The 55,565-nt window shown below is 41.8% G+C and carries 64 protein-coding genes, 4 tRNA genes and 4 pseudogenes (2 of these 72 cut by a window edge); 29 read left to right on the forward strand and 43 right to left on the reverse strand.

What is annotated here, in order from left to right:
* The 9 genes from walK to dnaB form a co-directional block, all read right to left on the reverse strand.
* On the reverse strand, positions 1-444 hold the beginning of the coding sequence (gene walK / locus MHH79_RS20830) for a cell wall metabolism sensor histidine kinase WalK (protein ID WP_340034886.1). The gene continues 1,392 nt to the left of window position 1, outside the view; only the first 444 of its 1,836 coding nucleotides appear in the window; the start codon lies at positions 442-444; the stop codon falls past the left edge of the window.
* A 7-nt stretch (positions 445-451) separates the two neighbouring features.
* On the reverse strand, positions 452-1,159 hold the full coding sequence (walR, locus tag MHH79_RS20835; protein WP_003244363.1) for a cell wall metabolism DNA-binding response regulator WalR: 708 nt from the start codon (positions 1,157-1,159) through the stop codon (positions 452-454).
* Between the two features lie 383 nt (positions 1,160-1,542).
* Positions 1,543-1,615, reverse strand: a tRNA-Phe gene (locus MHH79_RS20840).
* Positions 1,616-1,650: 35 nt separating this feature from the next.
* Positions 1,651-1,727, reverse strand: a tRNA-Asp gene (locus MHH79_RS20845).
* A gap of 81 nt (positions 1,728-1,808) precedes the next feature.
* A tRNA-Glu gene (locus MHH79_RS20850) sits at positions 1,809-1,880 on the reverse strand.
* A 9-nt stretch (positions 1,881-1,889) separates the two neighbouring features.
* Positions 1,890-1,965: transfer RNA gene (locus MHH79_RS20855), tRNA-Lys, on the reverse strand.
* Positions 1,966-2,189: 224 nt separating this feature from the next.
* Positions 2,190-3,482 carry an adenylosuccinate synthase gene (purA, locus tag MHH79_RS20860; protein ID WP_003226929.1) on the reverse strand — a complete coding sequence of 431 codons (1,293 nt, stop codon included), beginning with the start codon at positions 3,480-3,482 and terminating at the stop codon, positions 2,190-2,192.
* A gap of 205 nt (positions 3,483-3,687) precedes the next feature.
* Positions 3,688-4,107: a VOC family protein gene (locus MHH79_RS20865; protein WP_015483960.1), complete on the reverse strand. Its 420-nt coding sequence runs from the start codon at positions 4,105-4,107 to the stop codon at positions 3,688-3,690.
* A 119-nt stretch (positions 4,108-4,226) separates the two neighbouring features.
* Entirely contained in the window at positions 4,227-5,591 is a 1,365-nt protein-coding gene (gene dnaB / locus MHH79_RS20870; RefSeq protein WP_003226923.1) for a replicative DNA helicase, read from the reverse strand.
* 169 nt (positions 5,592-5,760) lie between these two features.
* Between dnaB and MHH79_RS20875 the strand changes: the two genes are divergently transcribed.
* Positions 5,761-5,961 carry a DUF2188 domain-containing protein gene (locus tag MHH79_RS20875; RefSeq protein WP_003226922.1) on the forward strand — a complete coding sequence of 67 codons (201 nt, stop codon included), beginning with the start codon at positions 5,761-5,763 and terminating at the stop codon, positions 5,959-5,961.
* Between the two features lie 47 nt (positions 5,962-6,008).
* Here MHH79_RS20875 and MHH79_RS20880 read toward each other — a convergent pair whose 3' ends face one another.
* Entirely contained in the window at positions 6,009-6,212 is a 204-nt protein-coding gene (locus MHH79_RS20880) for a hypothetical protein (protein ID WP_047183492.1), read from the reverse strand.
* A gap of 120 nt (positions 6,213-6,332) precedes the next feature.
* Here MHH79_RS20880 and MHH79_RS20885 point away from each other — a divergent pair, with 120 nt between their 5' ends.
* The 3 genes from MHH79_RS20885 (at position 6,333) to MHH79_RS20895 (ending at position 9,917) form a co-directional block, all read left to right on the forward strand.
* Positions 6,333-6,473: a YycC family protein gene (locus MHH79_RS20885; RefSeq protein ID WP_003242786.1), complete on the forward strand. Its 141-nt coding sequence runs from the start codon at positions 6,333-6,335 to the stop codon at positions 6,471-6,473.
* Positions 6,474-6,545: 72 nt separating this feature from the next.
* A complete protein-coding gene (locus MHH79_RS20890) occupies positions 6,546-7,754 on the forward strand; it encodes a CynX/NimT family MFS transporter (RefSeq protein WP_340034887.1) in 1,209 nt (402 codons plus the stop codon).
* 105 nt (positions 7,755-7,859) lie between these two features.
* A complete protein-coding gene (locus tag MHH79_RS20895) occupies positions 7,860-9,917 on the forward strand; it encodes a glycosyltransferase family 39 protein (RefSeq protein ID WP_340034888.1) in 2,058 nt (685 codons plus the stop codon).
* Positions 9,918-9,954: 37 nt separating this feature from the next.
* On the opposite strand, the gene rplI is transcribed toward MHH79_RS20895, so the two are convergent.
* From rplI to MHH79_RS20915, 4 genes are all read right to left on the reverse strand, one after another.
* Complete coding sequence (rplI, locus tag MHH79_RS20900) at positions 9,955-10,404, reverse strand: 50S ribosomal protein L9 (protein ID WP_003226915.1); 450 nt, start codon at positions 10,402-10,404, stop codon at positions 9,955-9,957.
* A complete protein-coding gene (gene gdpP, locus MHH79_RS20905) occupies positions 10,401-12,380 on the reverse strand; it encodes a cyclic-di-AMP phosphodiesterase GdpP (protein WP_309529947.1) in 1,980 nt (659 codons plus the stop codon). Before gdpP ends, rplI begins: the two co-directional genes overlap by 4 nt.
* Before the next feature lie 36 nt (positions 12,381-12,416).
* A complete protein-coding gene (locus MHH79_RS20910) occupies positions 12,417-13,346 on the reverse strand; it encodes a YybS family protein (protein ID WP_309529946.1) in 930 nt (309 codons plus the stop codon).
* Positions 13,347-13,570: 224 nt separating this feature from the next.
* Positions 13,571-13,720, reverse strand: a complete 150-nt coding sequence (locus MHH79_RS20915) for a hypothetical protein (protein ID WP_003226909.1) — start codon at positions 13,718-13,720, stop codon at positions 13,571-13,573.
* Between the two features lie 145 nt (positions 13,721-13,865).
* Between MHH79_RS20915 and cotF the strand changes: the two genes are divergently transcribed.
* Complete coding sequence (gene cotF, locus MHH79_RS20920; protein WP_003243364.1) at positions 13,866-14,348, forward strand: spore coat protein CotF; 483 nt, start codon at positions 13,866-13,868, stop codon at positions 14,346-14,348.
* A 29-nt stretch (positions 14,349-14,377) separates the two neighbouring features.
* Here cotF and hypR read toward each other — a convergent pair whose 3' ends face one another.
* Positions 14,378-14,755, reverse strand: coding sequence for a transcriptional regulator HypR (hypR, locus tag MHH79_RS20925; protein WP_014478546.1), 378 nt, complete (start codon positions 14,753-14,755; stop codon positions 14,378-14,380).
* Positions 14,756-14,960: 205 nt separating this feature from the next.
* Between hypR and MHH79_RS20930 the strand changes: the two genes are divergently transcribed.
* Positions 14,961-15,890 (forward strand): manganese-dependent inorganic pyrophosphatase, encoded by a 930-nt coding sequence (locus MHH79_RS20930; RefSeq protein ID WP_015385181.1) that lies wholly within the window; start codon positions 14,961-14,963, stop codon positions 15,888-15,890.
* 234 nt (positions 15,891-16,124) lie between these two features.
* Here MHH79_RS20930 and MHH79_RS20935 read toward each other — a convergent pair whose 3' ends face one another.
* Positions 16,125-16,571, reverse strand: a complete 447-nt coding sequence (locus MHH79_RS20935; RefSeq protein WP_340034889.1) for a DUF6376 family protein — start codon at positions 16,569-16,571, stop codon at positions 16,125-16,127.
* An 11-nt stretch (positions 16,572-16,582) separates the two neighbouring features.
* Positions 16,583-16,903, reverse strand: a complete 321-nt coding sequence (locus MHH79_RS20940; RefSeq protein ID WP_003226899.1) for a hypothetical protein — start codon at positions 16,901-16,903, stop codon at positions 16,583-16,585.
* Between the two features lie 100 nt (positions 16,904-17,003).
* Here MHH79_RS20940 and MHH79_RS20945 point away from each other — a divergent pair, with 100 nt between their 5' ends.
* Positions 17,004-18,314: an MFS transporter gene (locus MHH79_RS20945; RefSeq protein ID WP_014478548.1), complete on the forward strand. Its 1,311-nt coding sequence runs from the start codon at positions 17,004-17,006 to the stop codon at positions 18,312-18,314.
* Between the two features lie 159 nt (positions 18,315-18,473).
* The gene (locus MHH79_RS20950; protein WP_340034890.1) at positions 18,474-19,211 is read left to right on the forward strand and encodes a MerR family transcriptional regulator; all 738 of its coding nucleotides are present in this window, start codon (positions 18,474-18,476) and stop codon (positions 19,209-19,211) included.
* Between the two features lie 37 nt (positions 19,212-19,248).
* Here MHH79_RS20950 and MHH79_RS20955 read toward each other — a convergent pair whose 3' ends face one another.
* On the reverse strand, positions 19,249-20,037 hold the full coding sequence (locus tag MHH79_RS20955; protein WP_327830175.1) for a hypothetical protein: 789 nt from the start codon (positions 20,035-20,037) through the stop codon (positions 19,249-19,251).
* A gap of 67 nt (positions 20,038-20,104) precedes the next feature.
* Positions 20,105-20,494, reverse strand: coding sequence for a nuclear transport factor 2 family protein (locus MHH79_RS20960; RefSeq protein ID WP_063335909.1), 390 nt, complete (start codon positions 20,492-20,494; stop codon positions 20,105-20,107).
* 145 nt (positions 20,495-20,639) lie between these two features.
* On the opposite strand from MHH79_RS20960, the gene MHH79_RS20965 reads away from it, so the two are divergent.
* Complete coding sequence (locus MHH79_RS20965; protein WP_047183499.1) at positions 20,640-21,479, forward strand: pentapeptide repeat-containing protein; 840 nt, start codon at positions 20,640-20,642, stop codon at positions 21,477-21,479.
* A 33-nt stretch (positions 21,480-21,512) separates the two neighbouring features.
* Here the strand turns inward: MHH79_RS20965 and MHH79_RS20970 are convergent, their stop codons facing one another.
* Entirely contained in the window at positions 21,513-22,727 is a 1,215-nt protein-coding gene (locus tag MHH79_RS20970; protein ID WP_181220366.1) for an MFS transporter, read from the reverse strand.
* Positions 22,728-22,913: 186 nt separating this feature from the next.
* On the opposite strand from MHH79_RS20970, the gene MHH79_RS20975 reads away from it, so the two are divergent.
* From MHH79_RS20975 to MHH79_RS20985, 3 genes are all read left to right on the forward strand, one after another.
* On the forward strand, positions 22,914-23,792 hold the full coding sequence (locus tag MHH79_RS20975; RefSeq protein WP_340034891.1) for a LysR family transcriptional regulator: 879 nt from the start codon (positions 22,914-22,916) through the stop codon (positions 23,790-23,792).
* A gap of 13 nt (positions 23,793-23,805) precedes the next feature.
* Complete coding sequence (locus MHH79_RS20980; protein WP_251217852.1) at positions 23,806-24,249, forward strand: GNAT family N-acetyltransferase; 444 nt, start codon at positions 23,806-23,808, stop codon at positions 24,247-24,249.
* An 82-nt stretch (positions 24,250-24,331) separates the two neighbouring features.
* Positions 24,332-24,811 carry a DUF2798 domain-containing protein gene (locus tag MHH79_RS20985; RefSeq protein WP_340034892.1) on the forward strand — a complete coding sequence of 160 codons (480 nt, stop codon included), beginning with the start codon at positions 24,332-24,334 and terminating at the stop codon, positions 24,809-24,811.
* Positions 24,812-24,835: 24 nt separating this feature from the next.
* On the opposite strand, the gene MHH79_RS20990 is transcribed toward MHH79_RS20985, so the two are convergent.
* The gene (locus MHH79_RS20990) at positions 24,836-25,723 is read right to left on the reverse strand and encodes a LysR family transcriptional regulator (RefSeq protein ID WP_047183504.1); all 888 of its coding nucleotides are present in this window, start codon (positions 25,721-25,723) and stop codon (positions 24,836-24,838) included.
* Between the two features lie 128 nt (positions 25,724-25,851).
* On the opposite strand from MHH79_RS20990, the gene MHH79_RS20995 reads away from it, so the two are divergent.
* The 6 genes from MHH79_RS20995 (at position 25,852) to MHH79_RS21020 (ending at position 30,551) form a co-directional block, all read left to right on the forward strand.
* A complete protein-coding gene (locus MHH79_RS20995) occupies positions 25,852-26,430 on the forward strand; it encodes a LysE family transporter (protein ID WP_015483972.1) in 579 nt (192 codons plus the stop codon).
* Positions 26,431-26,782: 352 nt separating this feature from the next.
* Complete coding sequence (locus tag MHH79_RS21000) at positions 26,783-27,439, forward strand: RraA family protein (RefSeq protein WP_100506045.1); 657 nt, start codon at positions 26,783-26,785, stop codon at positions 27,437-27,439.
* Positions 27,440-27,505: 66 nt separating this feature from the next.
* The gene (locus MHH79_RS21005; RefSeq protein ID WP_100506078.1) at positions 27,506-28,147 is read left to right on the forward strand and encodes an RraA family protein; all 642 of its coding nucleotides are present in this window, start codon (positions 27,506-27,508) and stop codon (positions 28,145-28,147) included.
* Positions 28,148-28,155: 8 nt separating this feature from the next.
* Positions 28,156-28,836: an RraA family protein gene (locus MHH79_RS21010; RefSeq protein ID WP_100506079.1), complete on the forward strand. Its 681-nt coding sequence runs from the start codon at positions 28,156-28,158 to the stop codon at positions 28,834-28,836.
* A gap of 60 nt (positions 28,837-28,896) precedes the next feature.
* A complete protein-coding gene (locus MHH79_RS21015) occupies positions 28,897-30,150 on the forward strand; it encodes an aminotransferase class I/II-fold pyridoxal phosphate-dependent enzyme (RefSeq protein ID WP_100506046.1) in 1,254 nt (417 codons plus the stop codon).
* Positions 30,151-30,173: 23 nt separating this feature from the next.
* Complete coding sequence (locus MHH79_RS21020) at positions 30,174-30,551, forward strand: VOC family protein (RefSeq protein WP_340034893.1); 378 nt, start codon at positions 30,174-30,176, stop codon at positions 30,549-30,551.
* A 49-nt stretch (positions 30,552-30,600) separates the two neighbouring features.
* Here MHH79_RS21020 and MHH79_RS21025 read toward each other — a convergent pair whose 3' ends face one another.
* Positions 30,601-31,263 carry an MBL fold metallo-hydrolase gene (locus tag MHH79_RS21025; RefSeq protein ID WP_340034894.1) on the reverse strand — a complete coding sequence of 221 codons (663 nt, stop codon included), beginning with the start codon at positions 31,261-31,263 and terminating at the stop codon, positions 30,601-30,603.
* A 165-nt stretch (positions 31,264-31,428) separates the two neighbouring features.
* Entirely contained in the window at positions 31,429-31,881 is a 453-nt protein-coding gene (locus tag MHH79_RS21030; RefSeq protein ID WP_003226875.1) for a MarR family transcriptional regulator, read from the reverse strand.
* A gap of 119 nt (positions 31,882-32,000) precedes the next feature.
* Here MHH79_RS21030 and MHH79_RS21035 point away from each other — a divergent pair, with 119 nt between their 5' ends.
* The gene (locus MHH79_RS21035; RefSeq protein WP_047183507.1) at positions 32,001-32,441 is read left to right on the forward strand and encodes a GNAT family N-acetyltransferase; all 441 of its coding nucleotides are present in this window, start codon (positions 32,001-32,003) and stop codon (positions 32,439-32,441) included.
* Between the two features lies 1 nt (position 32,442).
* Positions 32,443-33,045 (forward strand): YitT family protein, encoded by a 603-nt coding sequence (locus MHH79_RS21040; RefSeq protein ID WP_309529939.1) that lies wholly within the window; start codon positions 32,443-32,445, stop codon positions 33,043-33,045.
* Between the two features lie 66 nt (positions 33,046-33,111).
* Here the strand turns inward: MHH79_RS21040 and satA are convergent, their stop codons facing one another.
* The gene (gene satA / locus MHH79_RS21045; RefSeq protein WP_251217857.1) at positions 33,112-33,633 is read right to left on the reverse strand and encodes a streptothricin N-acetyltransferase SatA; all 522 of its coding nucleotides are present in this window, start codon (positions 33,631-33,633) and stop codon (positions 33,112-33,114) included.
* A gap of 414 nt (positions 33,634-34,047) precedes the next feature.
* Between satA and MHH79_RS21050 the strand changes: the two are divergent.
* The 3 genes and pseudogenes from MHH79_RS21050 to MHH79_RS21060 form a co-directional block, all read left to right on the forward strand.
* Positions 34,048-34,403, forward strand: a pseudogene (locus MHH79_RS21050) (MmcQ/YjbR family DNA-binding protein).
* Positions 34,404-34,562: 159 nt separating this feature from the next.
* Complete coding sequence (locus MHH79_RS21055; protein WP_015385202.1) at positions 34,563-35,129, forward strand: dihydrofolate reductase family protein; 567 nt, start codon at positions 34,563-34,565, stop codon at positions 35,127-35,129.
* 313 nt (positions 35,130-35,442) lie between these two features.
* Positions 35,443-35,613 (forward strand): annotated as a pseudogene (locus MHH79_RS21060) (DUF255 domain-containing protein); the annotation flags it as partial.
* Positions 35,614-35,684: 71 nt separating this feature from the next.
* Here MHH79_RS21060 and arsC read toward each other — a convergent pair.
* The 5 genes from arsC to MHH79_RS21085 form a co-directional block, all read right to left on the reverse strand.
* On the reverse strand, positions 35,685-36,104 hold the full coding sequence (gene arsC, locus MHH79_RS21065; protein ID WP_340034895.1) for an arsenate reductase (thioredoxin): 420 nt from the start codon (positions 36,102-36,104) through the stop codon (positions 35,685-35,687).
* 11 nt (positions 36,105-36,115) lie between these two features.
* On the reverse strand, positions 36,116-37,156 hold the full coding sequence (gene acr3, locus MHH79_RS21070) for an arsenite efflux transporter Acr3 (protein ID WP_327845141.1): 1,041 nt from the start codon (positions 37,154-37,156) through the stop codon (positions 36,116-36,118).
* A 20-nt stretch (positions 37,157-37,176) separates the two neighbouring features.
* Positions 37,177-37,617, reverse strand: coding sequence for an ArsI/CadI family heavy metal resistance metalloenzyme (locus MHH79_RS21075; protein WP_015385206.1), 441 nt, complete (start codon positions 37,615-37,617; stop codon positions 37,177-37,179).
* 58 nt (positions 37,618-37,675) lie between these two features.
* Entirely contained in the window at positions 37,676-37,993 is a 318-nt protein-coding gene (gene arsR, locus MHH79_RS21080; RefSeq protein WP_015385207.1) for an arsenical resistance operon transcriptional regulator ArsR, read from the reverse strand.
* A 346-nt stretch (positions 37,994-38,339) separates the two neighbouring features.
* Positions 38,340-39,176, reverse strand: coding sequence for a helix-turn-helix transcriptional regulator (locus MHH79_RS21085; RefSeq protein ID WP_003236605.1), 837 nt, complete (start codon positions 39,174-39,176; stop codon positions 38,340-38,342).
* A gap of 103 nt (positions 39,177-39,279) precedes the next feature.
* Here MHH79_RS21085 and fabF point away from each other — a divergent pair, with 103 nt between their 5' ends.
* From fabF to MHH79_RS21105, 4 genes are all read left to right on the forward strand, one after another.
* Positions 39,280-40,512, forward strand: coding sequence for a beta-ketoacyl-ACP synthase II (fabF, locus tag MHH79_RS21090; RefSeq protein WP_063335918.1), 1,233 nt, complete (start codon positions 39,280-39,282; stop codon positions 40,510-40,512).
* A 168-nt stretch (positions 40,513-40,680) separates the two neighbouring features.
* Positions 40,681-40,854 (forward strand): DUF255 domain-containing protein, encoded by a 174-nt coding sequence (locus MHH79_RS21095; RefSeq protein ID WP_340034896.1) that lies wholly within the window; start codon positions 40,681-40,683, stop codon positions 40,852-40,854.
* A 275-nt stretch (positions 40,855-41,129) separates the two neighbouring features.
* Positions 41,130-41,927: a hypothetical protein gene (locus tag MHH79_RS21100; protein ID WP_100506054.1), complete on the forward strand. Its 798-nt coding sequence runs from the start codon at positions 41,130-41,132 to the stop codon at positions 41,925-41,927.
* Between the two features lie 323 nt (positions 41,928-42,250).
* On the forward strand, positions 42,251-43,180 hold the full coding sequence (locus MHH79_RS21105; protein WP_340034897.1) for a restriction endonuclease: 930 nt from the start codon (positions 42,251-42,253) through the stop codon (positions 43,178-43,180).
* Positions 43,181-43,267: 87 nt separating this feature from the next.
* Here the strand turns inward: MHH79_RS21105 and MHH79_RS21110 are convergent.
* From MHH79_RS21110 to MHH79_RS21130, 5 genes and pseudogenes are all read right to left on the reverse strand, one after another.
* A pseudogene (locus MHH79_RS21110) lies at positions 43,268-43,384 on the reverse strand (hypothetical protein); the annotation flags it as partial.
* A 239-nt stretch (positions 43,385-43,623) separates the two neighbouring features.
* Positions 43,624-44,088 (reverse strand): GNAT family N-acetyltransferase, encoded by a 465-nt coding sequence (locus MHH79_RS21115; RefSeq protein ID WP_100506057.1) that lies wholly within the window; start codon positions 44,086-44,088, stop codon positions 43,624-43,626.
* A gap of 353 nt (positions 44,089-44,441) precedes the next feature.
* Positions 44,442-45,500: a DNA relaxase NicK gene (gene nicK, locus MHH79_RS21120; protein ID WP_340034898.1), complete on the reverse strand. Its 1,059-nt coding sequence runs from the start codon at positions 45,498-45,500 to the stop codon at positions 44,442-44,444.
* Positions 45,493-45,697 (reverse strand): annotated as a pseudogene (locus MHH79_RS21125) (ATP-binding protein); the annotation flags it as partial. The gene nicK and the pseudogene MHH79_RS21125, both read right to left, overlap by 8 nt.
* A complete protein-coding gene (locus tag MHH79_RS21130; RefSeq protein WP_157799624.1) occupies positions 45,621-45,869 on the reverse strand; it encodes a hypothetical protein in 249 nt (82 codons plus the stop codon). The gene MHH79_RS21130 and the pseudogene MHH79_RS21125, both read right to left, overlap by 77 nt.
* A gap of 518 nt (positions 45,870-46,387) precedes the next feature.
* On the opposite strand from MHH79_RS21130, the gene MHH79_RS21135 reads away from it, so the two are divergent.
* A complete protein-coding gene (locus MHH79_RS21135; protein WP_340034899.1) occupies positions 46,388-48,457 on the forward strand; it encodes a thioredoxin domain-containing protein in 2,070 nt (689 codons plus the stop codon).
* On the opposite strand, the gene MHH79_RS21140 is transcribed toward MHH79_RS21135, so the two are convergent.
* A complete protein-coding gene (locus MHH79_RS21140) occupies positions 48,454-49,353 on the reverse strand; it encodes a type II CAAX endopeptidase family protein (protein ID WP_340034900.1) in 900 nt (299 codons plus the stop codon). The two genes, MHH79_RS21135 and MHH79_RS21140, sit on opposite strands and share 4 nt — an antisense overlap.
* A 226-nt stretch (positions 49,354-49,579) precedes the next feature.
* On the opposite strand from MHH79_RS21140, the gene MHH79_RS21145 reads away from it, so the two are divergent.
* On the forward strand, positions 49,580-50,935 hold the full coding sequence (locus tag MHH79_RS21145) for an MFS transporter (RefSeq protein ID WP_340034901.1): 1,356 nt from the start codon (positions 49,580-49,582) through the stop codon (positions 50,933-50,935).
* Positions 50,936-50,968: 33 nt separating this feature from the next.
* On the opposite strand, the gene MHH79_RS21150 is transcribed toward MHH79_RS21145, so the two are convergent.
* From MHH79_RS21150 to ychF, 8 genes are all read right to left on the reverse strand, one after another.
* Entirely contained in the window at positions 50,969-51,523 is a 555-nt protein-coding gene (locus MHH79_RS21150) for a sugar O-acetyltransferase (RefSeq protein WP_340034902.1), read from the reverse strand.
* Positions 51,524-51,538: 15 nt separating this feature from the next.
* Positions 51,539-51,919, reverse strand: coding sequence for a VOC family protein (locus MHH79_RS21155; protein WP_029726089.1), 381 nt, complete (start codon positions 51,917-51,919; stop codon positions 51,539-51,541).
* Between the two features lie 55 nt (positions 51,920-51,974).
* Positions 51,975-52,910 (reverse strand): transcriptional regulator CcpB, encoded by a 936-nt coding sequence (gene ccpB / locus MHH79_RS21160; RefSeq protein ID WP_340034903.1) that lies wholly within the window; start codon positions 52,908-52,910, stop codon positions 51,975-51,977.
* A 58-nt stretch (positions 52,911-52,968) separates the two neighbouring features.
* Positions 52,969-53,727, reverse strand: a complete 759-nt coding sequence (xth, locus tag MHH79_RS21165; protein WP_064671669.1) for an exodeoxyribonuclease III — start codon at positions 53,725-53,727, stop codon at positions 52,969-52,971.
* Positions 53,728-53,791: 64 nt separating this feature from the next.
* On the reverse strand, positions 53,792-54,031 hold the full coding sequence (rpsR, locus tag MHH79_RS21170) for a 30S ribosomal protein S18 (protein WP_003219224.1): 240 nt from the start codon (positions 54,029-54,031) through the stop codon (positions 53,792-53,794).
* Between the two features lie 43 nt (positions 54,032-54,074).
* Positions 54,075-54,593, reverse strand: a complete 519-nt coding sequence (gene ssbA / locus MHH79_RS21175; RefSeq protein ID WP_003219228.1) for a single-stranded DNA-binding protein SsbA — start codon at positions 54,591-54,593, stop codon at positions 54,075-54,077.
* A 40-nt stretch (positions 54,594-54,633) separates the two neighbouring features.
* Positions 54,634-54,921 carry a 30S ribosomal protein S6 gene (rpsF, locus tag MHH79_RS21180; RefSeq protein ID WP_003236622.1) on the reverse strand — a complete coding sequence of 96 codons (288 nt, stop codon included), beginning with the start codon at positions 54,919-54,921 and terminating at the stop codon, positions 54,634-54,636.
* A 110-nt stretch (positions 54,922-55,031) separates the two neighbouring features.
* On the reverse strand, positions 55,032-55,565 hold the final stretch of the coding sequence (ychF, locus tag MHH79_RS21185) for a redox-regulated ATPase YchF (RefSeq protein WP_015483981.1). Its footprint extends 567 nt past the window's final position; the window shows 534 of its 1,101 coding nt (coding positions 568-1,101); the start codon falls outside the window, past its right edge — the gene reads right to left on this strand; its stop codon occupies positions 55,032-55,034.

The raw sequence follows: 55,565 nt of genomic DNA on the forward strand, positions 1-55,565 counted from the left end.
AATAAGAACTCTGATTTTGCTTTTCGGGTCATAATATTTTCTTAAATACGACTGTTTGGTAGAAAAAATTCTTTTGAAAATCAGATCGGTCGTTTGTTTCCCAGCCACTTCCTCACCATACGGCTTTGAAGAACCGACCACTTCATAGCTTTTATCTACAAAGCTAATTTCCCGAACCTCATCACTTTTCGTGAAGTCATTCAAAATACGGCTGACGTCATCCTTTATAACTGTGCTGTCGTTATCGCTCTTATATTCTTGTTCGATATAATAAGAAAGGTTGTCGATTCGCTGATTCAGCGATTGTTCATAAGAGCTGATCAGCGACTTCTCTACCTGATTGACAAAATACACACCAATGATTTGCATGGCAATGATAATCAAAAGCACATAAATCAAGGTAATCTTAAATTGGATCGACCGAAAAAAACCAACCTTATTCATATGGGCATTAGTCCTGTTCTGGGTTTCTCAAGTAATAACCTACACCGCGGCGTGTGACGATCCAATTTGGATGGCTCGGGTTGTCCTCGATTTTTTCGCGAAGCCGGCGGACTGTTACGTCAACCGTTCTGACATCGCCGAAGTAATCATAGCCCCAAACGGTTTGAAGCAAATGTTCACGGGTCATCACTTGTCCGATATGTTTTGCTAAATAATGAAGCAATTCGAACTCACGATGAGTCAATTCGATTGTTTCGTCTCGTTTTGATACAACGTACGCGTCAGGGAAGATGACGAGAGAGCCGATATGAATCTCGTTAGAGGAAGGCTCTTCCTCCGCAGGCGCTGTTGTCAGCTGGCGGCGCAGGTTCGCTTTTACACGCGCCAAGAGCTCGCGTGTGCTGAATGGTTTTGTGACATAGTCATCAGCACCGATTTCAAGCCCGATAACCTTGTCAATTTCTGAATCCTTAGCCGTCAGCATAATGATTGGCATATCGTATTTCTTTCTGACTTCGCGGCATACTTCAACGCCGTCTTTATTCGGGAGCATAATATCTAAAAGAATTAAATCAGGCTGAAGCTCTTCTACCATTTCAACGGCTTCGTTTCCGTCGTGGGCACAGTGCACTTCATAGCCTTCTTTTCTTAAGTTAAATTCCAATATATCTGCAATCGGTTTTTCATCATCTACTACAAGGATCTTTTTATCCATCATTTTGATTTTCCTCCTGCCGAATGACTTCATTTCATCTATATAACATTCGTTTCATCACTTATGGCCCATGTAAAGAATGGGTCCTTGTCTATTATAACGGTTTAAGGTCAAAAGATAAAAAAAATAAAGGTTTAGAAAAAAAACACAAGTTTCACCTTTATCGCCAGTTGTTTATCTATTGTCATGCTGGTCAACTTTTTTTAAAAAAGATAACTTTATTGAAACCTCCCCTCACCGGAGTGCGTCTTTATCAATGACGTCTTCTTCTTTGAACCGGCCGCAGGGCCGGTTCTCCCTTTTTCTTCTATTATAACACTCCTCATGTTTGCCTTTTTCCTAAAAGAAAAAACGCACCTACGATTGCAGATGCGTTTGGTAAGTGGCTCGGGACGGAATCGAACCGCCGACACACGGATTTTCAGTCCGTTGCTCTACCAACTGAGCTACCGAGCCAAATGTTTTATTTTTCTCTACTAAGTAAAGTAAAATGGCGGTCCGGACGGGACTCGAACCCGCGACCTCCTGCGTGACAGGCAGGCATTCTAACCAACTGAACTACCGGACCTTACAGTAATTGCCCGGAGAGCTGTCGTGTCAGCCCTCACAGACAAATAAGGAATTTAGCAATAACGCTAAAGTAAATCAATGACCCGTACGGGATTCGAACCCGTGTTACCGCCGTGAAAGGGCGGTGTCTTAACCGCTTGACCAACGGGCCTTCACGAAATGGTGAGCCATGAAGGACTCGAACCTTCGACCCTCTGATTAAAAGTCAGATGCTCTACCAACTGAGCTAATGGCTCTTAAAGATGTCGGAATTTCTATAGAGCAAACGACTTAGATCTAGTTCTCATCTTGTACTCTATTGAAGCAGTTTCCGTAACAACGAGATTTATAATATCACGAACAAATAGAAGTGGCAATAACTTTTTTGGTTTTTTTTCATATTTTTTTCTCAGACCAACTTATATGCGGCTTTCAAACAAAAAACAAGCCCCTGATATAGGGGCTTGCAGACATATTCTATTTAGTTCGCGCGGTACACACTGCGAAGGACATTTGTTTGTGAGCGGTCTGGACCGACAGAGAAAATAGAAAGCGGAATGCCTGTCAGCTGAGACACACGCTCAAGATAATGGCGCGCATTTTCCGGAAGCTCGCTCAAGCTCTTCGCACCTGTAATATCCTCAGTCCAGCCTGGCATTTCTTCATAAACCGGCTCACATTCAGCAAGTGCTTTAAGACTTGCTGGGAATTCTTCAATAATTTCGCCTTTGTAGCGGTACGCCACACAGATTTTCAACGTTTCAATTCCTGTTAGGACGTCAATAGAGTTCAGAGAAAGATCTGTAATTCCGCTCACACGGCGGGCGTGGCGGACAACAACGCTGTCAAACCAGCCGACACGGCGCGGGCGGCCTGTTGTTGTTCCATATTCGCGTCCGACTTCACGGATTTGATCGCCGATTTCATCCTTCAGCTCAGTCGGGAAAGGACCGTCGCCGACACGAGTCGTATATGCTTTTGATACACCGACAACGTGCTTGATTTTGGTCGGGCCGACACCAGAACCGATCGTGACACCGCCGGCAACCGGGTTAGATGACGTAACAAACGGGTATGTTCCTTGGTCGATATCGAGCATAACCCCTTGTGCGCCTTCAAATAATACACGGCGCCCTTCATCAAGAGCATCGTTTAAGACAACAGATGTATCGCAAACATATTTTTTAATCTGCTGGCCGTACTCATAATATTCGTCTAAGATATCCTCAAGTTTAAACCCTTCTGTCTCGTACATTTTCTCAAGAAGACGGTTTTTTTCTTCAAGATTGCGCTCAAGCTTTTCCGCAAACGCGTCACGGTCTAACAGATCCGCGATGCGAATTCCGATGCGGGCTGCTTTATCCATGTAAGCAGGGCCGATTCCTTTTTTCGTTGTGCCGATCTTATTAGCCCCTTTACGCTCTTCTTCCACTTCATCCAATTTCAAATGATACGGCAGAATGACGTGAGCTCTGTTGCTGATTCTCAGGTTATCTGTACTCACGTTGCGCTCATGAAGATACGCAAGCTCTGTGACTAATGCTTTCGGATCTACAACCATTCCGTTTCCGATTACACACGTTTTATCCTTATAGAAAATTCCAGACGGGATTAAGTGAAGCTTATATGTGATTCCGTCAAACTTGATTGTATGCCCTGCGTTATTTCCGCCTTGATAACGGGCGATCACTTCTGCATTTTCTGATAGGAAATCTGTAATTTTACCTTTCCCTTCATCGCCCCATTGCGTACCTACTACAACTACTGAAGACATGTCCGTGCACCTCCGTTAACCTTTCAAAACGATTCTATTCAAACAAATCAAGTTTATCAGTGAAGAAACAGAAAGTCAATTGTAAATCCGAACATTAAATTATTGTAAATCTATATTCGTTCGCTTCCATTCGTTTTATAAGCGTTTTCTCACTGTTTTGTCATAAAAAGCTTGTGAAACTTTCATCCTTTAGCATAAGAAAGAATCACTTGCCTGATATCCCTTTTGAATTCATAAAAACGACCCGCCAGCCGTCCGGGTCCTCTATCGTCACGCCCCCATTGCTCCAGTACGGGTTCTCTGATTCGACCTCTTGATAGCCCATGTGTTTTAGCTTTGAAGTGATCGCTGCCAGTTCATCTGCATTCGGCACATAAAAAACAAGAAGGCTGTCGGGATGGGGAACGGGGGCAGTGCTTCCCCCTTCATACTGGGTGAATTCCAAATGATAATCGGCATGAGGAAGGCCGAACATGACACCGTCATACCCGTTGTGCTGTGAAAATTCTCCTATTCGTTTCAAACACAGTCCCTCTTCGTAAAAACGAATAATCTCATCAAGCTGGCCCGTAGGACGCGCAATTCGGATTTGTGCTGCGTGAAAAGACGAAAAACGTTCTCCCATATTGTTACCATCTCCTTTTTGCACCATTTTATTAAAACGCTTTCAATTTTTCATCCGCTGAGCGAACGGTATTTCTTCCATCTTTCGAATGAAAAAACCCCAAGAGCTGCTCTTGGGGCTTATGCGCCGGGCGGAACGCCTGCGTCATCAAAACGCCGTTCCAGGTTGACGAATTTGTTGTATTCTTTTACGAACGCGAGAGACACGGTTCCTACCGGGCCGTTACGCTGTTTGGCGATAATAATTTCGATAATATTTTTATTCTCAGTTTCTTTGTCATAGTAGTCATCACGATAAAGGAACGCGACAATATCCGCGTCCTGCTCGATACTTCCTGATTCCCGGATATCAGACATCATCGGACGTTTATCCTGACGCTGCTCAACACCCCTGGAAAGCTGAGAAAGCGCGATAACAGGGACTTGCAGCTCCCTGGCAATCGATTTCAGTTCACGGGAAATTTCAGATACTTCCTGCTGACGGTTGTCCTTTGAACGACCGCTTCCCTGAATCAATTGCAGGTAATCGATCAAAATCATGCCCAGTCCGCTTTCCTGCTTCAAGCGGCGGCACTTGGCACGGATTTCACTCACCCGAATACCCGGTGTATCATCGATGTAAATCCCGCTGTTCGACAGGCTTCCCATTGCCATCGTCAGCTTGCCCCAATCCTCTTCGGTCAGGTTACCTGTACGGAGATTCTGGGCATTGATATTTCCCTCGGCACAGAGCATACGCATAACGAGCTGCTCTGCACCCATCTCAAGACTGAAAATCGCTACGCTCTCATCGGTCTTTGTCGCCACGTTTTGTGCGATGTTCAGGGCAAAGGCTGTTTTCCCTACTGACGGACGGGCAGCCACAATGATCAAGTCGTTGCGCTGGAAACCCGCAGTCATCCGGTCAAGCTCCGTAAACCCTGTTGGAATTCCCGTGATATCACCTTTTCGATTGTGAAGCTGTTCGATATTATCATAGGTCTGGACAAGGACGTCCTTAATATTTTGGAAGGCACTCGTGTTTTTGCGCTGTGCCACTTCCATAATCGTTTTTTCCGCTTCACTGAGTAAATCCTCGACCTCATCCTCACGGGTATACCCGTCTTGAGCAATCGTTGTCGCAGTTCTGATTAATCGGCGAAGAATCGATTTTTCCTCAACGATCTTCGCGTAATATTCTATGTTAGCCGCTGTCGGCACCGAGTTTGCGATATCTGTCAAATATGAGATGCCGCCTACTTCTTCCAGCAGGTCTGTGTTCGCAAGCTCTGATGTTACCGTCACCAGATCAACCGGTTCACCTCGGTCACCGAGCACCAGCATCGCATTATAGATTTTTTGGTGGGACATTCTATAGAAATCATCTGGAATCAATACTTCTGAAGCCAGTGTTAAAGCAGACGGCTGTAAAAAAATAGCGCCTAACACGGCTTGTTCGGCTTCTATATTTTGCGGAGGAAGCCGGTCATTCAGAAGGTCTGTCATGCTAAGCACCGTCCTCTCATTAAAAAATCTCCAACCTCCATTCTACCATTTCTACAGAAAAAAAATAGAAAAATTGTCTGTTTCCTGTTTTTTTCAGTTAGCAGATTGGATCGTTTCGGACAGTAAAAAGGCGGGAAAAATGCAATAAAACATGAGGGAGGAATGAAAGATGATAAAGAAATATGCGATTACACCTAATGTTGATGCGGACGGCTGGTTTATTGAGGTGGAGAATGTAGCGCCGACAGCTTTGTATACGTCTAAAGACGCCGCTATTGAAAAGGCCAAACAGGTGGCTAAGGAAAACAGTCCGTCTAAGCTTGTAATTTATGACCAGTTTAAAAATGTGGAAGAAGAACACTCATTTTAATGAATGAAAGCCTTCGCTGCAGCGAGGGTTTTTTAGCGGTTATCAGTTTATTTCATCCATTGGATGCCTATGTGCATCATCAAATCTGCCGCTTTTTGATACAGATCCCACTCCCCGATCGAAGCAAATTTCCCCATCAGCTCCTGAAGCTTTAGCCTCACTGCTATATATTCTTCGAAAGTGAAAGCTTTTTCAGTGTCTATTTGGTGTTCCTTCAGCATTTGTTTTAATAAGGATAACGGTGCGTGCATAAGAACCCTCCTTACCTCTTTTATAACGGCCATTTTCCGATTGCTCTATTCCTTTGTGACATCTTCTTACATTTCACATCTGATTCTTGTACAATGGACAGAAGAGAGGAGGGATCTTTTGTGAGACCTTTGCAAATTTCTGCTGAAACTGCACAAAAGCTTGCAGAGTCCTTGAATCTGCCGCTTGAACAGATCATGCATATGCCTCAGCATATTCTGCTTGCCAAAATGGCTGAACTGCAAAAAGAGGACAAATCATAGCTTTCATTCACATACTTGCTTACCTGTTTCGGGATAATATCATGTATATGTTAGAAAAGAGGAGTAACTGCTTTGCCATATCCACATAATAAAAAAATCCAATCATTTTGGCTGATCGCCGGCATTATCTTTATCGCCTTTAACTTACGGCCCGCGATCACTTCAGTCGGTCCGGTCATCAGCTCTATCCGGGCAGAGCTGCACATGTCCAATGGTGCAGCCGGTTTTTTGACCGCACTGCCGCTGCTTTCGTTTGCAGTTCTTTCTCCGCTTGCACCTAAGCTTGGACAGCGCCTCGGAAATGAGCGAACTTTATGGCTAGGTCTCGTGATACTGCTTATCGGTGTTTTGACTCGTTCTACCGGCTATACTGCCGCTTTGTTTTTCGGAACGGCACTTATCGGCGTCGGGATTGCGATTGGAAACGTACTTTTGCCAAGCTTAATCAAACATAAATACCCTGAAAAGCCAGGGATCATGATCAGCCTGTATACGACATCAATGAATATATTCGCAGCTTTAGCATCGGGTGTCAGCGTTCCTTTAGCGACCCAGATGAATGGCGGATGGAAACAAGCCTTTCTCTTATGGGGCGGGCTGGCTTTGCTTGCATTGTTGATCTGGATACCTCAGCTGCGCCATCGAGATACGGCAAACCAGACAATGAAGCTGCAATCCAGTTCCATTTGGGCTTCCAAAATGGCATGGTATGTCACCATCTTTATGGGCCTGCAATCGTTTTTATTTTACAGCAGCATCGCTTGGTTTCCTGAAATTCTTCGTTCACACGGAATTGATACGGCAACAGCCGGATGGATGGTATCACTCATGCAATTTGCGAGTCTGCCTTCCACTTTTCTGACACCAGTTTTAGCTGACCGTGTGAAACAGCAGCGCGGTATCGTTGCGGTGCTGGCCTCAGTTTATCTGATCGGCCTCTGCGGATTATTAGTGGGCGGAAGCCATACATTGCTTGCCATCTGGATGATCATTATCGGTATCGGGCAAGGCTCCAGCATTAGTCTGGCGCTCACTTTGATTGGTCTCCGCAGTGAAAATGCCCAACAGGCCGCTGCGCTGTCAGGCATGTCTCAGTCATTCGGCTACCTGCTGGCAGCAGTCGGGCCAATCTTTGTCGGCTATCTCTTTGACCAGACGCATTCTTGGACGATGCCGATTGTGCTTCTCATTGCTGCCCTGATCGTAATGGGAGCAGCCGGACAGGGAGCCGGACGAGATCGATACATTTTTCAGTCAGAAAAACAAAGAAATTCAGCATAAAAGCGGGGAAAATATCTCCGCTTTTTTCTTTGAATATTTATGGTTTATTCATAAGTTTTTCATATTTGTTTTTTACAATTAGACACCATAAAGAGGTGAAAAACGATGAAAACCAAACGATTCGACGCAGCCCTTATTCTTATTTTGCTGGGAGCAGCTTTTTTGAATACGTATCACATTTGGCAGGAGGACACAGCGAACCAGTACTATTTGGCGGCTGTAAAAAGCATGACGCAAAGCTTCCATAATTTCTTTTATGCGTCATTTGACCCTTCTGGATTTGTGACAGTAGATAAGCCTCCTGTCGTGTTATGGATTCAAACGATTTTCGCACTGATTTTCGGTGTTCACACGTGGAGTGTCATCATTCCCCAGGCTCTTGCCGGAGTTGGGTCTGTATTCCTTCTCTACAGAATGATTAAGCCGACTTTTGGAATTGGAGCGGCCCGCATTGCCGCACTTGTCATGGCACTGACCCCTATCGCAGTAGCTGTCAGCCGGACAAACAATATCGACAGCATGCTTGTTTTTACCTTATTGCTCGGTTCAGCTTGCCTGTTTCGGGCAGTAAAACAAAGCAAGCTGGTTTGGCTGCTGATGGCATTTGCCCTAATTGGGCTCGCCTTTAATATGAAGATGATGCAAGCGTTTATGGTATTGCCTGCATTTGTGTTATTCTACCTAGTTGCATCTCGGGTTTCTCTAAAGAAAAAAATCGGGCCCCTGCTTCTGTCTCTTGTCCTTCTGACAGGCCTTTCACTCTCATGGGCGATTGCAGTGGATTCAGCCTCTTCCTCAAGCCGGCCTTATGTAGGAAGCAGCCAGACTAACTCAGTGCTAGAACTGGCCTTTGGCTACAACGGCACAGAGCGTCTGCTTGGGCAAACTACGGGCCTGGCAAAGGGTGATATGAATGCTGCTGGCGGAGGGAACATGCAGAATCAAGACAACATGCAAGCGCCAAATGGCAACGGTTCATCTTTTTCTCAGAACGGAAATCAATCATTCGGAAACCATTCACAGGCGCCTCAGCCGCCTAACGGACAAACCGGCGCTCTCAATGGAGGCGGAGGCACACCTCCCACAGGTGGCAACGGACCTGGAAATGGAGGGCCTGGCGGTGGAGGCGGAAAAAGCGTGAATATGTTCGGCACCGGTGATCCTGGACCGCTTCGTCTTTTCCAATCAGCACTTTCCGGCCAAATCAGCTGGATGCTTCCATTCTCATTGATCGGATTACTGGGCGCAATCGTCAGCTGGTACCGTGATCGCCGCGGACATGCTGCTGAAATGAAAGAAACGCTATTCTGGGCGGCTTGGTTTGTTCCCGTGGCTGGTTTCTTCAGCATCGCAGGATTCTTCCACCAGTATTATTTGATTATGCTGGCACCGCCGATTGCCGTCCTTTCTGGTATCGGATGGTATACGATGCACCGCTTATACAAAAATAATAAAGACTGGTCCAGCTATCTTCTGCCGGCAGCCGTTCTGATCACAGCCGCGTTCCAGGTGTATATTCTGAGTGCTTATACAAGCCAAATTGGCAGTGTATGGATGTATGTCCTAGGACTCGTAGGACTGGGCATCTCCCTTGCACTTCTGATGCTTAAACGCAGCCATCCGTTCAGTAAGCTGCTGACCATCATCAGCTTGTGCGTTCTGCTTCTCACACCTGTTTACTGGTCAGCAACGCCGCTTCTATACGGTGGCAACAGCGTCCTTCCTGAATCCGGCCCGCAGCTCAAAGGCTCAGCAAACGGCGGGAACATGTTCTCTTCAGAGGTCGACAGCGGGCTCCTGTCCTATCTGAGAAAACACAATACCGGCGAAGAATATTTATTTGCTACTTTGACAACTGTAACAGCTGCGCCATACATCATTTACGAAAATGAATCTGTTATGGCAATGGGCGGATTTAACGGCACGGATCCCATTCTGACTGTGTCGGAACTGAAAAAACTGATCAAAGAAGGCAAAGTGAAATACTTCCTTCTGTCCGAAAACAACTCAGGCAACAGCGAACTTGTTTCCTGGATTAAGAAAAACGGAAAAGAAATAACATCTGACGAGTACAGCGGTTCCTCTAGCAGCACAAACAGCGTGCAGGGAATGCGAAGAGGACCTGGCAGAGAAAGCCAGCAAACTCTTTATCTCGTGGAATAAAAAAAAGAGGCTTGGATGAATCCAAGCCTCTTTTCTATTAAGCTTCTTCTTTTACATGTACCTTTAACACAGCCTGCACTTCAGGATGCAGCTTCACAGGCACGTTTGTATATCCTAATGCACGAATGCCGTCCGGCAGTTCAAGCTTCCGCTTATCTACTTTAATGTTATGGTCTTTTTGGAGCTGTTCAGTAATTTGCTTGCTTGTCACTGAACCAAATAAACGGCCGCCCTCACCTGATTTTGCGCTAAGCTCAACAGTCAGTTTTTCTAATGTCTCTTTCAAGCTCTTAGCCTGCTCAAGCTCGGCAATGGCTTCTTTTTTCTCTTTCTGCTTTTGTCCGTTTAGCGCGCTGATGTTTGACGCGTTCGCTTCAACCGCGAGGCCTTTTTTAATTAGAAAGTTATGCGCATAACCGTCTGCTACGTTTTTGACTTCGCCTTTTTTTCCTTTTCCTTTTACATCTTGTAAGAAAATAACCTTCATCTCTGTACGCCTCCCTCAAAATACTCATCTATGGCGTGCTTCAGCCGTTCCAGCGCTTCAGAAACTGAAATGCCGGACAACTGAGTCGCCGCATTTGTTAAATGCCCTCCGCCTTCCAGGGCCTCCATGATGATCTGAACATTTACCTCGCCAAGCGACCGCGCACTGATACAAACCGTTTGTTCATCCCGTCTCGCCACCGCAAAGGAAGCCTCAACCTCACTCATCGACAGCAGCGAATCGGCAGCCTGCGCAATCAGCACTTGATCGAAGTATTCCTCTTCATTTTCAGGAAGAGAAGCAATCGCAATGTTATCTTTATAGAGGACCGTATGCTGGATCAGCTTCGCCCGTTTAATATAGGAATCAACGGTTTCTTTCAGGAACTTCTGCACCAGCACCGTGTCGGCGCCTTTTGCCCTTAAATAAGAAGCCGCATCAAAAGTCCGCGAGCCCGTGCGGAGAGAAAAGCTCTTTGTATCCACTATTATACCAGCTAATAGGGCTGTTGCTTCAATCATATTGATTTTTAAGCGCTTCGGCTGATATTCAAGCAGCTCTGTCACCAATTCCGCTGTGGAAGAAGCGTATGGTTCCATATAAACGAGCAACGGATCTCTGATAAACTCCTCACCTCTGCGGTGATGGTCGATGACCACGATATGTTCAATTTTATTGACCAGCCGTTCCTCCATGACGAGTGACGGCTTATGTGTATCAACGATCACAAGCAGTGTGTCATCATTGGAAATTTCCATTGCTTCTTCAGGCGTAATAAATCTTGACCACAGTTCTTCATACTTTTTGATTTCCCCAATCAAACGCTGCACACTTGAACCGATTTGATTTGGGTCAATCACGATAAAACCATCTTTGTTATTTGCCTGAGCCACCTTTAAAATTCCGATCGCTGCACCGATAGAATCCATGTCGGGGAATTTATGCCCCATGATAATCACATTGCTGCTTTCGGTGACGATTTCCTTTAAGGCGTGAGAAATCACGCGGGCCCGCACCCTTGTTCGTTTCTCCATTGGGTTTGTTTTACCGCCGTAAAACTTCACCTTGCCGTTTGGCAGCTTAATGGCTACCTGGTCTCCGCCGCGTCCCAGTGCTAAGTCCAAGCTGGATTGCGCCAAATCGCCAAGTTCTTTCAGGGAAGAGACTGAAGCCCCGACACCGACGCTTAACGTCAGCGCTACACCGTCAAATGAGGTTTTTTCCCGCACTTCATCAAGAATCGAAAACTTCGAATTTTCGAGTTCAGTTAAGATGTGTTCATTAAGTACAGCGATAAAGCGTTCTGAAGACGTCCTTTTCAAGAAGATCCCGTACTCCTGCGCCCAAGCGTTCAGCAAAGATGTCACCTGGCTGTTCATCGTGCTTCTCGTCTGGTCATCCAATCCTTGTGTCACATCATCATAGTTATCAAGGAAAATATATGCCAGGACGGTTCTTTCGTTTTCATATAGCTTTTCAATCTGAATTTGTTCTGTTACATCAAAGAAATATAAGAGACGCTCATCCCGTTTGATGACAACCCTAAACTTGCGGTCATTCAATGTAACCGTTTCCGATTCCACCTCTTGTTTGATAAGCGGCACTACCGATTCACAAGTATCGTAAAGTGATCTCCCCACTAAAGTGCTTTCATTAAAGCAAGAGGAAAGAAACGGATTTGCCCATTCTATATAATATTGGTCATTAAAAAGCATGATTCCAATCGGCATTTCCATCAATGCCTCTTCACCGACTTTTTTCAACCTGTAGGACAACGTAGAAATATAAGCATCAATCTCTTGTCGAATAAGAGAATCAGCACGCTTAATAAAAAACAAAATAACTGCCAGCAGCAGCACTTCAACGGTTCCTAATATCCAGTTAAAATAAAAGCTGATGAGGATTGTAGTAATTGACAGAGCAATCAATGCATAGATGGGATACCGAAACAGCGGTTTTTCATAAAAGCTTGGCATTTCTATCACTCCCCACCATGTGAGTAAAACTCATGTTCACTTCACCTTATTCCTTATATGAAAGCCCATATCTAAAACGCCTAAAATGCGAATGGCTGCCATGAAGACCGGATGCACAAACCCAAGTATGACAGCAATCACAGCCGCAGCCTTTGGATATTGTTTCTTATGGCAATAGAAAAAGATAAATGATAAACCTTGGATGAAAATCAGAATCCCGAGTATAAACTCCCCATTTAAAGCGATAGAGTACAGCATTTGGCCTTTTTCTAAAGGCAAAAATGAAAGCATGACAATAATCAAATACAGTACTACAACACTTTGCGGAAACTTCAACTCTCTAAAAGGCTTTAGATTAGGAATATCGGGGGAGAATCGCCTTAAGAGCGGCTTAGCGATAAGGTAACTGAGGAAAGAAAAAATAACTCCTACCATCACAATAGCTGTTGGAAAAAGATATTGAACGATACCCAATTGTTCTTCCATCAGTTTTAATTGCTTTTCAAACTGTTCAGCATTGCCCGACTGCTTCGTTACAGTTTCTACAATATCAAGAGATTGCCGGTATTGTGTCATCGCCTCATCAATGATATTGATACCCAAAAACTGAATGCTTATCACAAAATAGAAGACAATACTAAGCATATAAATAAGAGCGCCCGAAATAATGGCGTGCCCGGGCTCTTTCCTTTTGAAAAAATGTCCCATGGCAATGCCGGCGCAAGCTGACATAAAAGCTACAATAAGCCCGTTAAAGGACCCGACAATAAAAACAACCGGAAGACTGACAGCGCCCATCCATATCCCTAGCTTCAATCCATGTCTGATCGTATACAAGATCATTGGCAGCGGCAGTGCAAATAACAGAATTGTTCCAATCACAGGAACATAAACGACCAGAAGCGTGATGATCGCAAACAGACTGATTAAAATAGCACCTTCCATTAAAGCTCTCGTTTGTTTCACTTAGTCACCTCGTATCATCCTGAACATACGAATAGAAAAGAGCAGCATAAACGACTGCTCTTTTTCATCGCTGCAACATACTTTGCACCGAATGTTTTTATATCATCTCTAAATTTTACTTTTATATTTTAACATAAGTCCAAATCGCAAGTAAAATGACGCTAATGTTTCATGTGAAACATAAAAAATGAAAAGACATTCTTTGAAAAGAATGCCCATCACAATTAATGTTTATCATCCATAAAGCCAGAAGATTCCTTGTTTTTCTTTTTCGTTTTTCTGACATACATAAAAATTAAGATCACCAGTAAAAGGGTTGTTGCTTGCAGAACGCCGCTGCTAAACAAGAAAAAGTTCTTTATCATGTCCCACATTGTGTTTCACCTCTTTGTGCATGTTCTCAACCCGTATCCTATATAAGGTGAATTTCCCTTTTTAAAAACTTCAAAACATCATGAACAACATTGAGCGTTGGGCATATGCTGATATGGAATCTGATCGATAAAGGAGAATTTTCACATGGATGAACGCAGAACATTGGCTTGGCATGAAACATTAGAAATGCACGAGCTGGTTGCTTTTCAATCAAACGGACTCATTAAACTGAAGAAAATGATAAGAGAAGTAAAAGACCCTCAGCTCAGACAGCTTTATAACGTGTCTATTCAGGGTGTTGAGCAAAATTTGAGAGAGCTTCTTCCGTTCTTTCCACAGGCTCCGCACAGAGAGGATGAGGAAGAAGAACGCGCAGATAACCCATTTTACAGCGGTGACCTGCTCGGTTTTGCCAAAACATCTGTCCGCAGCTATGCCATCGCAATTACAGAAACAGCAACACCTCAATTAAGAAACGTACTGGTCAAACAGCTGAATGCTGCCATCCAGCTGCACGCCCAAGTTTATCGATACATGTATCAGCATGGATATTATCCGTCTTACAACCTTTCTGAACTGTTGAAAAACGATGTCAGAAACGCCAACAGAGCCATTTCAATGAAATAAAACAAGCAGCAAAGGAGTTCCCTTTGCTGCTATTTTTGCTGATCCTTCAGTAAGCCGTTCGAACGATAAGATTCCAGCACGTCTCTGTTGGATTCTCCCCATTCTTTCATTTGCAAAACAATCGGTTCAAGCGTTCGCCCAAATTCCGTCAGAGAGTACTCAACCTTGGGCGGGACCTGTTGATAAACCTCACGATGCACGATGCCGTCCGCTTCCAGCTCCCTCAGCTGAAGAGTAAGCATTCTTTGAGTAATACTCGGGCAGATTCGCCGAAACTCATTAAACCGTTTCTTGCCATCTATCATGTGATAAAAAAGAATTCCTTTCCACTTTCCGCCAATGACATCTAGAGTAAATTCAACTGGACAGCCTTCTTTGTTCGGGTATATATTCTTTTTTCCACTCATTCTTGACCCTCCAATAGTACCTTTTTTGATACTACATTACATTTTGCAACTAAGCTACCCAGTATTTTACACACCTTTTCTCCTTAGCTCAAAGAAAATGCTTCTTATTCACATCAATTTTTAAGGGTTTGCATGATTACACCTGCAGCAAGACGTGTTAAACTATATAAAGATTACACTACTTAAAAAAAGGATAGGAGCTATCATGGAAAAGATACTTATTTTCGGACACCAAAACCCAGACACAGATACGATTTGTTCTGCGATTGCTTATGCTGATTTGAAAAACAAACTCGGCTTCAATGCTGAGCCTGTCCGCCTCGGACAAGTCAACGGCGAAACACAATACGCGCTTGACTATTTCAAACAAGAAAGCCCGCGCCTTGTTGAAACAGCTGCAAACGAAGTAAACGCCGTTATCCTGGTTGACCATAACGAACGCCAGCAAAGCATCAAAGACATTGAAGAGGTTCAGGTTTTAGAGGTTATCGACCATCACCGCATCGCTAACTTTGAAACAGCTGAGCCGCTTTACTATCGTGCTGAGCCTGTAGGCTGTACGGCTACCATCTTAAACAAAATGTACAAAGAGAATAACGTGAAAATCGAGAAAGAAATTGCCGGCCTTATGCTGTCTGCGATCATTTCTGATTCCCTGTTATTTAAATCTCCAACTTGCACGGACCAAGACGTAGCGGCAGCAAAAGAGCTTGCGGAAATCGCTGGCGTAGATGCTGAAGAATACGGCTTGAACATGCTGAAAGCAGGCGCTGATTTAAGCAAAAAAACAGTGGAAGAGCTCATTTCTCTTGATGCGAAAGAATTTACGCTCGGCAGCAAGAAAGTCGAAATCGCACAAGTAAACACAGTGGACATTGAAGATGTGAAAAAACGCCAAGCTGAATTAGAAGCTGTGATCTCAAAAGTTGTGGCTGAGAAGAATCTTGATCTGTTCCTTCTCGTTATCACAGATATCTTAGAAAATGATTCACTTGCTCTTGCAATCGGTAACGAAGCAGCGAAAGTGGAAAAAGCGTTCAACGTAACATTAGAAAACAACACAGCCCTCTTAAAAGGCGTTGTTTCCCGTAAAAAACAAGTCGTTCCTGTCTTAACAGACGCAATGGCTGAATAATAAAAATAGCATCCCGTCCTCGGGATGCTTCATATTACTGACAACATCCTAAAACGGTTTATAGTTTTAGGATGTTGTCATCTTTTCAGCGTGATTGAAAACCCTTGAAGTCTAGGAAGGACGAGCATCGGAGCACAGCGAATGTTGGAATTCGTGAGCACCGAAGCGCAGGCCTGACAACGAATGCGAGGGTTTGTCGACACGCTGATGCATCCCGCGTCGGGATGCTTTTTCTTATTCACCCAGCTTCTCAATTTGTCCCATCACATCAGTAATTTGCTTTGCGTTTTGGACCAGGTCTGACTGCTCCAATTCTTTAAGCGATACCTTGCCTTCCTCTGCTTGTTTCAACACATCTTCAGCGCTTTTCTGCAAGGTTTCGTTATGCTCCTGAATGGTTTGATGAATCTCCGCTGCGGCATCAGGCGGCGTTAATTCATTAAAATCAGCGGCAGCCTTCTGAATCGACTCAAGCTGCGCTTCAAGTTTTTCTTTCGCCTCGGTGTCATTTACAGCTTTCTCAGCTAATTTAGGCGCTTCCTCTGCAAATGTCTTCACCTTCTCCACATAACCCGCTGCTTCACTCGTATAGTTCAATCCGTCGTTCACCTGATCAAGCATGCCGCATCCGCCTGCACTCAAAAGTCCCACTCCGGCAAGTACTGTCAAAATGATCTTCATCTTCAGCCCCCTCATCGTTTCTTTTTCATTTTTTCTTTTAAGATCGGAATCAATTTCTCTTTCGCTAACGGCAGCCCTTTCCTCACCAATTCACGCTTCAGCCACTTTTTCAGCTTAGACATTCTGATGCTCCTCTCCCTTTTTGATAAAAATGAAAAAACTCCACCAATTTGGTGAAGTTCCTGAAACAAAAAGACCTTCACCAAATCAGATTTGGCAAAGGTCTCGCTAACAATGAGATTGCCAGCAAAGCCGAGGACACCTTGTCCCGTAATGACGACTTTACTGTGAAAGCTACTCCCCTTTGGAGTGTTCATTTTTATTACTTTCATTCTAAAGCACCGATCTGTTCCAGTCAAATTCCTGCCGTTTATATAAAAGCGCGCTGTGGTATTTAAAATTTGAATGGTTTTTCCATCAGGAGATCATGCTATGACAGAGGAGGTTTTCATCATGAGTCAAGAGCGCGTGAAACGGCCTGGGCATACCAGATGGTACATATCTTCGTTACTTAGCGGCATTATTATTCTTAATTATTTTGACCGAGTGGCCATCTCGGTAGCGGCCCCTGCGATACAAGATTCGTTTCACCTTACTGCAACTGAACTTGGCATCGTGTTTTCCATTTACACCTATTCCTATACACTGATGCAGCTGCCTGTCGGAAGTTTGCTGGACCGTTTTGGGGTCGCATGGGTCACGAGGGTTGGAATGACAATATGGAGCTTTTTAACGATCCTTCTTGCTTTTTTGCAAGGAAAATTGCTGTTGTATCTGTTCCGGTTTCTCATTGGGCTGACGAGCGCCTCTGCGTTCCCTGCTGCCTCTAAGGCAACCGCTCTCTGGTTTCCTCCAAGTGAGCGGGGATTGGCAAACTCACTGTTCGATTCGGCCGCCAAGTTTTCAAATGTAATCGGCGCGCCATTGGTCGCCTTTCTTGTCACAACATTTGACTGGCGTGTCGCTTTTTTGACGATTGGATGCATCAATGTGCTGTTTACGATCTTTTTCTGGCAGTATTATGAACAGCCTGAACGGCACAAACGTATTTCTAAAAGTGAACTAAACTATATTCAAAAACACAATGCCATTACAACAGAGCAAATCCCTTACAAAACGGGCCCGCTTTTAAAAAAGCTTTTCACCAATCGGAAAGTATGGGGCTTAATGATCGGATTTACAGGGTACGGGTATACATTCAACCTGCTGCTCACCTGGCTTCCGACTTTCTTTAAACATACATACGGTATGGATCTCATGTCGTCCGGTTTATTTACGGCAGTGCCGTGGCTGATCTCAACCATTTCCGGAATTGCCGTCGGCGGCTGGCTCGTCGATTATTTTATTAAGAAAGGCTATCCTAACACCAAGGTGTACCGAACCGTAATCATAGTCGGAATGAGCTTTGGCTTTTTCTTTTTAGGCTCCATTCTGACGAACAATATTACCGTAGCCATTATTTGCATTTCCATCGGACTCGCCGGAATTTCCGCAACCGCTCCGGTCGGCTGGTCCATCTCCGCAGAACTCGCGCCGATCGGTTCCGTATCCATGCTGAGCTCCATGGTGAATCTCGCAAACAACCTGTTCGGAGGCATTATTGCTGCGTCACTGACAGGGTATTTGTTTGATGTGACAGGCTCCTTTACGCTCAGCTTTCTGGTAGCTGGTTTTGTGCTGTTGCTGGGATTGGTTTTTTATGTGTTTGTACTAGGGGATGTAAAACGAATTAAACTGGAATGAAGAGTGCTTGCTGAAAAGCACTCTTTTCTTTGAATCCGCCAGGTGTTATTTTCTTTCTCCCACATTCACTAGGCTGTCTTCGGACGAAAACACCACCATTTTATCCTTGACTCCAACCAAAGGTAAGGCCTCATAGTGAAAGAAGAAAGGAGGAGTCGGATGGTGAAATTAACAGTAAAAGAACTATCCAATATTGCGAATGTCACAATTAAAACGCTTTATCATTACCACAAAATCGGCTTGCTAGCCCCAAAGGAAATAAGCGAAGCCGGATATCGGTACTATGGTGCTGACGAACTAAAAAGACTGCAGGAAATCCTTTTTTACAAAGAATTAGATATCCCTTTGTCAGAAATCAAAACATTACTAAATGAGGATGCTGAAAGAACAAGTACATTAGAAAAACAAAAAAAGCTGTTTGAAAAGAAAATTGAAAAGTATCAGCGTCTCATTCAAACAGTCAACACATCTTTAGAATACACGAGAAAAGGCGAAAACATGGATCACGAGGTAATGTTTAAAGGATTTGAAAGCGCTGAAGAATGGAAACAATCTTTAGCAGAACAAAATGGGTATTTAAAAGAGCGTTACGATTTTGAATTGGATACACATACAATCAATGTCGATGAAATGAACAAAATGGCAATAGAGGCTAAACATTTTCTTGATAGGATGGCTGATTTTTTAAGAAACGGTGTAACGTATCATGATCCTTCCGTGCAAGAGCATGTCATGAATCATCTTAAGTTCCTAAATCAGAACGGGCATCCGACAAGTAAAGAAGATTACGTAAAACAAACACGTTTTTTTATGCAAGATGATTTCCATAGAGGAATGTTAGAAGAGCAGCAAACCGGTTTATCTTATTATTTGGTTGTCGTTGCAGAACACCTGTAGTGTTTTGTCACCCTTTATAGGGTGACAGCCATCAGGATTACGAGACAGCACCGCCAACAATCGAAACATTCTGCCGGTCAACGGCAAAACGCCGTCCGTTCCATTTCAATACGGTTTGAACATATCCCAATGAGTCGGCGTTATACCTTCCCGCTATCCGCTGGTACGCCAATAATTCGTATACGCCGTCTCTGTCAAAATCAACCGGATACAAGCCCGATAAAGGATTCACCCATCCTTCTATCGGCATTTTTAACACACCTTGGCTGTTATAAATCTCATTCAAATATTCCCTGCCCTTGTAAGTAAGGTCGAGGATATACGTTTCGTTTTGCTGATGACTGATGACGCTCGCTTTATATTGATTTTGATACCTCACACTGTACTTTAATTCATCATTCAATACATCTGAATTGAAAATTCGCCGGAACTGCCTGTTTAGATAGGCAAACACATATGCATAAATAGCACCGCCGCTTCCCCCTGTGTCCATTACCACTGCCACATCCTCAATCTTGTCGCCTGTCATATCCCCCAGAAAAAGTGACGGATTGTATCCCATATTGTTTTGAAGCTGAATCCGCTGCTCCTGATGAGTTCTGCCATCACGGATCACCAATGTGATATTTCTCCATAACGGGCTGCCGGGCATTTGATTTCCAGTTAGAAAGACCTCGTCAATAACGCCGTCTCCCGTGACATCGCCGCGGGTAGATGCAATGATTGCACGTGAGGAGACAGGCTGCCGAAATACGTATGGATGTTGAACAAGTCCTCTGCCTTCATAAAACCAATAAGGAGCCATTCTGATGTCATATAAATTCAATTGTGTCACCTTCCCTAATCAGCTGAATGAATCATTATATGCAGGAATGGCACATCAAAGACATATCTTACACACCAATTAAATCCGTACCATATGAATTATCGATTGCACAAAGCCACTCGCCTTGCGCATTCTTCCTAAATACATAGGTCGCCCTTCTTTCCATTGCATACTCGGAATCCTTTTTATCCGAATCAAGCAGTGTCTGAGAAAGGACCAGTGCAGTGTCTCCTGCTTCCAAAATGATCATTTCCCCTTGTGTCGGGACAATATGATGATTGAAATAGTCCGCGATTGCCATAAACGCTTTTTTGATTTCTTCTTTACCTCGCGCGATCATGCCCGGCTTCACAACTAAAACGGCATCTTCCGAATAATAATTCATAAGTGTATCAAAATCTTCATTTTGGATTGCCAAATCACATGCAGAGATGATGTCTTTCAATTGCTGTTCCAAATGACTTCCCCCAATCATCATGATTGGATATATTATACATCGTTAGATCACTGAAACCGTGAAAACAAAATGAAAAGTATCCTTTTTTCCTATATAATCAAATAGATATATTTAACAAAGTACCCAAGTGAAGGGGTGGACATTATTGTCTGCGGAAGTAACGTTACATGACAATATACATCATGATTTAAGTGCGGATTGCCAGCACTGTTTTGGCCTGTGCTGTGTCGCCTTGCCTTATGCGAAGTCGGCAGATTTTGCTTTTGATAAAGACGGGGGCACGCCTTGCCGCAACTTACAATCAAACTATCAATGTTCTATACATAAAAATCTCAGAGAAAAAGGATTTCGAGGCTGCTCTGCATATGAATGCTTTGGCGCCGGCCAAAAAGTATCCCAAATCACTTATGAGGGAAAGGATTGGCGAAACAGCCCCGAAACGGCCAACCAGATGTTTGACGTTTTTCCTATCATGCAGCAGCTGCACGAAATGCTCTGGTATTTACATGAAGCTCTATCTATAGATATAGCCAAGCCGATTCATTCTGAACTGAGAACCAGTTTCGAAAAAATAGAAAGGCTCACCAGACTCAGCAAAGAGCGCTTGCTGACACTGCAGGTGGACGAGCATCGAGCTGAGGTCAATGAATGGCTGTTAAAAACGAGTGAACTGGTGCGTGCCCAAGCCCGCCATCCAAAACTCCCGAAAAAAGTCAGCCAGGGAAGTGTCCTGATCGGCGCGAAACTGAAAGGGCTTGATTTGCGAGGAGCAAACCTAAGAGGGGCACTGCTCATAGCCGCAGATCTGAGAAATGCCGATTTGAGAATGACAGACTTTATCGGTGCAGATATGAGAGACGCTGATCTCAGAGGCGCCGACCTGACCGGGAGCATCTTTCTGACACAGGCACAGGTGAACGCCGCCAACGGCGATTCGAACACAAAGCTGCCGCTGTCTTTACGAATCCCTGCCCATTGGAAATAAAAAAAGGACCCGCTAACGGTCCTTTTTTACTGATCAATTCAATCCTTTTTCGTTCCTTTTATCCGGCATTTTCACACTTCTTGCCAAGTATCCCGACAGCCATAACGCAACCAGCAGCATGAAGGTGATCATACCGACAACGCCCAGCCAGTGAAAAGCAGACCAGAATAGCCCTCCGATTGTTCCGAAAACACTTGAACCGGCGTAATAAAAGAACAAATACAGCGATGAAGCCTGTGCTTTGTTGTGAAGGGCTCTCCTGCCCACCCAGCTGCTGGCAACTGAATGCCCTCCGAAAAAACCGAATGTAAAGAGGGCAATTCCCAGAATTTTCACTGCCAGCATACTGTTTATCGTGAATAAAGCACCTGCAATGACGATGAAAATATTCATCACCAATATTTTCGGATAGCCATACCGATCAACCATTCTTCCAATGAAAGACGAGCTGAAAATGCCTACAATCATCACAATAAAGATCCAGCTGGAAAATGCTTTATTAAGCGAATACGGCGGGCCCAACAGCACGTACACAATGTAATTAAACAATGCAACATTGCTTCCGAGCAGTAAAAAACCAATGAGAAACAAGCTGAATAGTTTACGGTCCCTCAAGTGGCCGATCAGAGACATTCCCAATTTCCCGAGCTTCAATTTTCTTGGCGTAAAATGCCTGGATGGCGGCAAATTCATAAAAAATATAATACTAGCAATCAAACTAATGACACCAATTGACCCCATCGCCATATGCCAATTCAAGTACTCGCTCAGGAGCCCGGAAACGATCCTTCCGAAAACGGCGCCGATTGCGTTTCCGCTGATATACAGCCCCATCGCTGATCCAAGACTTCCGGGTTCAATTTCTTCTCCAAGATAAGCCATCGCAATCGACGGAAGGCCTGCGAGCGCAACGCCTTGAACGGTTCTCAATACGAGCAGTGTATGAAAGTTCGGACTGAAAGCCGATGCCAGACAGAGAACCGATGCGGCCAGCATGGAAATACCCATAATCGGCTTGCGCCCCCACACCTCGGATAATGAACCAAAGACAAGCATGCTCACAGCTAACAGCATTGTGGTAACAGATAAAGAAAGACTCGCCGCAGTAGGCGTCACATGAAATTCCCTCGTGAATTCCTCCATGAGCGGCTGTACGCAATATAGAATCGCAAATGTATTGAAACCCGCAGCGAAGAAAGCAAACGTAATTTTTCGAAAAACCGGTGTGCCTTTTTGAATGTATGTCATCGGGACTTTATCGGTCCCTCATCATGTTGTGGAGCACTGTAATTCATAAACAACCATCCTTTATTTCTTCCGATTTCAAACATCCTCGAGTCTGTTTATATTATTATCTTAGCACCGTTGATATATGTTGTATAATGCATATAAAATATCCTTTTCATGCTTATATGTAATAAGGAGGGATGATAATTGGAATGGGAACAACTTGAATATTTTCAAACACTCGCCCGGATGCAGCATGTGACGAAAGCTGCAAAAAGCCTCTCCATCACACAGCCTGCGCTTTCACGCTCTATCGCCAGGCTGGAAAATCATTTGGGTGTCCCGCTATTTGACAGGCAAGGACGATCCATTAGCTTAAATCAATACGGACACATTTTTTTGCGGCGGGTTCAGGCGATGATGAAAGAGTACACCGAAGGAAAAGAAGAAATCCAAGCTTTATTAAAGCCAGACCAAGGCGTAGTCTCTCTCGGTTTTTTGCATACATTAGGCACCACGCTCGTGCCCGATCTCATCGGCTCCTTTCAGCAGGAATACCCCAACATTGCCTTCCAGCTGAAGCAAAACCACTCTTATTGGCTGCTTGAACGATTAAAATCCGGGGATCTGGACCTCTGTCTCCTCGCTTCGATTAAGCCTGAAAATCCGATCCAATGGATCAAGCTGTGGAGTGAAGAACTCTTTGTATTTGTGCCAAATGATCACCCATTAGCCAGTCGCGAAAGCATTACCCTGAATGAGATTTCCGGGGAGCGTTTTATTTTATTGAAAAAGGGCTACGCGCTTCGGATGACGGTCGATGAGCTGTTTGAGAAGGCCAATATACAGCCGAACATTATGTTTGAAGGAGAAGAAGCAGCTACTGCCGCAGGTTTTGTGGCAGCCGGACTGGGCATATCTATTCTCCCAGACCTGAAAGGCTTAGATCAAAGCAAAATCACCAAAATCCGCGTCAGCTGGCCGGAATGTCAGCGTGTCATAGGAATTGCCTGGATAAAAGGCAGGTTTTTATCACCGGTTGCTGAGACCTTTAAACAATACGTCATCAGCCATTTTTCTGAGTAGGGAGGATTCAAACATGAATGTCAAAAAAATCACGTCAGAACAGGATTTACATACAGCGTTTGAAATCAGAAAGGCAGTATTTGTAGAGGAACAAGGCTGTCCCATTTCGGATGAATTCGATGAGTTCGATACACTCCACGGTGATTGCCAGCACATCCTGGCTTATCATCAGAATGTACCTGTTGGCACTGCACGTGTCCGTATCGTTGGCCACGCGGGGAAACTGGAACGAATCTGCATTCTGAAGCCTTACCGCAAATTCGGTCTGGGAAAAATAATCGTCGATGCATTAGAACGTATTGTGAAAGAACAAGGCATTTCTGCCTTCAAATTGCACGGCCAGACACAGGCGGCAGGCTTTTATGAAAAGCTAGGCTATCAGACTGCATCAGAAGAATTTATGTTGGATGGCATTCCGCATGTGCTGATGACAAAACAAGACGATTCTGCGCTATAGATTGTTCACAAATTTGTCACTTATGAGCATGAACAGTTCATTGGTATACTAATCACCGATTATGAAGAGAAGGAATGATTGTATGCCAGCAAATAAAAAAGAGAGTCTTATATTTGGCGTGATGATGTGTTTTGGAATGGTCTGCGTCATGTCGATTTACAATGCCATCATCAACGGAGCCATTCAGGATTTTTCACTGATGACCGTTTTTGAAATGGTCATCGGTTTTATGGTCGCCCTCCTGTTCGATTTACTGTTAGTGGGCCACCTCTCCAAGAAGATTGCATTCCGTATGCCGTTCGACAAGACTAAAAAAATTCATGTCATCCTTGCCATGTCAACTTGTATGGTGATTGGCATGGTACTTTGTATGTCTGTGTTCGGTTTAGTGACAGCGGTTCTAGCAAATGGGCTGAACGGGGACAGCCTCTTCAGTGCTTATCTTATGATTGTGTTGAAAAATTTCATCCTGGCCTATCCATTGCAATTACTGATTATGGGCCCATTAGTCAGAGGGATTTTCATGAAATTTGTAAAACCAAAGCTCACAGCCGTAATTTAAATAGAATAGGAGTGAGCCTGACACTCACTCCTTTTGCTCATGAATCGAATGTAAAACAAGCTCCGCAAAAGCCTCTGCGGCAGGCAGCTGCCATTTTTTCTTTTTGAGTAACATATGAGAGTAAAGCGGATCAAGGGTTTCAGCATGATGAAGGATTTTCAGCTTGCCCGCCTCCACTTCTTCTTTCACTGTGATATAAGGCAAAACGGAAAATCCAAGCCCGCTCATGACCGTTTGTTTGATTGCTTCGATACTCCACAGCTCCATCGTTTGAAAACCGCTGATGTCATGCTTCACAAGGTATCGTTCAAACATCGACCGGTAACTGCAGCCCTCTTCATTTGTGATAAAGAAATGGCTGTTGTTTTCCTGTTTGTAATCATCAAAATGATCCGGTCCATCCATACTGCCCACAAGGACTATCTCCTCCTCGGTTAATGTGTAATGAACACACTTTTCAATATTGATCTCCGGATAGACCATTAACGCGACATCGACCCGTCCGCTTAACAAATCCACCTGATTTTGTCCGCATGTGCCGTTGCTTAAGATGATTTTGACATGAGGATATTTCAGTGAAAATTCCCTTATGATCGGTCCAAGTCTGGAAATGGTTAACGACTCAGGTGCCGCTACTTTCAACACACCCTTAACTTCGTGAACGTTTTGCATATTCTTGATTTGTTCATGGGTTGATAGTAAATCCTCGGCTAAAGGTATCAATTCCCTTCCTAAAACAGTCAGTCTTAAACGCCTTTTCTCGTACGTGAATAATGCCCCGCCGATCTCCTGCTCCAGCGCTTGGACGTGAGTGGTGATCGTGGATTGCGTATAGCCTAGCTTCGCCGCGGCGTCTGTATAGCTCCCCTTTTCTACGATGGTCTGAAACGTGATAAGATGTCTGATCTCCATACAATTTCTCCTTTTATGATCTATTGAAAAAAATGATAATGACTTTTTATATTTCAATTTTATTAATAGATATCATTATCATACAATAAAAACTGCCCCGTACGACATTAGTAAATGAAGGTGATTTTATGAGTATAATAGCTTTTCTTTCGTATGTGATTTTGACATCCATTACGCCTGGCCCGAGCAACATCTTAATGATGAATGAAGCGCGGCAGTTTGGCTTTATAGGGTCATGGCGTTTCAATAGCGGCATTTTGGCAGGTTTTGCAGTCCTTGGGATTCTCAGCGGTGTATTTACGATAGGACTATACAATTGGATTCCGGTTGCAGAACCATACTTCAAAATAGCAGGTGCAGTCTATCTGCTTTATTTGGCATGGCAGGTCGGCATGTCCAAAAAAGCAAAGAAGGATTCTGAAGATGTGCATTCTTCTTTTCTATCAGGTTTTATTTTTCAAATAATCAATGTCAAAAGCATTCTGTTCTTCTTAACATTGATGAGTGCTTTTATCCTTCCGTTTCAGCATTCAATGACATCGGTCATTCTTTATCTCACATTAGCCATCATTCTCGGCTGGCTGGCGCTGCTGCTATGGTCAGGATTCGGCTCTGTGTTCAAAAAACTCTTTGACAAATACGATAAAGCATTTCGCACTATTATGTGTTTGCTGCTTGTTTACTCTGCCGTCAGTATTTATTTGTAAACATTCAAAAAAGAATAGATGTAAATCTCACGTCATATGATGAAAAAATTTCTAAATCTCTTGAACAGCCAAATTGAGAGATTCAGAAGAATTGCAGCCGACGAACCAACCCGTTTAACACATTCAAAAAAAGAGCATCTGGACATCATTCATTTTTTGAAAAAAAGAGACTTACAAGCTTGTGAAGAAAGCCTTAAAACGCACCTAATCAATGTGAAAAACAGCACGTTAGAACAAGCCAAATTATTTGCTGTACAACTGTAAACGTTATTTTTTTTCAAGATGCTTTGATATGTTGTCAAAGCACCTTGTCTTTAAAATAAATCATCAAATAGAATTGGAGGCTAGCAGCATGAACAAATCATACCGAGAAAGGCTGGAAAAACTATCGACAACGAATGTATCAGATGCACTGGACGCACTGGGATTAAAAGGGGCAACCTACGGGATTACCCCCACATGGGAGGGCTGCAAGAAAATTATTGGTGAAGCAGTTACAGTGAAGATCGTCCCTGCAGGTGTAACGAAAAGCCCTCATCACTTAGGCGTAAATGCGATCGAAGCTGCTCAGGAGGGAGATATTATCTTGATTGACAATGGCGGACGATTAGATGTCTCTTGCTGGGGCGGCATTTTAGCAAATGGAGCTAAAGCAAACGGAATATCAGGAGTCGTCATCGATGGTGCCTGCCGTGATGTGGATGATTATGCAGAGGCTGATTTTAGTGTATATGCCAGAGGGGCAGTTGTAGCAACAGCGCGAGGCCGAATAACGGAAGAAGCCACCAATGTAATAGTTCAGTTTGGAGGCGTGCAAGTCCGTCCTAAAGATATCGTGATCGGTGACAGAAGCGGTGTTGTCATCATTCCTCAGGAAAAAACAGATGATGTCCTCAAAAAAGCAGAGGCATTACTCCAAAAAGAAGAAGCTATGATACAAGAAATCCGAAACGGCGCGTCAATGCTGGAGGTAGACACAAAATATCATTATGAAAAAATGATTGAATGACTCCCCCTTAATTGTCGACAATTTGTATACAATACGAGACTGAGAGGAGAGAGATTGGTGGAAAACATGGTTGATCGATTTAAGAAACTGGGTACATCAACAATTTCTGATGCACTCGATAAATTAGACATACCGGGGCAATGCTTTGGCATGCGTTCTCATTCTCTTCAATGGAATATCGCCGGGCGGGCTTTTACAGTGAGATATGGCCCTGTCGATGTGCAAAAAGGAACGGTCGGAGACTTTATTGATGATGTAAAACCAGGAGATATTATTGTCATCGATAACCAAGGCCGGCTTGATTGCACAGTATGGGGAGACATCATGACCGGCGTTGCCAAAAGAAAAGGGATTGCCGGAACAGTCATTGACGGGGCCTGCCGTGACACAAACCGTATTCTTGAATTAGATTATCCTGTTTTCAGTGCCGGCCGTTATATGAGAACTGGTAAAGATCGCGTACAGGTGGATGCTGTCGGTGAAGCCATTTCAATTGCCGATGTCCGTGTTCGTCATGGTGATATTGTGGCAGCAGATGCAGACGGTGTTGTCGTGATACCCAAGGAATATGAGAAAGAAGTCTTGGCAGTTGCAGACAAAATTGAAGCTGCGGAAAAGCAAATTCGAGAAGCAGCTGAAAAAGGAATGAGCTTGAAAGAAGCGCGTGACCGCTTTCATTATCATCATTTGCAAACAAAGGGAGAGTGAAAGAAAACATGGAGAATGTCGGATTTAGAATTTATCGTCATGTTCAACGCCCACCCAAAAGCTTAGTCAATGCCTTTCGCGACCTTCCTGCAGCAAACATTGCCGACAATATGAATCGCACATGCTGTATCGGCCGTTACATTAAACCCTATAACTCCGCTCTTCTTGCCGGTACTGCTTTTACAGTCAAGACCCGCCCCGGTGATAATTTACTGCTTAACAAAGCCATTGACATGGCCTCCCCCGGTGATGTGATTGTCGTTGATGGCAAAAGCGATACTCATAATGCCTTAATTGGAGAACTGATGGTGACGTGGGCTGACGAAAGAGGAATTGCAGGTTTTGTCATTGATGGAGCCATTCGTGACGCTGCACAAATTCGCAAAATGAACATTCCGGTATATGCAGCAGGTGTAACGCCAGCTGGTCCATACAAAGACGGTCCGGGTGAAATCAACACTCCTGTTTCTTGCGGCGGCGTAACTGTGAAGCCTGGTGATATTGTAATTGGAGATCAAGACGGCATTGTTGTCATTCCTCCTGAAGATGCTCCGCAGCTCTTAGAAAAAACAAGGCAGACGGCAGCGAAAGAAGAAAAAATGATGACAGACATTAAAAACGGAATGTGGGATAGAGAATGGATCGATCAAACATTGCGCAATAAAGGCTGTGACATGTTAGATTCATAGATTTTTCAAGCAAGAACTAACGAATGGCAGATAAATATACAAAGGAGACGGTGAGGATCCATGGAATCGAGGGTAGCGGCCCATGCAAAAGGAAAAGTGTATGTTGATAAATTATTTGGTACAGGAATGGCTGCTAAACAAGCCATCATTCAATATGGAAAAGAAAACGTGATCGATGCTTCAATGGGAACCATTGCAGATGACGACGGAAACACCGTCTGTCTGCCTTCTGTAGAAGAACTATTTCGTAGCATGCCCATTCAAGACATGATCAGCTACAGCCCGGTAGCCGGATTGCCCAGCTTTTTGGAAGCAGCCGTGACACATACTTTCGGAGAATCCAGACCTGACTCCTATATACGGGCGGTTGCAAGCGCAGGCGGCGCCGGTGCCATTTCTAATGTAATTTGGAACTATTCAAATGCTGGTGAGACGATATTAACCCACGATTGGTACTGGACACCGTATGAAACCATCTGCAAAGAGACTGGGCGCCATTTAATGACCTTCTCTTTATTAGATGATGACATGAAATTTAATCTGACCTCATTCTCAGAAATGGTCAGCCATCTTCTCATCAAACAGGACTACCTCGTGATCATCTTAAATTCGCCAAATCACAACCCAACTGGATACAGTATATCAGATCATGAATGGGATGAGATCATAAAGCTTGTCATCTTAGAATCCGCAAACAAAAGTAGCAAAACAATCACATTTCTCATTGATATTGCCTATATCGACTTTACAAAGGACCCCGTAAACGCACGCACATTCATGAAAAAGTTTAGCAATCTCCCTTCCAACATCGTTATAGCCTTTGCTTTTAGCATGTCGAAAGGCTTTACTGTATACGGCCAGCGGACTGGAGCTTTAATTGGAGTATCCTCCAGCAAGAGTGTGGCTGAAGAATTTGAAAACGCTGTATTGGTCACCAGCCGCTCCAGGTGGTCAAATGTCAATCGAGGCTGTATGACTTTGCTTTCTGCGATTTATAACGATAAAATGCTGCTAAACAAGGTGAACACTGAACGTGAAGCATATCAAACATTAATTGCGAAACGGGCTGAAGTGTTCATCAATGAAGCCCATCAAATTGGACTAAGCATACTGCCTTACCATTCTGGCTTTTTCATTACCATCCCTTGCAGCCATCCTGATGAAGCCAGCGAGATGTTAGCTGCTCAGAACATCTTTACAGCCCCGCTTTCAAAGGGCATACGAATCGCGGCATGTTCTGTTCCGTTCGCCCAAATGCACGGTCTTGCAGCTAAAATCAAACACGCTATCTCAATATCAGATGCTGTAAAGTAAAATTTCCGCAGGAGGGAATGCTCGTGATCAAACGAATTGATCATCTGGTGTTGACTGTACAAAACCTTCAAGAAACGATCGACTTTTATACATCTGTTTTGGGAATGGAAGAAGAAACATTTGGCGCAGGCAGAAAAGTCTTGTATTTTGGCAATCAAAAAATCAACTTGCATGAGGCCGGTCATGAATTCGAACCTAAAGCCAAGCACCCGCTCCCGGGATCTGGCGATTTATGTATGATCACGGATGAACCCATCAATAAAGTGATGGAGCATCTCAAGAAAACAAACGTCAATGTCGAGGAAGGCCCAATAAAAAGAACCGGTGCACTCGGCCCGATTCTATCTGTTTATATAAGAGACCCCGATCAGAACCTCATTGAGATTTCGGAGTATATTTAAATCCCCTCTAAACATACCAATTCATTTGGTATGTTTTTTCTTACTTCCATTAATCCCTATACCTTACCACATAGTTTTTATACAATTCTTCGTTATAAAGAATTTCTTCGCCATGTGAAGAGCAAATGAGCGTTGGTTTGATTTGATCTATGATTGAGCCGCTATCAATGTTCTCATTTATATCAACACTGAATCTTCTTATAGGTGGGTGTAAATCCTCCTTACTTGTGATAAAAAGGTCACCCGTTAAAAGAGTACGATCGATTTTATGATAATACACGACATGACCCGGAGAATGGCCAGGTGTTAAATAGTATTTCAGAGGCAGGTGAGCAAGCGTTTGCTCCGTCAGCGGCTGGACAACATGGGCTATCCCTGTGTTCTCCACTTCATTTTTGTTCGGATATGGCTCTTCCCCATTGATGTACTTTAGTTCTTTCTGGTGCGCAAAAATCGGAATATCAAATCTCTCTAACCATTTTGATGCACCTCCGATATGATCACTGTGGCCATGAGTAAGCAAGATGGCTTTTGGATCGCCGAACGCGAGTGCTGCCCTAATTTGAGCATCAGCAAAACGTTCTATTCCCGTATCAACAATATAAACATCATCACCATCTTTGATAAACCAAGTATGAACCGGAATACGGAGAGGCACATCAAGCTCAAATTCACATTGAAAGACATGTTCTGATAGCTGTCTCAAGTTCATCAAAACCACTCCCTTTGGAGATTTTTTGATAGTTTTTAAAGAAAACAGAAGTGAACGGACCAGGCAGATTATCTTGAAAATGGCCCCACACTCCAGCAGACTGGTATTCTTGAGGAGGAGACGCCGATTTTCGCCAGCATCAGCTCGACTTGTTAACATTGTCCATTAATAATCCCTTTTGTTCCCCTTCTTGACATATTCCCAATCACGTTCTATATTCTTCCTCACTCTATGAAGGAGTGCAGAAATGGTTTCCTTTTCCTCTGAAGTAAAACCGGACAAGGCCACTTCCGTGGAATGTTCTCCTTCTCTTCTTAACAATGGATATACCTTTTTTCCTTTCTCAGTCGGGAACAGTTTTTTTATTTTTTTATTTTGCTCATCCGGCAGTTTTTGAATAAATCCCTGCATTTCCAGCTTCTTAATGGCCCGCGCGGCCGTTGTCCGGTCCACTTTTATCATTTCCGCCAATTTTTCTTGAATAATTCCCGGATTTTCGTATATACGTACGAGATAGAGATACTGCCCTCTTGTTAAGTCCAAATCTTTAAATTCGATGTTGCTTATGGAATCCAACGCTCTTGCTATCATGCCGATCTCACGCAAAATATCATTCATTCCTAAAACCCCTCACGTATTTTTGTTGCAATTACAACAAAAATGTTTTACCCTTACTATTATAAGACCACATGCATGCTGTACAGTCCAGACTAATATCAGAAAAGGATTGATTCATAATGAATATAAAAAGAATAACAACTGAAGCTGATTTACATGAAGCTTTGAATATTAGAAAGACGGTTTTCATTGAGGAGCAACATGTATCTGAATCCGAAGAGTTCGATGAATTTGATACGCTCCAGGAACAATGCCAGCATGTCTTGGTATATTATGAGAATCAGCCTGTCGGCACGGGCCGTGTGCGCATCGTTGACCATACAGCAAAGCTGGAAAGAATCTGCATCCTAAAACCTTACCGTAAGTACGGATTGGGGAAAGTCATCGTAAACGGGTTAGAAGAAATCATAAAAGAAAAAGGACTGACTGCATGTAAGCTGCATGGTCAAACACAAGCAACAGGCTTTTATAAAAAACTGGGCTACCAGATTTCTTCACAGGAATTTATGGAAGACGGCATCCCTCACGTCCTGATGACAAAAGAAATATCGCGGATTTAACATGAAATATTTTTTTTACGGATTAGGCATACTCATATTAAGTTTGGGCATTTCCTTAACCATACAATCAGGACTGGGCACATCACCCTTCGATGCCCTTTTGGTTGGTCTGTCAAAAGAAGTCGGACTTACCGTAGGAAGCTGGGAGGTCCTTATTTCTGTGATCCTCTTAATCTGCAACGCTATATTAACGAGAAAAAAACCTCTTTTGCTGGGCTTGATTACAGCATTCATTACTGGAATAGGCATTGACCTATGGTTGTTTGTTGTAAAAAACACCATCTATCTAAACGCGTTGTTAAGCAAACTGATTTGTTTCGGAATTGGTTTGGTGCTCATCGGTCTTGGAACAGCCATCTATCTTCAGACGAAATTCGCATCAACACCCATCGATCATTTAACACTTATTATCCGAGATCTCTCCAAAAGAACAATTTTGTTTTCAAGAACATTGGTATACGCTCTTTTCTTAGTATTAGCCATCATCTTTAAAGGCCCTATCGGCATCGGAACCCTATTAACCGTCTGTTTGGGAGGAATGATCCTTCACGTTTTTATGCCTATTGTGGAAAGACACTTCTTATCAAAGAAAAGAAGGGGTTAAAAAACCTCTTCTTTGAAAAACAAAACGCAAAACAAGCTTCGTTTCGTTCGATAATTTTATGATAAATTAAAATTTATAGTACCAAAAAATCGCAATTTCATTTGCTGTTGGAAGGTTGGAATAAAGCATCGTATCAACCGCACCTATTATAAAGTGATGTTTGGCATAAAAACGACAAGCTGAGACATTAATATCTTGTGTTTCAAGCATAAGACCACAAAAGCGATTCTCCTTTGCCCACTCAATCGCTTTATGTAATAATGCTGTTCCAACACCTTTCTTTCTATAGTCTTTTGCAACAGCAATGTCCTCTATTAATGCATACCCATTCCAGTTAGAACGAATCTTAATCCGGCCGATGCAGTTGCTTTCACCATAATATAAAAAAACAACTTTCCCTTCATCTTCCATATAACTAACATCCATTTCATCATCTTCATATTGTTTAAAATAAGGTTTAGAAAATCGTTCCACAGTATATGTCCAAACACCGTTTTCAAAAGCAGGTATCATTCTCCCTAAAACAACGAAAGGTTCGTTTGGTTTATTGAAATCTTTCATATTCAATTGAGTCATTTTAATGATCAAATCAATCTCCGCCAATCGAGACAATATTTAGTAAACTCGTTTCGATACTATTCAATAACAGCTTCCAAAAGTGCACTCTTTAAGAGAACAGCAATAGATAAGACATCCATTACCTTATATATAAATTTCACTATCGTAATGAAGTATTTCATCAAAGGATTGTGGTACAGTAAAAAAGAATAGAAACAAGAGCAAAGAAGATGATCCCATGCCCACTAACAATAAACTCAATGAGAAATATCATCCTTCATTCAACTCGCCCACACCCCTGTTGAATAGTACCCATGGAGAGAGGAAGCTTTGACACAGCTTCTGCCATTGGTGACATCTCTATTGAAGTATCCAAAGGACAACCAAAGATCGCTCTTTGGTTTTTCCTAGAAGAAATTAGAGTGAATAAAGGAGTGGTTGAGTATGTTGACAAGAGAAGATATCTTTAAACACGTCAAAAAAAATACGGTACATCGCCTGATTATCCGTGGGGGAAATACCCAAACTATGCTTCTTTGAGACATACATCAAACAAAAAATGGTACGGTCTTATCATGAATGTTCTCCCAGAAAAATTAGGCTTGGAAGGACATGGCGAAATAGATATTCTGAATTTAAAATGCCCCCCTGACATAAGTGATGGCTTAAGAAATGGGGAAAATATCTTACCCGGATATCATATGGATAAGGAACATTGGATTTCAATTGTTTTAGAACGGACAGATCCAGAAAGCGAAATCTATAACTTAATCGAACAGAGCTTTCATTTAACCAAGTGAAGATAAAGAGTGTTCCTGCTAATCGAGCTGCAAAGAGTAGTGGGCACTTTCATTTTAGGATATTGTTCTTCACTCTGTCCACAAACGCAACTTAATCCATCTGGTGTGTGAGTGGAAGAAGAATTTCTACCAACTTCTTATGTAAAAGGATGAATAGTTATGACAAATAACTTAAAACAGAGAAGAATAATTTTAGATTTAGCAGTTACTCTAGATGGTTTTATTGAAGGGAAAAATGGAGAAGTTGATTGGTGTATTATGGACCCTGATATGGGGTTTACTGATTTCTTAAATCAAATTGATACTATTTTATATGGTAGAAAAAGCTACGATTTATGGGGACAGTATATCCCCAAAAAAGAAGACCCTGATACGGAAAAGGAAATTTGGAAATTAATTCATAGTAAAAAGAAATATGTTTTTTCCAGAACACAACATGAGATTGATAATCAAGCAATATTTATAAATGATAATATTCTTGAAGAAGTAAATAAATTAAAGAAAAAGCCTGGTAAAGACATCTGGCTATATGGTGGAGCGAGTCTCATAACAACTTTTATAAATTTGGGGCTTGTTGATGAATTTAGATTATCTATTCACCCTGTTGTTTTGGGAGAAGGAAAACCGTTGTTTATTGATTTAAAACAGAGGTTAAATTTAAAAATGCTGAATACAAGAACATTTTCCTCTGGCGTTGTGCAAATCGTTTATCATTGGAATGGCTAAAAAATCTTTCAGTCCAAAGTATATATTGTTAGGTAACACTCGACAGTAATTTTTCTTATGAACTAAAGGGGCGTCCATAAATAATGGGTTCCCCCTAATACTATGGAATTATCAACATCAAATTTAACAGAGCTAAAAAAATATCCATTCTCCTGTAATAAAACTGAAAAGGACGGTGTCTTCCTTCATTAACATAATTAAACATTATATTATTTTCCTTCTCCCTCTTTTAAGTAAATCGGCTAAGCTTTGTATTTATTTATAATTATTGTGGTACCTAAATGTAATTAAAACAAATGAAAGAAGGTGATCCATGCCCACTAACAGTAAACCCAATAGATTAATCGCTGAGAAGTCACCATATCTCCTTCAACATGCTCACAACCCTGTGGATTGATTCCCGTGGGGAGAAGAAGCCTTCGAAAAAGCAAAACGCGAAAACAAGCCGGTTCTGGTCAGCATCGGTTATTCGACTTGCCATTGGTGTCAAGTTCGTATAGCTACACATTAATAAAAAAAGGACACATATAAATATGCATCCTTTAACAAAAGAGTTTATTTCCCTGTTTCTGCAAATTCCTTCAACCTATCCCCTATTTCATCACGAACCCTTTGGAAAAACGCCCATTTTTCTTCTTCTGTCCCTTGTGCTTTTGCTGGATCATCAAACCCCCAATGCTCACGTTTTACATGTGGAGGCGTGATCGGGCATTTATCAGCAGCATCACCACAAAGCGTAACAACTAAATCAGCATTGTTCAGAATATCAGAGTCGATGATATCTGACGTTTGATTAGAGATATCTATACCAACTTCTTTCATCGCTTTAACAGCATTCGGATTTAATCCATGTGCCTCTATCCCCGCGCTATATACTTTCCACTCATCACCTAAATATTGTTTAGCCCATGCTTCAGCCATTTGGCTTCGGCAAGAGTTCCCTGTACATAAAAAGTAAATAATTTTATTCTCCATATATTCCACCTCTACATCGAGTGACTTCGAAAGTATTTTCGTTGAAACCATAAAGCAACCTTAACAAGTGCTATCATGACCGGCACTTCTACAAGCGGACCAATTACGGCGGCAAATGCTGCACCCGAATGAATTCCAAACACACCAACAGCTACAGCAATCGCTAATTCAAAGTTATTGCTTCCTGCTGTAAAAGCTAAAGTAGTGGTTACAGCGTAGTTTGCCCCGATTTTCTTTCCTAAAAAGAAGGAAACAAAGAACATTAAAACAAAGTAAATCAATAATGGAATCGCAACTCGAACAACATCTAACGGCAAGCTAACAATTACATCACCTTTTAAGGAAAACATGATGATAATTGTAAATAGCAAAGCAATTAACGTAATTGGACTAATTTTAGGAATGAACACTTTTTCATACCATTCTTTCCCCTTCACTTTTACAAAAATATAACGTGTCACCATTCCTGCAATAAAAGGAACTCCAAGGTAAATGAATACTGATTTTGCGACTTCTGCCATCGTAATATTCACTACTGCTCCTTCCATCCCTAACCATTGCGGAATAACTGTTACAAAAATGTAAGCATAAACTGAGAAAAAAAGCATTTGGAAAATTGAGTTGAAAGCAACTAATCCTGCCGCGTATTCTGTATCACCTTTTGATAAGTCATTCCACACAATAACCATCGCAATACAGCGAGCCAATCCAATCATAATAAGTCCAATCATATACTCCGGTTTATCTGGCAAAAAGATGATAGCCAAAATAAACATGAGAGTCGGACCAATGATCCAGTTTTGCACTAAAGACAAAATTAATACTTTAATATCTTTAAATACCCGGCCGATTTCTTCATAGCGAACCTTTGCTAGTGGAGGATACATCATTAATATTAATCCAATTGCTAAAGGGATAGATGTAGTTCCAACTTGTAATTTGTTTAATCCGTCAACAAAGCCCGGAAATATAAAACCTAATCCTATCCCCAATGCCATCGCAAGAAAAATCCAGATGGTTAAATAACGGTCTAAAAATGATAAACGTTTCATTACTTATCCTCACCTTTTTATTAACAGCAAGAGTTCGTTTTACTATCGCTTGGAGGTGTTACACAACAAGAGGAGGAATCTTGTTTTTGAATCTCGCTGTTCGATTTGGTATAGAAAAACTCCCACTCGTTTCCATCTGGATCAGTAATCCAAAATTTATCTTGGACTGCATAACAACAAGTCGTATCCATTTCTTCACGTGCAAAAAAACCTTCTTTTTCAAGCCTTTCCTTGTGTTTCAAAACTTCTTCCAAACTATCTACTTGGAATCCAAAATGATTCACTTGATTTCCCTTCACCTCATCTACGACATTTAAAGTGAAGTTCAGTCCAGGAGTCTCTAATAAAAACTTTGCATAGTCTGTTTTTACTTTTACAGCCTTTACTCCAAAAACTTTTTCATAAAAATTGATCGATTTCTCCAAACTGACAACATTTATCCCTACATGAACGTATTTCATTTTAATTCCCCCTCTTATATATTAATCAAAAAAATTTGATTTAATGACTAAAAATTTTTTAGCAGCAATCTCCTTCACCTTTTTTTCTAAATACACAACAAAGCTCTTCTGATAATAAACTATTTACTTCCTCATCATTTAAATCATAATAGCTCCATGTTCCCTTTGTCTCTTTCGTTATTAAGTTGGCATCTAATAAAATTTTAAGATGATAAGAAAGTTTAGATTGTGTCACCTCAAAAATCTCAGTCAGATCACAAACACAGGTTTTTCCCCTTTGACAAAGTTCATACATGATCTCTAATCGTTTCTGATCAGCAAGAGCCTTAAATTTTTGTTCATATTTCTGAAGTAGTTCTGATTTCGTCTCAACCATTCATATCGCCTTCTTTAATCAATTTTTTTTGATGTATTTATAATACTCATGATTTTAAAATAAATGCAAGCAAATAAATCGATTTTTTTTGATTAATTATAAAACCCACTAAAAGCTTGTGTAACCAGATAGAGGTTTTCTATTTTTAATATTTTCTCCATCACTACTACAACAGGGTTATAACTTGTTTTTGGTGGCATAGGATCTTTCAAATATTAGATGCACACAACAACTTCATCCAAATACAATAAACGAATGGGAACTATATACTAGTTGTTTTTTTATTTACAGTTTAAACAAAGTAAAGGAAGTATTACTTGAATAACTTCTACTCTCCAAACGATAGCTAGCCTTCAATTAACCGTTTTAACTTAAGCTCAGTTTCAGTATCCTCAACTGGAGTATAGACGCTGCATCTTAAATCAGTATCCCCATGCACTTGTAATGAAGTCAGATTAAACAACATTTTACCTACCTTAGCATGACGAAACTCAATTAATACTTCAGGAGCAGAGCTAATCTCATTTTCATTCCAAATTTTACGGAACTCAGGATATGCCTGTTCCATTTCTTGTATAAATTGCTCATACCAGTCATCAGCCACATACTGTCCATAATACGTTCTAAATATTGCGATATATCCTCTAACAAAATGCTCCCAATTCACTGCTAAACTTTTAAATTCCTTTCTTGCGAATAGTAAGCGTATTATATTCCTTTCTGCCGGATTGATTTGTTCAAAATCCAAAAATACATTAGCTGCTGCTTGATTCCACCCAACAATCTGACTTCTTCTATCTGATATAATCGTTGGGCAATAACGAAGTTCCTGCAAAATTTTTACTAAAGCCGGACTGATTTCCTTCTCTTTCTCATTTATAAAGGGTTGTTTCACTCCTTCCTCTAACGCTAGAGCATACAAATATCTCCTTTCATCGTTATTTAATTGTAATGCTCGAGAAATAGCATCTAATACCGAAGTAGATACTTTTATATCTCTTCCTTGTTCTAACCATGTATACCAAGTAAGACTTACACCGGCTAGTTGAGCCACTTCTTCTCTTCTTAGTCCTGGTGTTCTTCTGCGGGTTCCTACAGGTAAACCAACCATTTGGGGAGTAATTTTCGAACGTTGGTTCTTTAAAAATTCTGATAAAGCTTGAAGTCTTGTTTCAGGTTTCATTAAGATCTCCCTTTAAAATAGTATTAATTATACTAGGATAAACAACAACTTGTAATAGGATAACACAATAGCTAAAGTTAATAAAAACAAGGAGGGAATTATCATGAAAAGAGTTGTCATTACTGGAATGGGAGTTATTTCTCCTCTAGGAAATGATGTGAGTAGCTTTTGGAATCAACTAGTTAAAGGACACTCGGGGATATCTCTAATTGATTCTTTTGATACTGCTGATTATAAAACAAAGATAGCTGGAATCGTTCGTGATTTCGATGCAGATGAAATATTGGGGAGAAAAGAAGCAAAACGATTAGATCGTTTTAGTCAGTTTGCCTTAGCAGCAGCCGAACAAGCATTAGAACATTCACAATTACAGTTAGATAATGTTGATCTTGAACGTTTAGGGGTATATGTTGGTTCAGGAATCGGAGGCATACAATCGCTTGTTGATAATGTGAATGTATTAAATAAACGAGGTCCCGCGAGAGTAAGCCCTAGCCTTGTACCAATGATGATTTCAAATGCAGCTGCAGCTCAAATAAGCATAAAATTAGGAGCACAAGGACCATCATTATCACCAGTCACAGCCTGTTCAATCGGGAACACCTCTATTGGTGAAGCTTTTAATGCTATCCGAAATGATGAAGCAGATATTATATTTGCCGGTGGAGCAGAAGCTGCAATCACACAGTTATCTTTGGCTAGTTTTGGAAACGCCCATGCATTATCTACAAGAAACCAAGAGCCAAGTCGAGCCAGCCGTCCATTCGATACAGATAGAGATGGCTTTGTTATGAGTGAAGGCGCAGGTATCTTAGTATTAGAATCATTAGAAAACGCTATTCTTAGAGATGCGCCGATATTATGTGAAGTAGTGGGGTACGGAGCTAGTTCAGATGCTCATCATATGGTAGCATCACACCCAGAAGGTAAGGGTGCCTACTTAGCCATGAAAAAAGCATTGAGAAGTGCAAATATATCAACAGGTGAAATTGATGTTATTAGTGCTCATGCAACCAGTACACAAGTAGGTGATCGTTCAGAAGTTCTAGCTATTAAGAAATTATTTGGTGAACATTCACGTGAAATTCCAACAACTGCAAACAAGTCAATGACTGGGCACATGCTTGGTGCTGCTGGCGGAGTAGAAGCAATTGCTTTAGTGGAAAGTTTGAGACGAGGAATGATTCCGCCAACTATTAATGTAGAGAAGCAAGATCCAGATTGCAACTTAGATGTTGTATCAGAAGCGAGACACCTTCCATTGAAATATGGGCTATCAAATTCTTTTGGTTTCGGCGGACATAATTCAGCAATCTTGTTAAAGAATTACGATTGAAGACCCATCTTTATAGTTCAAAGGTGAAATAATGGATCTATCAAGGGTTTATAGCCCTTGGTTTTCATTATGGAATACCTCACAGACAAATGATGACGAGCCTTAACTTCTGGTATATTAAATAGAGGAAAGAGAATACTTAAAAAAACATAGAAAGAAGGTGATCCCATGCCCACTAACAATAAACCCAATAGATTAATCGCTGAGAAGTCCCCATATTTACTCCAACACGCCCACAACCCTGTGGACTGGTTCCCGTGGGGAGATGAAGCCTTCGAAAAAGCAAAACGCGAAAACAAGCCGGTTCTGGTCAACATCGGTTATTCGACTTGCCATTGGTGACATGTCTGTTAGAATAGCCAAAAGTATGGTGAATATAACCCCTAATAAACAATCCTCTTCCATCACATGTTATTCCATATTATTAGTCATCACTTTCAAAATCATATATTTTCAATTTACTAATATCGATAAACTCAACTTGCATTTACACTATAAAAATACTATAAAAATTAAAAATTTAATGTTAAATTAAGAATTATATAGGTAAAAATTCGTTGATTTACCTCAATCTGTATGTTATACATATATAGGAGTTAAATTTTGGAGGGATTAGTTTGAAAGATTTTGTTCTAAAAAATTGGAAACTAGGCGTTGCAACAACTTGTGCTATTACGATATCATTGGGAGTTGTAACACCTTTTGCCAGTGCTTTAACTACAGACAAACTAGAGCTAAATAATCAAAGTTTTGAAGTTAAAGGAACTGTTTTTTCTCAAATGAAAAATGACACAAGTACAGGTCTAGATGAAAACTCTGATGATCAAAACACTCAAGATAATAATGATGCTTCTGATGCAAGTATGTCAAAAGCAGAAATGGATAAGATCATTCAAGAAGTTGCTAACGAATTTGTTGGTGATGCATTGAAAAATGATGATGAATATCTCAATCCAGTTGATAACACTTCTAATTCATATACCGATTCAAAAAACGATATACATACTTCAACAGTAGGCTTTAGTGATATATCATCACCAATTTCTAATACTATTCATCTTAGTACTACAAGTACAAATTCAATTGTATTGAATCCAAATGCTAAAGTAAGTTCAGGTGACATAAAGGTTGAAAAGGTGGGCTATATTTCTGTAGGAAGAAAGCTAATAAAAATATTCGGGAAGTCATATGTAAAGAAAAAGTTGCCTAACGCTATTTACAAAAAGTTCCCTAGTGCATTAAAACGTAAAGTTTCACGTGCTAAATGGGAAGGTATTTGGAATACATACATCCTAATGGGACCATTAGATGAAGTTCATGATCGTGTTACAGATTATCTAGATAAATATGTTTGGCATTCAGTAGCTAGTACCTGTGGTTATATTGCACAAGGTGTTGTATACGCAATTATTTAAAGAAAGTGTTGATTGATATGAACAAAGAAACATTTAAATATATACTAATTTTATTTGCTATCTTTGCCGCCATTCAAGTTACAAACGAGATTGACTTTACTAACTATTGGGTTATAAATAGACTTATTCAGTTTGTAATTTGTATAATTGTTTTTTTGATTATGACTTATATATTTCCAGAAAAAAAGAAGAAGTAATCCAAGAATAGAGCTCTCTTTGTTTGAGCTCTATTTCTTTTTATTGTTGAATATTAGGATACTTATTATTCATTGGTAGCATGCTTGATAAAAAATAATAAATTGAAAGTTATCGGGGGATTTTTAGTGAGTAATGTAATATTTATACCTCGTTTAATTAAAGAAGGTAAAATGACGCTAGAGAAATGGATTGAGTTAATGAATTCTGATAAAGGAGATAGAATATTTCCAAATAATTGTTTCCCCTCTGATGATTATTTAAACCAATACATAAATAAAATTGATCATTATAGTATTCAAGAATTTAAGAACTTACTCAGAATGCTACTTGTTCATTCAGGGAACTACGGAATAGATGAGTATAATGCAATGGTTTATGATGAGAAAAAAATGAAAGAATACCCAAATGAGTTTTATCGTCGCTTTTATGAAACTGGCTATGCTTATGAAGGAATAACATGGATACTAGATTTGTTATTACATTTTTCACCTAAAACAGCCCTTGAAGTTATAGAAGCTTATCAAAAAGCGCATTTTATGACAATACCAGATATGGCCATGAATGGACTTTATGATGCACAAGTATTAATTAGAGCCAGATATCTTCAAAATGATTATAGTGTTGACACTTTATTAAGCCTTAGTCCTCGTGAATTCGAGTATTTAATTGCTAAGCTATACAAATCTTTAGGATATAATGTACAACTTACTCCACCTTCTAATGATGGGGGGAAGGATGTTATTGCTGAAAATCAAGAGATTGGTAGAAAGGAAAGACTATTTATTGAATGTAAAAGATACAAAAAGAATGTAGGTGTAGAAAAGGCAAGAGCTTTAGTGGGGTCTATAACTCATGCAAAAGCAACAAAAGGCGTTTTGATTGGTGCTAAGGGTTTTACTAGGACGACTATAAAATTTGCAAAGGAAAATCCAAGTGTGGAATTAATAGGAGGACAAGAATTACTTCATTTCCTTGATAAAAACTTAGGAAAGAATTGGTTTGACCTTATACCTAAATATATAAAAGAGTTAAAAGAAGATGGTAATAATCATTAAATAATAAGAAAATTAAATTTTAAAAAACGAGTTAAGAAATATAATGATGATTGATTAATTTAAGAGAAAGAAGGTGATCGCCTGCCCACTAACAAAGACATCTTCCATCATTTTTTCAATCAATTCCTCAGCAATATCCAAACAGCCAAGAGACTCCAAATCACTTTCCAGTCGGACCTTATTCAACAGATTAATGTTAAACATCTTATCCATCCGATTTTTGTTCTTGGGTTTCACCCAAATCCACCAACGGAAGCCCGTTGGATTGCTGTTTAATCTAATTTTGCACACGCAAAAAAGAACAGCAGAATTAACACTCATACTGTTCTTAAAAGTTTTTTGGATTGGCAATGTTATGATAAATGACCATAAAACAAGAATCCTTAACTTTATTCATGTTTTAAATCTTTATTGAAGATAAGCATCCGTTAGCTGATTAGTATCTACTCCAATTTCATTTTTAAACCATCATGCGTAGATTTAAAACCTAATCGTTTATAAAAACGTAACGCATCGACTCTGTGCTTATCTGTTGTAAGTTGAATTAAGTGACAACCACGTTTGTTTGCACGTTGAATTGCCCATTTTATAAGTTCAGTTCCAACCCCCTTACCACGCACGGATGAGGCTGTTCTAACTCCTTCAATAGTAGCTCTCCATCCACCTTGGTGTGTAATATACGGAGTAAATGTAATTTGAAGTACACCGATCACTTCATCGTCTTGAAAAGCTACTACCAACTCATTATTAGGGTCAGACGTGATAGCTCGAAATGCTTTTGTATAACTTTCCGGAAGTGGTTGTTCATAACGCTCACGAAGCCTTCCCAATTCATCATCAGCAAGCATTTCTACAATTCTATCTAAATCTTGTTCAGTAGCTATTCTAAACTTAGTTTCTTGTTCCAATAAATTCCCCTCCTTAATGAACACGAATTATTTATTACTAAATACTACTTCATTAAACTCCATAAGTTAACATTTATTTTCCAATGGCATTATAGAAGTATTTCTTATAAATCGCCTCCCTAAATTCCATAAAAAAAGTGGTGGTAATACTTAAAACCTTTTGGGTTTCACCCAAACCCACCAACGGAAGCCCGTTGGATTGCTGTTAATCTAGCCCCCTATTCCCCCGAATCATCGGGGGACTCCCTCTTGGCATTGAATATGTCAACTCCTTATCCTCACTCCGTTCCGGTACCGTTGACACATACGTTTAATCGCATCACCTGTTTTTAAAGAGGTTTATCAGCTTGTTTTTAAACGACCATGTCAGCAACATCAACAAGAAACACATCTAGCATTTTTTGGTGTTTGTCTGCCAGTTCAGCTTCTGCAATCATATCTGACAGATCGGTTTTTCCTAAATGTTCATCGGCTTCAAGCACCATTTTCATAGTGGGAGCACAAGAGTTACGAAGCCAGTTTCTTGATTTCTGATAGAAGTCTTTTTGTGGTTTGACGTACAAAGGAAGTCGCCCAACATCACCTATAAAATCAGACCAAAAAAGGCTCGTTTTCCAATGCTCTCTAGTGATGTTTCCATCAGCATCAACGAACCTTACATAGTTATTAATGATCTGCATAGCGATTAAGGTTAAATCCTTTGTTTTCAATAAAGCATCTATAGCCACTTGTGCACGTTCATTTTTAAGCCGCAATTCATAACGATTCCAATCGCCTAGTTCTTCTAAAGGGATGTTATACTTTTCTGCTTGTTCATAGTTTTTCTCATAAAAGCAAAGGTACGCTTCTGACTTTTTAGAACCGAAATATATTGTCGTTCCGCCTGTAATGCCATCAGATAGATCAAAGGAGCCATTGAAATCGGATTTTCTGAAGCGTGAAATACATTCGCCCTTTTGGGCTTTCTTTAACAATACCGGTATAGAAAAGTACGTCTTTTTATCATCAATAGCCAAATCAAAGCGAGTAACTGAACCGCCTTGTGCCATGCAATCTTGAAAGAAGTCGTACCAAGTTTTCTTCCGGCATTCCAAGAAGGATTCAAATTGACGGCAACCTTGACCCGACATTTCTATCAAAATACCTCTGTTATCATCAGGCGCAGAATAAAAGACTTTGATATAGTCCAGTTCGAACGTGCCAACGTAGCCGTAGAAACCAGATTGTTTTTCAGTCATAAAGTCTTTGCTAAGGTGAAGAACACCTTCGATAATTCGGTCAACATCATGAGTTTTAAAAGAGACTCGAATATAGTCAACCATTGATACCAAAGGACTTTCAACGGTTTCATTTTCTTCTTTTACGATTACTACCCCCCTGTTAGCGTGGGGGGGTTGTTTTAGCTCATCCATTCGCTTCGCTCACTCCTTCGCCGCTGGCCGGCCGTCTGGTCGCTTTCGCTGCCGCTGGCGACTGCCGTCGCCTGCGCTCCCTCGACTCCAACCAGCGCATTTTTAATAGATGACATAAAATCATATCCTTTCGACACGATAAAGCTGTAAAACTCCAACACTGAACCAGTGCCAACATTGGCATATCCTCGCCCGCTCTAGATCAGTCGTTAGTTTATTTCTAAAATTCTCTAATTGTGTATTTAAATCGTGCTCAAAGCTTTTTAGATTTTTAGCGTGTACTTGTTCAGGTAACTTTTTAACATAAGTAATTATAAACCAACCAACAAAAACCACTACTAACTGTAAAATCACACTTAAAATCTCCATAAACAAGCTCCCTTATTTTTTTCCTAATTGTACCACCAGTATGAAGTATAAAGTAAGAAAATAATTTAATTATAAAACTAAGATTTGGAGTAAAAAACATTCAAAAAAAGTCAATTGGACTTATTCCATATTTTTCTTCGGGTGAGTATGTTAAAACATAAAAACATTTAGAGGAGAGAATATCTTTGTATTACTACCCATATACTTTTGAAAAAATTTGTTGGCCTAAAAAACATTGCTGTATTTTCAGGAACCGTTGGTATGGTTTAAAAACTGCTAGGTGCACAGAGGATTTACCTTGTTTTCTAGTGTCGCCTTCATCAGAAGATTGGATTTATGAAGGAGAGAGTTATTGCGTTAGCAACTGTAGAAAGTGTAGACCCCCTGAATATTTTCCAAACTATCTATTCTAAATACCTTAGTTAGCCTATAGACTAGGGTATTTTTTGTATTGTCTGTGGTAAGGTTAAATATGTTATAAAGTTTTATTAAAGAAAAAACCGAAAGAAGGTGATCCCATGCCCACTAACAATAAACCCAATAGATTAATCGCTGAGAAGTCCCCATATTTACTCCAACACGCCCACAACCCTGTGGACTGGTTCCCGTGGGGAGATGAAGCCTTCGAAAAAGCAAAACGCGAAAACAAGCCGGTTCTGGTCAGCATCGGTTATTCGACTTGCCATTGGTGCCATGTTATGGCCCACGAAAGCTTTGAAGACGAAGAAATCGCGCGTCTTCTCAATGAACGGTTTGTAGCGATTAAAGTCGACCGGGAAGAGCGGCCTGATGTGGATTCTGTTTATATGAGAATCTGCCAGCTGATGACCGGGCAGGGCGGCTGGCCGCTGAATGTGTTTATCACGCCTGATCAAAAGCCGTTTTACGCGGGTACATATTTTCCAAAGACGAGCAAATTCAATCGTCCCGGTTTTGTTGATGTGCTTGAGCATCTGTCTGAGACGTTTGCGAACGACCGCGAGCATGTCGAGGATATTGCGGAGAACGCCGCTAAACATTTGCAGACCAAAACAGCCGCCAAATCAGGCGAAGGCCTTAGCGAGTCTGCGATTCACCGGACATTCCAGCAGCTTGCCAGCGGGTTTGATACGATCTACGGCGGTTTCGGGCAGGCACCGAAATTTCCGATGCCCCATATGCTGATGTATTTGCTTCGTTATCATCACAATACGGGGCAGGAGAACGCTTTATACAACGTGACGAAAACGCTGGACAGCATGGCGAATGGCGGCATTTACGATCATATCGGCTATGGGTTCGCCCGCTATTCGACCGATGACGAGTGGCTCGTTCCCCACTTTGAAAAAATGCTGTACGACAATGCGCTGCTGCTGACTGCTTATACAGAAGCCTATCAGGTCACGCAAAACAGCCGCTATAAAGAGATTTGTGAGCAGATCATTACGTTCATTCAGAGGGAAATGACTCATGAAGACGGAAGCTTTTTCTCTGCTTTAGACGCGGATACAGAAGGAGAAGAAGGAAAGTACTACGTGTGGTCAAAGGAAGAGATTCTGAAAACGCTCGGGGACGATCTCGAAACGCTGTATTGCCAAGTGTATGACATCACTGAAGAAGGAAACTTTGAAGGCAAAAATATTCCTAACCTCATTCACACAAAGTGGGAACAAATCAAAGAGGATGCCGGGTTAACCGAAAAAGAGCTCAGTCTCAAACTCGAAGACGCAAGACAGCAGCTCTTGAAGACACGCGAGGAAAGAACCTATCCGCATGTCGATGACAAAGTGCTGACCTCATGGAACGCGCTGATGATCGCGGGTCTTGCGAAAGCGGCAAAGGTATACCAGGAGCCGAAATATCTCAGCCTAGCGAAAGACGCCATCACATTTATTGAAAACAAATTAATCATCGACGGCCGTGTGATGGTCCGATATCGTGATGGCGAAGTGAAAAACAAAGGCTTTATCGACGATTACGCTTTTCTCCTATGGGCTTATCTGGATCTCTATGAAGCTTCGTTTGATCTATCTTATTTACAAAAAGTGAAGAAACTGGCAGACGATATGATCGGCTTATTTTGGGATGATGAGCATGGCGGCTTCTACTTCACCGGACACGATGCAGAAGCCTTAATCGTACGGGAAAAAGAAGTGTACGACGGCGCCGTGCCTTCCGGAAACAGTGTGGCAGCTGTTCAGCTGCTGCGTCTCGGGCAAGTCACAGGCGACTTATCACTAATTGAAAAAGCAGAAACGATGTTTTCCGTGTTCAAGCCAGACATCGACGCGTATCCGAGCGGCCATGCTTTCTTTATGCAAAGTGTGTTAAGACATCTGATGCCTAAGAAAGAAATCGTTATTTTTGGCAGCGCAGACGATCCAGCCAGAAAACAAATCATAACAGAGCTCCAAAAAGCCTTTAAGCCTAACGACTCCATTCTGGTAGCAGAGCATCCTGATCAATGCAAAGACATTGCGCCATTCGCGGCAGACTACCGGATCATAGATGGCAAAACAACCGTGTATATTTGTGAAAACTTTGCCTGCCAGCAGCCGACAACAAATATTGAAGAAGCGATCCACACGTTAATAAGCAGCAGGGATTAAGACCCTTGCTGCTTACTTTTTGATTTCTTATGGTACCATAAAGCGATCCCCGCAAACACAAGATTGACCGCTATCGTAAAGAAAGCCTCCCACATCGGGTTCCCCCGCGTAACCGTAAAGAGAGAAGGAATTCCTCCATACACACTGTTTTTTTCTGTAATAAACATACACAAAAACATATTATTCGCGGCATGGGCGCCAAGTGATATTTCGATGCTTCCTGTTTTAATCGTGTAATAGGTCCACACAAAACCAAATGTTAAATACTCAATTCCTGCCCAGACAGCACCATTGTTCATTTCTGGATTAGCAAAATGCAATACGCCAAACAATCCTCCGACAATCAGTGTCAAGATTAGAGGATTTTTCGTCAATCTCCCGAAAGCTTGAAGCAAAAATCCCCTGAAAAACAGTTCCTCAGCTGATGTCTGAATCGGAACCAAAATGAGGGCAGCCGCTAGCAGCCAGATAAATCGTGATGCATCAAAGGCTTGCATTGAATAATTGTCTGGATGAATCACAAAATCAATCAATTGTACGGCGATCATCAGCAAGAAATAAGCAATAAAACCAAAGGAAATTCTCCGCCAATTCATCTTTGAATTTGGTGTAATCACAGTTCGGAAAGGCCGCTTCAAAATAAAGCGCACAGCCAGCCAAACTCCCGGAATGGCGAATAAATAAATCACATGGGACAAATAAAGATCTACGAGGGGATCACTCAGCACAGCTTCATCCAAATCAAACGTGATATTGGGATTCACAATAACCGTGAACAGTATAGCGAAAAGGTAAGCTATATTCCCGAATACATATAACCCTACCATCACCAAAAAAGCGAAAAAATATCTCCACAACGTATTGTTTCCTTCTATAGAACGGATAAATGAATTCATTCCTTCTATGTCTCTTCCTTTCAATGAGAATATTACTATATATTTGCATAAATTGGTCTATGAATCTACTGTTTTGGAAATCTTTTAAGCAAAATGAAAATATAAAGTGTGAATTTAGTTCTTCCATCTAGTGATTTGAACTCTGTTGCCAATGAACCAAGATACTTATAATAGTCCCAAGAGGGGAATTTTCAGTCTTTTCTTACTACTCAAAAGGGGGTTTTTTATGAATACGATCTTCAAACAAAAGAATACACATCCTTTCTCAAACGCAGCGAATCGTTTAGACCGCCTTCCGATTTCACGCGTTCATTTCCAAGTGTTAACCGCTCTCGGCATTGTTTATTTCTTTGATCTCGCAGATTTATTTACCCTCAGCAATGTAGCGCCGGCACTGATCGAGCATTGGGGCATCCCGCTTTCAACTATTGCTAACGTAACGGCTACTTCGTTTTTAGGCATGTTTTTAGGCGCTTCACTGGGCGGACGGCTGTCCGATCGAATCGGCCGCAAAAAAGCCTTAAATCTATTTGTCTTTGTTTTCTCAATCGCATCGCTATGCAATGCTGCGGCATGGGACATTCCATCTTTAATGACATTCCGTTTTCTCACCGGATTTGGCGTTGCAGCCGCCATGGTCATTACGAATAGCTATTTGGCGGAATTTTTCCCTTCAAGTGTTCGTGGAAAGTATATTTCTTTTTGTGCCATGATTGGATTGATCGGGGTTCCGATCACCAACATTGTGTCTGCCTTTGTCATTCCTCTTGGTTCATGGGGATGGAGGCTAGTATTTGTATGGGGTGCCGTCGGCCTTATTTATTTTTTCTTTATCCGCCGGTTGGAAGAGTCGCCTCGCTGGCACGAAAATCGCGGGGAATATGCGAAAGCCGATGCGATCCTCAACCGAATTGAGGCACAGGTTGAAAAGGACAAAGGCCCGCTTCCGGCAGCATCCCAGCCTAAAGTAAGCGAAACTGTTAATAAGCATGCAGGTTACGCAGGCTTATTGAAAGGCAGAAACCTCAAAATCACCATCATATTATCTGCTGTATGGATTTTTGAAACGTTTGGATTTTACGGATTTGCCTCATGGGTTCCAAGCCTGCTAAAAAGCAATGGCGTCACCATGGAAAATACATTGTGGTATAACGTATTGCATTCCGTCGGCGCTCCGCTTGGCGCACTGCTCGGCTCCATGATTTCTGAAAGATTTCAAAGAAAATGGATTTTAGCTGCGAGTGCGTTTCTGACGGCCATCGCCGGGCTCTTATATGGTATGACTTTTATTCCCATCATGATCATTGTATTTGGTTTTATCGTGAATATCACAGAACGGGTCTTTACCTCGAACTTATATGCCTATACATCTGAACCTTATCCGACTGAATACCGCTCGTCTGGCAGCGGTTTAGCCTATGGTCTTGGCCGTTTTTCAAACATTTTTGGCTCATTGCTTGTCGGATTTATTGCCGTTCAGCTCGGCTATATCAGCGTCTTCTTATTTATTGGGGGCTGCTGGCTCGCATGCTCCTTGCTGTTAATCTTCTTCGGTCCTAATACGAATGCGAAACAGATTTAAAAAAGTCAGTGCGGATCTGCCGCACTGATCTCATTACAATTGCTTCAAAATCCTCGCGGGGTTTCCGCCTACAACAGTATTAGCGGGTACATCCTTGGTGACAACAGATCCAGACGCAATCACCGCGTTATCACCGATTGTCACTCCCGGGTTAATCACCGCCCGGCCTCCAATCCAAACTTGATCTCCAATTGTCACAGGCTTACCGAACTCCTTCCCGGATTTCCTTTCGATCGGATCAAGAGGATGACCGGCCGTGTAGATATGTACACCTGGCGCAATCAAACAATGACGGCCGATACGCACCTCACACACATCTAAAATGACACAGTCAAAATTAACAAATGTATGATCTCCGATATGAATGTGATAGCCATAATCACAGCGGAATGTCGGCAAAATCGTGACTTGATCCCCAACCGAACCGAGCAGCTCCTTCAAAAACTCCGTCCGCACTGCATCATCTTCCGGTGTTTCGTTATATTGTCTAATCAGCTGTCTCGCATGCTTGCGTTCTAGTAATAGTTGCTGATCTTCCGGATTGTATAATTCTCCGGCTGCCATTTTTTCTTTTTCTGTCCTCAGCATTTAAGTCACTCCATGTCAGATTGTAATCTCGATCAAATTTCCTTCATCATCTTCAATCACACTTTCATAGTAGCCGTCTCCTGTTGTCCTCGGGCCGTTTACTACTGCGAAACCATCCGCCTTCAATCGATCAGTCAGTTCGTCAACTTTCTCCCGGCTCCCAACGGAAAAGGCAATATGTGCCCAGCCTGTCATTGTTTGTGAGGGCGGGTCGGTCACATTCCCTTTTTTCATAATTTCCAGCCTTGCTCCGGAATCAAACGTAATAAAATAAGACTTAAAATCTTTTTTCTCATTATGATACAAATCATTCGCTTCGCCATTAAAATACGTTTCATAAAAAGACTTCATTCGCTCTAAATCATTGACCCAGACCGCTGTATGTTCAATCTGCATTTCTTCCTCCTCCTTCGCCTTCAATGAAGTTATAAGGTATGAAATGCATTTCAGTTCAAGCTTTTTTCTTAAATTTATGCTGAATTTTGATATCAGCGGGTTCATCCTGCAAAAATAGAGAAAATGCTGCGATGCCGAGCTGCTCAAGGTTCAAATCAAGCGACGGAAAACCAAGAACACGGCTGATAGAAGTATTCCCCTCGCCTATGATTTCAACATCCCAATTATTCTTTTCGGAAAATAGATGAATTCCAGCTGCCACTTCATCACTATTTGCATAAATAGCAGTCGGAACCCGCCCGCTCATATAAAAATGTTCGGCTGCCAGCTCACCATCATTCATATCGTTGCATCCGGACAGCATATGGCGGTCTTCCAACCTTCCGCAGACAGCTTTATAGGCCGTAGCTTTATCAGCCGTGCTCGGGCTCCTATCAGCTTCTCTGACACACGTAAAAGCAATATTCTCATGCCCGCGGCTCTTTAAATAGCGAAAGCTCTCTGCATAAGCAGCTTTTCTGTCATTAAAAGCACAAGGGACATCAATGTCTCCGGTATCCTCACAAGCGATGATCGGCCCATATTCCTGATAAGCTAAAATGCTGTCCCAATGATTGGCGCGTGAAGTAATGATGAGACCGTCTATTTTCTTCGTTCTTAACAACTCTAAATATTTGATTTCAATATCGGGGTTATAATTGGTGGGGAGAAGGGTCGTTGCATACTCATGCTGAAAAGCCGCCTTGGTGATTCCGTTAACGATTTTATCAAAGCACGGATGATCGCTATAAGGCAGAATCACACCGACTGTATGGGTTTTCCCGCGAATGAGATCGATTGCGGTTCGATTTGGTGTATAATCCAATTCCTTCATGACTTGATGAACAAGCTTTCTCTTTTCTTCAGATACATACGGATGATGATTCAATACACGCGAGACAGTCGAAACAGATACATTTGCCAGTCTTGCGATCTCTTTTATATTTGCCATCTCTTTCTCCTTTTCATATAAAAAAAGCAGTAAGTGTAAAATCCTTACTGCTATCTCATCATATATTGATGATAAGTTCAACAGGACAATGGTCGGAACCCATGACGTCCGCTGATATACTGGCATCTTCAATCTGTTCCTTAAGGCTTTCAGAAACAACAAAATAATCAATCCGCCATCCGATATTTCTGTCCCGGGCGCCGGCACGATACGACCACCAGGAATAAGCGCCTTCAAGATCAGGATAAACATGACGGAAAGAGTCAACAAAGCCAGCTTCTAAGAAACGAGTGAATGCCCCTCTTTCTTGATCTGAAAATCCAGCGTTATTCCGGTTCGCCTTTGGATTTTTCAAATCAATCTCCTGATGAGCTACATTCAAATCACCGCATAAAATCACTGGTTTTTTCTGATCCAATTCAAGAATATAAGACAATAAAGCCTCTTCCCATTGCATGCGGTAATCAATCCGCTCTAATCCCCTTCTGGAATTGGGCGTGTAAACAGTCATCACAAACACGTTTTCAAATTCCAGCGTAATCACTCTGCCTTCTTGGTCATGCTCTTCTACTCCGATACCGTAGATGACCTGCAGCGGTTCTTGCTTAGAAAAAACAGCTGTGCCGGAATATCCTTTTTTCACTGCATAATTCCAGTACACATGATAGCCTTCAGGCTGGAGATCAACCTGGCCGTCCTGTATCTTCGTTTCCTGAAGACATATAATATCTGCATCCTCTTCTTTCAAATAAGAGAGGAAATCCATTTTTCTCATCACAGCCCGCAGGCCGTTTACATTCCATGAAATCAACTTCATGTTTCATCCTCCCCCCTATAAAAAAGAGCAAGAACCCGAAGGTCCTTGCTCTTTACGCATCAGCTTACTCACCGCTTACGTATGGAAGTAAAGCCATTTGACGTGCGCGTTTGATCGCTGCAGTCAATTTACGTTGGTATTTAGCGTTTGTTCCAGTTACACGACGTGGTAAAATTTTACCGCGCTCAGAAACAAACTTTTTAAGAAGATCTACATCTTTGTAGTCGATGTGCGTGATACCGTTAGAAGTGAAATAACACACTTTACGGCGTTTCGCACGACCGCCTCTGCGTCCTCCTGCCATTGTCATTTCCCTCCTTTCTTTTTCATTTTAGGCGATAATCACATTAGAATGGAAGATCATCATCCGAGATGTCAATCGGTTTGCCGTCGTTGGCAAATGGGTCATCATTAAAGCTGTTCCCCTGATTGCGTCTCTGGTTGTTTTGATTTCCCCCAAATGGATTATCATTTTGGCCTCCGCCAAAGTACTGGCCTCCGCCGCTGTTTCCTTCGTTGTATCCACCTGAACCAGAACCGCCGCCGTTTTTCGGCTCAAGAAATTGAACACTTTCAGCTTGGACCTCTGTCACGAAGACACGCTGTCCTTGCTGGTTTTCATAGTTTCTTGTTTGTAAACGGCCATCTACGCCTGCAAGGCTTCCTTTTTTCAAGAAGTTTGCAACGTTTTCGGCTTGTCTTCTCCAAGTGACACAATTAATGAAATCGGCCTCACGTTCTCCGGACTGGTTCGTAAATGTACGATTCACAGCAAGAGTAAACGTAGCAACAGCCGCACCGTTTGGCGTATAACGAAGCTCTGGGTCTTTTGTCAGTCTTCCGACTAATACAACTCGGTTAAGCATAAGAAAGACCACCTTTTACCATTATATATTTCAAAATTGCTTATTCTTCTTCTTTAACAACAATGTGGCGAATGATATCGTCACTGATCTTAGCTAGACGGTCAAATTCTTGAACTGCCGCAGCGTCAGATTGAACGTTTACGATTTGGTAGAAACCGTCGCGGAAATCGTTGATTTCGTAAGCAAGACGACGTTTACCCCAATCCTTTGTTCCAGTGATCTCCGCACCGTTAGAAGTCAGAACGTTGTTGAAACGCTCGATAACTGCTTTTTTAGACTCATCGTCAATGTTTGGGCGGATAATGTACATAACTTCGTACTTTCTCATCTGTTTGCACCTCCTTTTGGACTAAGCGGCCCATAATGGGCAAGGAGCAATAATTCTATTACTCACAATTTTATATTATACCAAAGCTCTTGTCCCTTTACAACTGCATCCTATACATTAAATCGGAAATGAATAACATCTCCGTCTTTAACCACATACTCTTTTCCTTCAAGACGGACTTTTCCTGCCTCTTTAGCTCCTGCCATGCCGCCGCCCGCAAGAAGATCCTCATAAGCAACTGTCTCAGCACGAATGAAGCCCCGCTCAAAGTCACTATGAATAATTCCTGCACACTCAGGGGCTTTCATGCCTTTTTTGAATGTCCAAGCTCTGACTTCCTGTTCTCCGGCTGTGAAATATGTTGCGAGGCCGAGAAGAGAGTAAGACGCTTTGATCAGCTGATCAAGACCTGATTCTTGAATGCCCAGCTCTTCCAAGAACATTTGCTTTTCTTCGCCTTCAAGCTCAGCGATTTCAGATTCGATTTTTGCACATACAACGATAACTTCTGCGTTTTCGCCGGCAGCGTACTCGCGAATCTTCGCTACATTTTCATTGCCAGATGGATCAGCAACTTCATCTTCACTTACGTTGGCCACGTACAAAATAGGCTTCGAAGTCAGTAAATGGAGCTGCTTCACAAG

The organism is Bacillus sp. FSL K6-0993 (assembly GCF_037977205.1).
Taxonomy (GTDB): Bacteria; Bacillota; Bacilli; order Bacillales; family Bacillaceae; genus Bacillus; species Bacillus subtilis.

Bases quoted from the DNA above. Each gene is read 5' to 3' on its own strand.
- MHH79_RS20980 (WP_251217852.1), top strand. From the start codon at position 23,806: ATGAATGTCAAAAAAATCACGTCAGAACAGGATTTACATACAGCGTTT.
- MHH79_RS21145 (WP_340034901.1), top strand. From the start codon at position 49,580: ATGAATACGATCTTCAAACAAAAGAATACACATCCTTTCTCAAACGCA.
- xth (WP_064671669.1), bottom strand. From the start codon at position 53,727: ATGAAGTTGATTTCATGGAATGTAAACGGCCTGCGGGCTGTGATGAGA.
- MHH79_RS21000 (WP_100506045.1), top strand. From the start codon at position 26,783: ATGAACAAATCATACCGAGAAAGGCTGGAAAAACTATCGACAACGAAT.
- ccpB (WP_340034903.1), bottom strand. From the start codon at position 52,910: ATGGCAAATATAAAAGAGATCGCAAGACTGGCAAATGTATCTGTTTCG.
- MHH79_RS21055 (WP_015385202.1), top strand. From the start codon at position 34,563: ATGACAAATAACTTAAAACAGAGAAGAATAATTTTAGATTTAGCAGTT.
- MHH79_RS20985 (WP_340034892.1), top strand. From the start codon at position 24,332: ATGCCAGCAAATAAAAAAGAGAGTCTTATATTTGGCGTGATGATGTGT.
- MHH79_RS21085 (WP_003236605.1), bottom strand. From the start codon at position 39,176: ATGAAACCTGAAACAAGACTTCAAGCTTTATCAGAATTTTTAAAGAAC.
- MHH79_RS21040 (WP_309529939.1), top strand. From the start codon at position 32,443: ATGAAATATTTTTTTTACGGATTAGGCATACTCATATTAAGTTTGGGC.
- MHH79_RS21035 (WP_047183507.1), top strand. From the start codon at position 32,001: ATGAATATAAAAAGAATAACAACTGAAGCTGATTTACATGAAGCTTTG.
- walR (WP_003244363.1), bottom strand. From the start codon at position 1,159: ATGGATAAAAAGATCCTTGTAGTAGATGATGAAAAACCGATTGCAGAT.
- ssbA (WP_003219228.1), bottom strand. From the start codon at position 54,593: ATGCTTAACCGAGTTGTATTAGTCGGAAGACTGACAAAAGACCCAGAG.
- MHH79_RS20940 (WP_003226899.1), bottom strand. From the start codon at position 16,903: ATGAAAGTAATAAAAATGAACACTCCAAAGGGGAGTAGCTTTCACAGT.
- hypR (WP_014478546.1), bottom strand. From the start codon at position 14,755: ATGAGTGGAAAAAAGAATATATACCCGAACAAAGAAGGCTGTCCAGTT.
- rpsF (WP_003236622.1), bottom strand. From the start codon at position 54,921: ATGAGAAAGTACGAAGTTATGTACATTATCCGCCCAAACATTGACGAT.
- MHH79_RS20970 (WP_181220366.1), bottom strand. From the start codon at position 22,727: ATGACATACATTCAAAAAGGCACACCGGTTTTTCGAAAAATTACGTTT.
- MHH79_RS21155 (WP_029726089.1), bottom strand. From the start codon at position 51,919: ATGCAGATTGAACATACAGCGGTCTGGGTCAATGATTTAGAGCGAATG.
- arsC (WP_340034895.1), bottom strand. From the start codon at position 36,104: ATGGAGAATAAAATTATTTACTTTTTATGTACAGGGAACTCTTGCCGA.
- MHH79_RS20930 (WP_015385181.1), top strand. From the start codon at position 14,961: ATGGAAAAGATACTTATTTTCGGACACCAAAACCCAGACACAGATACG.
- MHH79_RS20995 (WP_015483972.1), top strand. From the start codon at position 25,852: ATGAGTATAATAGCTTTTCTTTCGTATGTGATTTTGACATCCATTACG.
- MHH79_RS20895 (WP_340034888.1), top strand. From the start codon at position 7,860: ATGAAAACCAAACGATTCGACGCAGCCCTTATTCTTATTTTGCTGGGA.
- rplI (WP_003226915.1), bottom strand. From the start codon at position 10,404: ATGAAGGTTATTTTCTTACAAGATGTAAAAGGAAAAGGAAAAAAAGGC.
- cotF (WP_003243364.1), top strand. From the start codon at position 13,866: ATGGATGAACGCAGAACATTGGCTTGGCATGAAACATTAGAAATGCAC.
- MHH79_RS21030 (WP_003226875.1), bottom strand. From the start codon at position 31,881: ATGAATGATATTTTGCGTGAGATCGGCATGATAGCAAGAGCGTTGGAT.
- rpsR (WP_003219224.1), bottom strand. From the start codon at position 54,031: ATGGCAGGAGGACGCAGAGGCGGTCGTGCGAAACGCCGTAAAGTGTGT.
- MHH79_RS20950 (WP_340034890.1), top strand. From the start codon at position 18,474: ATGGTGAAATTAACAGTAAAAGAACTATCCAATATTGCGAATGTCACA.
- MHH79_RS21150 (WP_340034902.1), bottom strand. From the start codon at position 51,523: ATGCTGAGGACAGAAAAAGAAAAAATGGCAGCCGGAGAATTATACAAT.
- MHH79_RS20935 (WP_340034889.1), bottom strand. From the start codon at position 16,571: ATGAAGATCATTTTGACAGTACTTGCCGGAGTGGGACTTTTGAGTGCA.
- MHH79_RS21010 (WP_100506079.1), top strand. From the start codon at position 28,156: ATGGAGAATGTCGGATTTAGAATTTATCGTCATGTTCAACGCCCACCC.
- purA (WP_003226929.1), bottom strand. From the start codon at position 3,482: ATGTCTTCAGTAGTTGTAGTAGGTACGCAATGGGGCGATGAAGGGAAA.
- MHH79_RS20865 (WP_015483960.1), bottom strand. From the start codon at position 4,107: ATGGGAGAACGTTTTTCGTCTTTTCACGCAGCACAAATCCGAATTGCG.
- fabF (WP_063335918.1), top strand. From the start codon at position 39,280: ATGAAAAGAGTTGTCATTACTGGAATGGGAGTTATTTCTCCTCTAGGA.
- MHH79_RS20990 (WP_047183504.1), bottom strand. From the start codon at position 25,723: ATGGAGATCAGACATCTTATCACGTTTCAGACCATCGTAGAAAAGGGG.
- MHH79_RS21140 (WP_340034900.1), bottom strand. From the start codon at position 49,353: ATGAATTCATTTATCCGTTCTATAGAAGGAAACAATACGTTGTGGAGA.
- MHH79_RS20945 (WP_014478548.1), top strand. From the start codon at position 17,004: ATGACAGAGGAGGTTTTCATCATGAGTCAAGAGCGCGTGAAACGGCCT.
- dnaB (WP_003226923.1), bottom strand. From the start codon at position 5,591: ATGACAGACCTTCTGAATGACCGGCTTCCTCCGCAAAATATAGAAGCC.
- MHH79_RS21130 (WP_157799624.1), bottom strand. From the start codon at position 45,869: ATGGAGATTTTAAGTGTGATTTTACAGTTAGTAGTGGTTTTTGTTGGT.
- nicK (WP_340034898.1), bottom strand. From the start codon at position 45,500: ATGGATGAGCTAAAACAACCCCCCCACGCTAACAGGGGGGTAGTAATC.
- MHH79_RS20880 (WP_047183492.1), bottom strand. From the start codon at position 6,212: ATGCACGCACCGTTATCCTTATTAAAACAAATGCTGAAGGAACACCAA.
- MHH79_RS21015 (WP_100506046.1), top strand. From the start codon at position 28,897: ATGGAATCGAGGGTAGCGGCCCATGCAAAAGGAAAAGTGTATGTTGAT.
- MHH79_RS21005 (WP_100506078.1), top strand. From the start codon at position 27,506: ATGGTTGATCGATTTAAGAAACTGGGTACATCAACAATTTCTGATGCA.
- MHH79_RS21075 (WP_015385206.1), bottom strand. From the start codon at position 37,617: ATGAAATACGTTCATGTAGGGATAAATGTTGTCAGTTTGGAGAAATCG.
- MHH79_RS21135 (WP_340034899.1), top strand. From the start codon at position 46,388: ATGCCCACTAACAATAAACCCAATAGATTAATCGCTGAGAAGTCCCCA.
- gdpP (WP_309529947.1), bottom strand. From the start codon at position 12,380: ATGCCAAGCTTTTATGAAAAACCGCTGTTTCGGTATCCCATCTATGCA.
- acr3 (WP_327845141.1), bottom strand. From the start codon at position 37,156: ATGAAACGTTTATCATTTTTAGACCGTTATTTAACCATCTGGATTTTT.
- arsR (WP_015385207.1), bottom strand. From the start codon at position 37,993: ATGGTTGAGACGAAATCAGAACTACTTCAGAAATATGAACAAAAATTT.
- MHH79_RS20875 (WP_003226922.1), top strand. From the start codon at position 5,761: ATGATAAAGAAATATGCGATTACACCTAATGTTGATGCGGACGGCTGG.
- MHH79_RS20915 (WP_003226909.1), bottom strand. From the start codon at position 13,720: ATGTGGGACATGATAAAGAACTTTTTCTTGTTTAGCAGCGGCGTTCTG.
- MHH79_RS21025 (WP_340034894.1), bottom strand. From the start codon at position 31,263: ATGAACTTGAGACAGCTATCAGAACATGTCTTTCAATGTGAATTTGAG.
- MHH79_RS21095 (WP_340034896.1), top strand. From the start codon at position 40,681: ATGCCCACTAACAATAAACCCAATAGATTAATCGCTGAGAAGTCCCCA.